52 protein-coding genes (1 of these 52 running past the window's edge) are annotated in these 57671 nt (G+C 64.0%); 37 read left to right on the top strand and 15 right to left on the bottom strand.

Annotation, left to right across the window (positions count from 1 at the left end; genetic code table 11):
- Both ACYPXD_RS30595 and ACYPXD_RS30590 read left to right on the top strand, forming a co-directional pair.
- Positions 1 to 158, top strand: partial view of a 3'-5' exonuclease family protein gene (locus ACYPXD_RS30595; RefSeq protein ID WP_459720717.1) — the 3' portion only. The gene continues 460 nt to the left of window position 1, outside the view; 158 of the gene's 618 nt are visible here — the last part of the coding sequence; its start codon lies off the left edge, out of view; its stop codon occupies positions 156 to 158.
- A 103-nt stretch (positions 159 to 261) separates the two neighbouring features.
- Positions 262 to 720, top strand: a complete 459-nt coding sequence (locus tag ACYPXD_RS30590) for an Lrp/AsnC family transcriptional regulator (RefSeq protein ID WP_075155524.1) — start codon at positions 262 to 264, stop codon at positions 718 to 720.
- A 149-nt stretch (positions 721 to 869) separates the two neighbouring features.
- Here the strand turns inward: ACYPXD_RS30590 and ACYPXD_RS30585 are convergent, their stop codons facing one another.
- From ACYPXD_RS30585 to ACYPXD_RS30575, 3 genes are all read right to left on the bottom strand, one after another.
- Positions 870 to 2081: a cation diffusion facilitator family transporter gene (locus ACYPXD_RS30585; protein WP_459720714.1), complete on the bottom strand. Its 1212-nt coding sequence runs from the start codon at positions 2079 to 2081 to the stop codon at positions 870 to 872.
- Positions 2082 to 2435: 354 nt separating this feature from the next.
- Positions 2436 to 2738, bottom strand: coding sequence for an H-NS histone family protein (locus ACYPXD_RS30580; RefSeq protein ID WP_219798272.1), 303 nt, complete (start codon positions 2736 to 2738; stop codon positions 2436 to 2438).
- Between the two features lie 357 nt (positions 2739 to 3095).
- Positions 3096 to 3761 (bottom strand): HugZ family pyridoxamine 5'-phosphate oxidase, encoded by a 666-nt coding sequence (locus ACYPXD_RS30575; RefSeq protein WP_459720711.1) that lies wholly within the window; start codon positions 3759 to 3761, stop codon positions 3096 to 3098.
- 254 nt (positions 3762 to 4015) lie between these two features.
- On the opposite strand from ACYPXD_RS30575, the gene ACYPXD_RS30570 reads away from it, so the two are divergent.
- Complete coding sequence (locus tag ACYPXD_RS30570) at positions 4016 to 5227, top strand: MFS transporter (RefSeq protein ID WP_459720706.1); 1212 nt, start codon at positions 4016 to 4018, stop codon at positions 5225 to 5227.
- A 188-nt stretch (positions 5228 to 5415) separates the two neighbouring features.
- Here the strand turns inward: ACYPXD_RS30570 and ACYPXD_RS30565 are convergent, their stop codons facing one another.
- Positions 5416 to 6561 carry a branched-chain amino acid ABC transporter substrate-binding protein gene (locus ACYPXD_RS30565; protein ID WP_459720703.1) on the bottom strand — a complete coding sequence of 382 codons (1146 nt, stop codon included), beginning with the start codon at positions 6559 to 6561 and terminating at the stop codon, positions 5416 to 5418.
- A 674-nt stretch (positions 6562 to 7235) separates the two neighbouring features.
- On the opposite strand from ACYPXD_RS30565, the gene ACYPXD_RS30560 reads away from it, so the two are divergent.
- A complete protein-coding gene (locus ACYPXD_RS30560; protein ID WP_459720700.1) occupies positions 7236 to 7934 on the top strand; it encodes a dienelactone hydrolase family protein in 699 nt (232 codons plus the stop codon).
- A gap of 72 nt (positions 7935 to 8006) precedes the next feature.
- Positions 8007 to 9512 carry an amidase gene (locus ACYPXD_RS30555; protein ID WP_459720696.1) on the top strand — a complete coding sequence of 502 codons (1506 nt, stop codon included), beginning with the start codon at positions 8007 to 8009 and terminating at the stop codon, positions 9510 to 9512.
- A 28-nt stretch (positions 9513 to 9540) separates the two neighbouring features.
- Here ACYPXD_RS30555 and ACYPXD_RS30550 read toward each other — a convergent pair whose 3' ends face one another.
- The 4 genes from ACYPXD_RS30550 to ACYPXD_RS30535 form a co-directional block, all read right to left on the bottom strand.
- Positions 9541 to 10833: an MFS transporter gene (locus ACYPXD_RS30550; protein ID WP_459720692.1), complete on the bottom strand. Its 1293-nt coding sequence runs from the start codon at positions 10831 to 10833 to the stop codon at positions 9541 to 9543.
- A 191-nt stretch (positions 10834 to 11024) separates the two neighbouring features.
- Complete coding sequence (locus ACYPXD_RS30545) at positions 11025 to 11336, bottom strand: high-potential iron-sulfur protein (RefSeq protein ID WP_459720689.1); 312 nt, start codon at positions 11334 to 11336, stop codon at positions 11025 to 11027.
- A gap of 271 nt (positions 11337 to 11607) precedes the next feature.
- Positions 11608 to 12714, bottom strand: a complete 1107-nt coding sequence (locus tag ACYPXD_RS30540; RefSeq protein WP_459720686.1) for an NAD(P)/FAD-dependent oxidoreductase — start codon at positions 12712 to 12714, stop codon at positions 11608 to 11610.
- Between the two features lie 486 nt (positions 12715 to 13200).
- Entirely contained in the window at positions 13201 to 14190 is a 990-nt protein-coding gene (locus tag ACYPXD_RS30535; protein WP_459720683.1) for an AAA family ATPase, read from the bottom strand.
- Positions 14191 to 14479: 289 nt separating this feature from the next.
- Between ACYPXD_RS30535 and ACYPXD_RS30530 the strand changes: the two genes are divergently transcribed.
- The 17 genes from ACYPXD_RS30530 (at position 14480) to ACYPXD_RS30450 (ending at position 32477) form a co-directional block, all read left to right on the top strand.
- Positions 14480 to 14986 carry a hypothetical protein gene (locus tag ACYPXD_RS30530; protein WP_459720680.1) on the top strand — a complete coding sequence of 169 codons (507 nt, stop codon included), beginning with the start codon at positions 14480 to 14482 and terminating at the stop codon, positions 14984 to 14986.
- 19 nt (positions 14987 to 15005) lie between these two features.
- Positions 15006 to 15875 (top strand): endonuclease/exonuclease/phosphatase family protein, encoded by an 870-nt coding sequence (locus ACYPXD_RS30525; protein WP_459720677.1) that lies wholly within the window; start codon positions 15006 to 15008, stop codon positions 15873 to 15875.
- Positions 15876 to 16595 (top strand): LysE family translocator, encoded by a 720-nt coding sequence (locus ACYPXD_RS30520; RefSeq protein WP_459720673.1) that lies wholly within the window; start codon positions 15876 to 15878, stop codon positions 16593 to 16595.
- A gap of 432 nt (positions 16596 to 17027) precedes the next feature.
- The gene (locus tag ACYPXD_RS30515; RefSeq protein WP_075155514.1) at positions 17028 to 17798 is read left to right on the top strand and encodes a ferredoxin--NADP reductase; all 771 of its coding nucleotides are present in this window, start codon (positions 17028 to 17030) and stop codon (positions 17796 to 17798) included.
- Positions 17799 to 18357: 559 nt separating this feature from the next.
- A complete protein-coding gene (locus tag ACYPXD_RS30510; protein WP_459720668.1) occupies positions 18358 to 19191 on the top strand; it encodes a sensor histidine kinase in 834 nt (277 codons plus the stop codon).
- 20 nt (positions 19192 to 19211) lie between these two features.
- Entirely contained in the window at positions 19212 to 19868 is a 657-nt protein-coding gene (rqpR, locus tag ACYPXD_RS30505; protein ID WP_459720665.1) for a response regulator transcription factor RqpR, read from the top strand.
- A 117-nt stretch (positions 19869 to 19985) separates the two neighbouring features.
- A complete protein-coding gene (locus tag ACYPXD_RS30500; RefSeq protein ID WP_459720662.1) occupies positions 19986 to 21389 on the top strand; it encodes an amino acid permease in 1404 nt (467 codons plus the stop codon).
- Positions 21390 to 21730: 341 nt separating this feature from the next.
- Positions 21731 to 22264 carry a (2Fe-2S)-binding protein gene (locus ACYPXD_RS30495; RefSeq protein WP_459720659.1) on the top strand — a complete coding sequence of 178 codons (534 nt, stop codon included), beginning with the start codon at positions 21731 to 21733 and terminating at the stop codon, positions 22262 to 22264.
- 23 nt (positions 22265 to 22287) lie between these two features.
- Positions 22288 to 24717, top strand: a complete 2430-nt coding sequence (locus ACYPXD_RS30490; RefSeq protein ID WP_459720654.1) for a xanthine dehydrogenase family protein molybdopterin-binding subunit — start codon at positions 22288 to 22290, stop codon at positions 24715 to 24717.
- Between the two features lie 14 nt (positions 24718 to 24731).
- Positions 24732 to 25529: an FAD binding domain-containing protein gene (locus tag ACYPXD_RS30485; protein ID WP_459720651.1), complete on the top strand. Its 798-nt coding sequence runs from the start codon at positions 24732 to 24734 to the stop codon at positions 25527 to 25529.
- 17 nt (positions 25530 to 25546) lie between these two features.
- Positions 25547 to 26434 (top strand): AAA family ATPase, encoded by an 888-nt coding sequence (locus ACYPXD_RS30480; RefSeq protein WP_459720648.1) that lies wholly within the window; start codon positions 25547 to 25549, stop codon positions 26432 to 26434.
- Positions 26435 to 26440: 6 nt separating this feature from the next.
- Positions 26441 to 27736: a vWA domain-containing protein gene (locus ACYPXD_RS30475; RefSeq protein WP_459720645.1), complete on the top strand. Its 1296-nt coding sequence runs from the start codon at positions 26441 to 26443 to the stop codon at positions 27734 to 27736.
- A complete protein-coding gene (locus tag ACYPXD_RS30470) occupies positions 27727 to 28311 on the top strand; it encodes a CoxG family protein (RefSeq protein ID WP_459720642.1) in 585 nt (194 codons plus the stop codon). Before ACYPXD_RS30475 ends, ACYPXD_RS30470 begins: the two co-directional genes overlap by 10 nt.
- Complete coding sequence (locus tag ACYPXD_RS30465; protein WP_459720639.1) at positions 28284 to 29333, top strand: XdhC family protein; 1050 nt, start codon at positions 28284 to 28286, stop codon at positions 29331 to 29333. Before ACYPXD_RS30470 ends, ACYPXD_RS30465 begins: the two co-directional genes overlap by 28 nt.
- 241 nt (positions 29334 to 29574) lie before the next feature.
- The gene (locus tag ACYPXD_RS30460; RefSeq protein WP_459720636.1) at positions 29575 to 29952 is read left to right on the top strand and encodes a type II toxin-antitoxin system RelE/ParE family toxin; all 378 of its coding nucleotides are present in this window, start codon (positions 29575 to 29577) and stop codon (positions 29950 to 29952) included.
- Positions 29933 to 30253 carry a helix-turn-helix domain-containing protein gene (locus tag ACYPXD_RS30455; protein ID WP_459720633.1) on the top strand — a complete coding sequence of 107 codons (321 nt, stop codon included), beginning with the start codon at positions 29933 to 29935 and terminating at the stop codon, positions 30251 to 30253. The genes ACYPXD_RS30460 and ACYPXD_RS30455 overlap by 20 nt, the downstream gene beginning before the upstream one ends.
- Positions 30254 to 30473: 220 nt before the next feature.
- The gene (locus tag ACYPXD_RS30450; RefSeq protein WP_459720630.1) at positions 30474 to 32477 is read left to right on the top strand and encodes a DUF3857 domain-containing transglutaminase family protein; all 2004 of its coding nucleotides are present in this window, start codon (positions 30474 to 30476) and stop codon (positions 32475 to 32477) included.
- 77 nt (positions 32478 to 32554) lie between these two features.
- Here ACYPXD_RS30450 and ACYPXD_RS30445 read toward each other — a convergent pair whose 3' ends face one another.
- Together ACYPXD_RS30445 and ACYPXD_RS30440 are read right to left on the bottom strand one after the other, a co-directional pair.
- Positions 32555 to 33577, bottom strand: coding sequence for a serine/threonine protein kinase (locus ACYPXD_RS30445; protein ID WP_459720627.1), 1023 nt, complete (start codon positions 33575 to 33577; stop codon positions 32555 to 32557).
- Between the two features lie 92 nt (positions 33578 to 33669).
- Complete coding sequence (locus ACYPXD_RS30440) at positions 33670 to 33882, bottom strand: hypothetical protein (protein ID WP_459720951.1); 213 nt, start codon at positions 33880 to 33882, stop codon at positions 33670 to 33672.
- Between the two features lie 418 nt (positions 33883 to 34300).
- Between ACYPXD_RS30440 and ACYPXD_RS30435 the strand changes: the two genes are divergently transcribed.
- From ACYPXD_RS30435 to ACYPXD_RS30420, 4 genes are all read left to right on the top strand, one after another.
- Positions 34301 to 37483, top strand: coding sequence for an efflux RND transporter permease subunit (locus ACYPXD_RS30435; RefSeq protein ID WP_459720624.1), 3183 nt, complete (start codon positions 34301 to 34303; stop codon positions 37481 to 37483).
- A gap of 46 nt (positions 37484 to 37529) precedes the next feature.
- Positions 37530 to 38807, top strand: a complete 1278-nt coding sequence (locus ACYPXD_RS30430) for an efflux RND transporter periplasmic adaptor subunit (protein WP_459720621.1) — start codon at positions 37530 to 37532, stop codon at positions 38805 to 38807.
- Positions 38808 to 38812: 5 nt separating this feature from the next.
- Positions 38813 to 40330 (top strand): efflux transporter outer membrane subunit, encoded by a 1518-nt coding sequence (locus tag ACYPXD_RS30425; RefSeq protein WP_459720618.1) that lies wholly within the window; start codon positions 38813 to 38815, stop codon positions 40328 to 40330.
- Between the two features lie 326 nt (positions 40331 to 40656).
- The gene (locus ACYPXD_RS30420) at positions 40657 to 40839 is read left to right on the top strand and encodes a hypothetical protein (RefSeq protein WP_459720615.1); all 183 of its coding nucleotides are present in this window, start codon (positions 40657 to 40659) and stop codon (positions 40837 to 40839) included.
- A gap of 132 nt (positions 40840 to 40971) precedes the next feature.
- Here the strand turns inward: ACYPXD_RS30420 and mgrA are convergent, their stop codons facing one another.
- A complete protein-coding gene (mgrA, locus tag ACYPXD_RS30415; RefSeq protein WP_459720612.1) occupies positions 40972 to 42015 on the bottom strand; it encodes an L-glyceraldehyde 3-phosphate reductase in 1044 nt (347 codons plus the stop codon).
- A gap of 292 nt (positions 42016 to 42307) precedes the next feature.
- On the opposite strand from mgrA, the gene ACYPXD_RS30410 reads away from it, so the two are divergent.
- Positions 42308 to 42511: a DUF3185 family protein gene (locus tag ACYPXD_RS30410; RefSeq protein ID WP_459720609.1), complete on the top strand. Its 204-nt coding sequence runs from the start codon at positions 42308 to 42310 to the stop codon at positions 42509 to 42511.
- Positions 42512 to 42581: 70 nt separating this feature from the next.
- Here ACYPXD_RS30410 and ACYPXD_RS30405 read toward each other — a convergent pair whose 3' ends face one another.
- On the bottom strand, positions 42582 to 43343 hold the full coding sequence (locus ACYPXD_RS30405) for a phytanoyl-CoA dioxygenase family protein (RefSeq protein ID WP_459720605.1): 762 nt from the start codon (positions 43341 to 43343) through the stop codon (positions 42582 to 42584).
- Positions 43344 to 43853: 510 nt separating this feature from the next.
- On the opposite strand from ACYPXD_RS30405, the gene ACYPXD_RS30400 reads away from it, so the two are divergent.
- Positions 43854 to 44240 (top strand): hypothetical protein, encoded by a 387-nt coding sequence (locus ACYPXD_RS30400; RefSeq protein ID WP_459720602.1) that lies wholly within the window; start codon positions 43854 to 43856, stop codon positions 44238 to 44240.
- A gap of 97 nt (positions 44241 to 44337) precedes the next feature.
- Here ACYPXD_RS30400 and metK read toward each other — a convergent pair whose 3' ends face one another.
- Complete coding sequence (gene metK, locus ACYPXD_RS30395; protein ID WP_075155495.1) at positions 44338 to 45525, bottom strand: methionine adenosyltransferase; 1188 nt, start codon at positions 45523 to 45525, stop codon at positions 44338 to 44340.
- 341 nt (positions 45526 to 45866) lie between these two features.
- On the opposite strand from metK, the gene ACYPXD_RS30390 reads away from it, so the two are divergent.
- The 9 genes from ACYPXD_RS30390 to hslU all read left to right on the top strand — a co-directional run bounded on the left by ACYPXD_RS30390 (position 45867) and on the right by hslU (position 55494).
- The gene (locus tag ACYPXD_RS30390) at positions 45867 to 46751 is read left to right on the top strand and encodes a lipid A biosynthesis lauroyl acyltransferase (RefSeq protein ID WP_459720597.1); all 885 of its coding nucleotides are present in this window, start codon (positions 45867 to 45869) and stop codon (positions 46749 to 46751) included.
- 57 nt (positions 46752 to 46808) lie between these two features.
- On the top strand, positions 46809 to 47678 hold the full coding sequence (gene dapF / locus ACYPXD_RS30385; RefSeq protein ID WP_459720593.1) for a diaminopimelate epimerase: 870 nt from the start codon (positions 46809 to 46811) through the stop codon (positions 47676 to 47678).
- Positions 47679 to 47730: 52 nt separating this feature from the next.
- Positions 47731 to 48507, top strand: a complete 777-nt coding sequence (locus ACYPXD_RS30380) for a DUF484 family protein (RefSeq protein WP_459720590.1) — start codon at positions 47731 to 47733, stop codon at positions 48505 to 48507.
- 70 nt (positions 48508 to 48577) lie between these two features.
- Complete coding sequence (gene xerC / locus ACYPXD_RS30375; protein ID WP_459720587.1) at positions 48578 to 49501, top strand: tyrosine recombinase XerC; 924 nt, start codon at positions 48578 to 48580, stop codon at positions 49499 to 49501.
- A 153-nt stretch (positions 49502 to 49654) separates the two neighbouring features.
- Positions 49655 to 50857, top strand: coding sequence for a class I SAM-dependent rRNA methyltransferase (locus ACYPXD_RS30370; protein ID WP_459720584.1), 1203 nt, complete (start codon positions 49655 to 49657; stop codon positions 50855 to 50857).
- Between the two features lie 296 nt (positions 50858 to 51153).
- Entirely contained in the window at positions 51154 to 52242 is a 1089-nt protein-coding gene (locus ACYPXD_RS30365; RefSeq protein WP_459720949.1) for a CobW family GTP-binding protein, read from the top strand.
- Positions 52243 to 52803: 561 nt separating this feature from the next.
- Positions 52804 to 53223, top strand: coding sequence for an RNA polymerase-binding protein DksA (gene dksA / locus ACYPXD_RS30360; protein ID WP_175226179.1), 420 nt, complete (start codon positions 52804 to 52806; stop codon positions 53221 to 53223).
- Between the two features lie 384 nt (positions 53224 to 53607).
- Positions 53608 to 54144, top strand: coding sequence for an ATP-dependent protease subunit HslV (gene hslV / locus ACYPXD_RS30355; RefSeq protein ID WP_459720577.1), 537 nt, complete (start codon positions 53608 to 53610; stop codon positions 54142 to 54144).
- 9 nt (positions 54145 to 54153) lie between these two features.
- Positions 54154 to 55494, top strand: a complete 1341-nt coding sequence (gene hslU / locus ACYPXD_RS30350) for an ATP-dependent protease ATPase subunit HslU (RefSeq protein WP_459720574.1) — start codon at positions 54154 to 54156, stop codon at positions 55492 to 55494.
- A 202-nt stretch (positions 55495 to 55696) separates the two neighbouring features.
- On the opposite strand, the gene ACYPXD_RS30345 is transcribed toward hslU, so the two are convergent.
- Positions 55697 to 56239 (bottom strand): response regulator transcription factor, encoded by a 543-nt coding sequence (locus ACYPXD_RS30345; protein WP_075155486.1) that lies wholly within the window; start codon positions 56237 to 56239, stop codon positions 55697 to 55699.
- Entirely contained in the window at positions 56236 to 57561 is a 1326-nt protein-coding gene (locus tag ACYPXD_RS30340; RefSeq protein ID WP_459720569.1) for an ATP-binding protein, read from the bottom strand. The genes ACYPXD_RS30345 and ACYPXD_RS30340 overlap by 4 nt, the downstream gene beginning before the upstream one ends.
- Positions 57562 to 57671: the final 110 nt, after the last annotated feature.

Genomic DNA, 57671 nt, shown 5'->3' with positions numbered 1-57671 from the left:
GGTTCGACGACCTGCCGCACACCCACGTCGCGCTCGACGACGCGATCGAGCAGGGCGCCCTCTTCTGCAATATGCTCGCGGAGCTTCGCGCAGCGCCCACTGTCACTGCCCTGGACGCCGGTGATGGGGACGGCTCAGGACGAAACGCCGCTGACTAACCCGCAAATTAGGCAATACGCCTCATAAACCGGCGTTTCGATTGCGTTTCGTTTTCGTGGCCTCTACCATGACGGAATACGGCGACGCCAACGGAGGCCGCAGTTGACACTCGATACGTTTTCTCAAAAGATCCTGCGCCTCTTGCAACTGGACGCCCGCCGTTCCGTGCAGGAAATCTCCGATCAGGTCGGCTTGTCCAGCACGCCGTGCTGGCGCCGCATCAAGGATATGGAGCAGTCGGGCATCATCCAGCGCTACACGGCTTTACTCGACCGGGAAAAACTCGGGCTGCACGTGTGCGCGCTCGCGCACATTCACCTTACGCGGCACACCGAAGGCGGCGTCGAACAGTTCGAACGGGAAATCGCCACCTGCCCGGAAGTGACCGAGTGCTACAGCACGACCGGCGAGTCAGACTACATCCTCAAGATCGTCGCGCCGGATATCAAGGCTTACGACACGTTTCTTCACGAACGCATCTTCAAGATCCCGGCGGTCGCCCAGGTTCGCACGAGCGTCGTGCTGCGCGAAATCAAGTTCGATACGCAATTGCCGCTTTGATTCGTGACGGCGTGCGGCTGTCGCAGGTCGGGCGCTGCGCGATTGCGGTTGCAGTTGCGTTGGGGTTGCGTTGGGTTGCTTCGGCGTTGGGTTGCTTCGGCGTCGGCATCGTCGGCGCGCGCGATCAGATCGCGTTGTGCTGTCGCCTGCTAATGTCCACTTTCGCGCCGCGCATCTCCAACGGCTGCGGCGTCCGTCACCCGCACATCGATCGCGCGCCGGGCATCGAGCGTGCGTGCGCCGAGCCTGCGCTGCAGAGCGGCGAGATCGATGCGCGCAAGACGCCGCGCCTCGTCGTCGTGTGCTTCGTCGGATGACGTAGCCGGCAACGTCACTTCGATGTCGAGCCCAGTACTCAGATAGTGAAGGTTGACGGCGACCGGTTTCAATCCGTGTTCGGCAAACGCCGTTTCGACTTCCGCGACCACGCGCTCGCGCGGCGGCATCCCCGCGGGCGGTTGCGCGATCGCATCGTTTTCCGGGTCGACGTGAATCAGCGCATCGAGCACGCGGTTGTCGGTCAGCACGCGCGTGCGCGCCGACTCCGCAATGTAGTGCCCCTCGGACACGGAAATAAGCGGGTCGACAAGGATATGCGCATCGACGAGCGCGAGATCGCCCATCTTGCGCGTGCGCAACTGATGCACGTCGCGCACGCCGGGCGTCGACAGCAGCAACGCGCGCACATCGGCGGCGGCCGGCTCGTCAAGCGCGCGGTCGGACAGATCCTGCAGCGCATCCCATCCGAACGACCAGCCCATCCGCGCCACCATGAAGCCGACGATTGCCGCCGCGATCGGATCGAGCAGACGCACACCACACAGGCTACCGACGATGCCCAGCGCTACCACGAGCGACGACGCCGCGTCCGAGCGCGCATGCCATGCGTTCGCGATCAGCATCGCCGAGCGCACGCGTTGCGCTTCGCGCAGCATGTAGCGGAACAGCCCTTCCTTCGAAACCAGCACGACAATCGCGACGACGAGCGCGCTCGCATGTACCGGTGGAATAGCTTGCAGATCGGTGAGCCGGATGCCGGCGCGCCACAGCATGCCAACGCCCACCGCGATCAGCAGGCCACCGAGAAAGAGTGAGGCGACCGTCTCGTAACGGCTATGGCCGTAATTGTGATCGGCGTCCGGCTCCGCGGCACTATGGCGGTTGGCGAACAGTACGACAAAATCGGAAATCAGATCGGCCAGCGAATGGACACCGTCCGCGATCAACGCTTGAGAATGGGCGAACACACCGATCGCAATTTGCGCAGTCATCAAAACGATATTGAGCACGATGCTGACGAACGTGCTTTTGCGTGCGACGCGGTGTTTCTCTGCGGGATGAACGGCAGTGCTCGACGACATACGAATAGGGCAGGATTCAACCCCTTCATTCTACGCGCCGGCTCGTTTGGCGTCAGTTAAGCCAACAAAATTTTCTTTTTGAATCAGGTGGTTATCTGAACGCGAAGCATTCGTATCGCGCTACATGCGGATCGCGGCGCACACCGTCGTGCCGCACGCGTCGCGAATTATCCCGATTTGTTTCGCTTTATAAGTGCGCGCAAACGCGCGTGCACAAACCGTTCAAGCAAAGAAGACAGACAAGCGAAGCAGACAAGCGAAGCAGACGCCCCACAAACAGAAAACCGCGCCCGGTTCCGGCAGCGCGGTTTTGTCGGCAGCGCACCAACGATTCGGTTACGCGCAGATTCGTATTTATTTCTGGATCAGAAATTTTTCACGATCCTGACCGGCGATCCAGCGCGGCGGCTTGCCGCGGCCCGACCATGTATTGCCGCTATCCGGATCGCGATACTTCGGCGCGACGCCCGTGCGAACCCGTCCGACTTTCGCATGCTTCGCGCCGCGGCCGCCACCCAGTTCCGCGAGCGTAATACCGTAGTCGGCCATCTTTTGCTTGATTTCGTTCAGCACTTCGGCATATTCACGTGCCTTCGCCTCTTCGATCTGCTTTTCAAGCTTCTCGCGCTGCGCGAGGAGTTCCTTGTAGGAAGACATAGGTTCCCTTGTCATTTGAAAAATGGACTGCCGGTCTTCAGCCGATTTAGTCCTTTGAAGGTGATCATGCCTCGGAATTTGCAGGCGAGATTAACACAGAAGATAAAGCCCCGAATAGGTGTCGCTCAAATTAATTAATTGCTATTTCCTAAATTTTCACCGAAGTGTCGAAAGAGGGTCGGGCAACACCGCACACTGATTGTTAATTTGTCAGAAAAGTTGCGTCTCCAATGAATGGATTCTGAATCGACTCTCGAATCATGAAACGAATTCGCTCAGGTAGTACGAAATCATTTCATTTTGTGAAAACTTTCCCAGTAACGATGGGATCACTTAAGCATTCCGCCGTAAATTGACTTAACCGGTAAGCACTGCAACGGTACAAATCTCGAATGCCGCATCGAGCGTTGCGGCGTCAGCCGCCGGCGACTCAAAAGCGCGGCGCGTGCGCGCGCCGTTGAGTCGAAAGTCCGCTCCGTAGCGGTCGACACCGAGCAATTCCACTTCGCTCGCGCGCCGGGGCCGCGCGTCGAAGCGCTCGATCAATGCGGCTTCGTCTTCGAATGCGAGCGGTTCGAGCGGATCGAGTTCACTGCCGTCGAGCCAGCCCATCATGCCGAAGCCGCCTATAAAGCGGAGCCGCTCCAGCGACAACGTCCAGAATGCGAAGTCGCCCAGCGCGAGATAGCGTCCGGCGTCCGGTTGATAGCGCAGATAGCGGCGCACGAAGAGCGGCGTCGCGTCGATCGGCTCGAACGTCCCGAGCAAGGTCACGCGCTGTGCATCGAGCACGTTGCCGTCCGGCGCATCGGCGACCAGAAAGCCCGCGCGCGCGTCTCCTTCGAGATTGCGCGTATGTTCGGCAAGACGGCTCACGAGAATGGTCGGCCGATGCCGCGCGTCGGGCGCGAAAGGGAGCATGGTCGGGTACGGAAAGCCTTGCGGCCGACGCGAATGTGTCGCAAGGGTGCCGACCGCGACGCGATGCAGCAGATCGAGCGGAGCGTGAGCGGGAATCTTCAAGGCGGCCTCGGATTTTCCTCAAGCATTCGTACGCAAATACCGCATACAAAGAGACGGCTGATAACCGTCCTCGCACGCATTGGTGACGCAAACGCGACGCAAACGCGACGCCAGCACGTGGCGCGCGCGAAGTGATGTAGACAACCGACCGACATATTAGTGCAGCGACGTGTCAGCGCGGTACCGCTCGCTTCGCTAGAATCGGGACTTTGCTTTCACCGCGCTTTCCTCTTCCCTCTACGACGAGACCGCCTGTGTCCGATCGACCACCCGACGTCGCGATGCTTCCCGCCGCCCATCGCGACCTGCCCGTGGCCGCGCGCAACCGCGCACGCTACGCGACGATGGCCCTGTTCTTTATCGCCGGCATGATGTACGGCACGTGGGGTATTCATGTGCCCACCGTGCGCGATCGCTTCGAGTTGAATCCGGCGCTGCTGTCGCTCGCGCTCTTCGCGGTGGCGGGCGGTTCGATTGCCGCGATGACCGCGAACGGTCCATGGATTGCCCGCGTCGGCACACGCCGCGCGTGCCTCGCCGGCGGTCTGACCATGTCGGTTTGCGCGGCGCTGATGCTGCTCGTGCCCGCGTACTGGATGCTGCTCGTTGTGCTTGCCTTCTTCGGCGCCGGCATGGCAACGCTCGATGTCGCGATGAACGCCGAAGCGAGCGCGGTCGAACAGGCGCTCGGGCGGCCGATCATGTCCGCGCTGCACGGCATGTTCAGCGTCGGCGGCATGGCGGGCGCCGCGGCCGGCGGCGCACTGCTCGCACACGGCATGACGTCGGTCGTCCATATGCTGCTCGCCGCCGCGGTCAGCGCCGCCGTGCTGCTGATCGCCTGCCCGTCCGTGCTGCCGCATGTACCGCATGCGGAGCATCCGGACGCGCACACGCCGCGCGCGAACCGCTGGCGCTCGCCGGCGTTGTGGGCGCTCGGCATCGTCGCGCTGATCGCATTGATCGCGGAAGGCGCGATGTACGACTGGGCGACTATCTATATGCGCGACGTCGTGCTCGCCACGCCGGCTGTCGCCAGTGCGGCCTATGCCGCGTTTTCCGGCGGCATGGCCGCGGCGCGTTTTGCCGGCGACGCGGTGCGCGCGCGATTCGGCGCCCCGCAACTCGTGATGACAAGCGCGTCGATCGCGTGCGTCGGAATGATCGGCGCACTGCTGCTGCCGCACACGATCACCGCAATGGCAGGCTTTACGCTGATGGGGCTGGGTCTTGCGAACATGATGCCGGTGCTGTTCGCGGCGGCGGCTCGCGTCAAGGGCATTCACGCGGCCGAAGGGCTGGCGCACGTCGCGGGGCTGGCCTACTTCGGCTTGCTGCTCGGGCCGGTGATTATCGGCGGTGTGGCGCAGGTAACCAGTCTGCCGATCGGTCTTTCCGTCGTTGCGCTCTGTGCGGCGCTGATCGCGTTCGCGGGACCGAAGGTTCTGCGGCGCCTCGGTATCTGATTACATTGCGCGAAACGTCGCGGCATTGCCGCGTCGCGAAGGCCGCTCAATAAAAAAGGCACGCGAGCCCAAAGCTGCGTGCCTTGCATACGCCGTTCGCGCAAACGAACTGACGATTCGTCGATTCGACGATTCGACGGAATGGCGAAACTGCCGCGGGCAGCCCGCCATCCATCGTCTCTCTGCTCTTACATCTTGACGACGTCGAGCAGCGTCTTCTTGCCGGACTTGTAGTTGTACAGCGAGATCACGCCGTGCTTGAGGTCGCCCTTCGAGTCGAACGTGGTTTCGCCGATCACACCCTTGTAGTCGGTGTTCGGCATCACGGCGAGAATCTTCGCCGGATCGGTCGAGTTCGCGCGCTTCATTGCGTCGACGATGATGTACACAGCGTCATACGTGAACGGTGCGTAGATCTGGATCGGCTGGCCGAAACGCTTCTCGTACTTCGCTTCGAACGCCTTGCCGCCTTCCATCTTCTCGAGCGCCATACCGGCTTCCGAGCACACGATATTGTCGGTCGCGTCGCCGGCGAGGTCGGCCAGCTTGTCGGTACACACGCCGTCGCCGGCCAGCACCTTCGCGCGCAAGCCGAGTTGCTTCGCCTGCTTGGCGAACGGGCCGCCCGTGGCGTCCATGCCGCCGTACATGATCGCGTCCGGGTTCTCACCCTTGATCTTCGTCAGAATCGCGCGGAAGTCGACGGCCTTGTCGTTCGTGGCGTCGTGCGACATCACGTTCAGGCCGAGCGACTTCGCGGTCTTCTCGAATTCGTTTGCGAGGCCCTGACCGTAAGCGGTCGAGTCGTCGACGATCGCGACGCTCTTCACTTTCAGGCCCTTCGCTGCATAGTTCGCGAGTGCCGGGCCTTGCTGCGCATCGGTCGCGACCACGCGGTACGTGGTCTTGAAGCCTTGCTGCGTGTAGGCCGGGTTCGTCGACGACGGCGAGATCTGCACGATGCCCGCATCGCTATAGATTTTCGAAGCGGGGATCGACGTACCGGAGTTCAGGTGGCCCACCACGGCGACGACCTTGTCGTCGACGAGCTTCTGCGCAACCTGCGTTGCCGTACGCGGGTCAGCCGCGTCGTCCTGCGGGTCGAGCACCAGCGTGATCTTCTGACCGCCGATCGTGAGCCCCTTCGCGTTGATTTCCTCAACCGCGAGACGGGCGCCGTTCTCGTTGTCCTTGCCCAGGTGTGCAATGCCGCCCGTCAGCGGAGCGACGTGGCCGATCTTGACGGTCTGGTCCGCCACCGCGCCCGTCGCCAACGTCGCAAACAGCATCGCCGCAGCGCTAATCGGCAACAGCTTTTGAATCTTGATGTTCATGTAAGTCTCCAGTTTCGGTCCCAAATCAACGTAATCGCCCTTGTGCCCCGCGTCCTTCACGTGTCGCTCAAATCCCGTGGACGACTGCGCCGGATGCATCGTTATGCACTTGGCAAGCACGTCAACCAGCCTGTTTGTGGCAGGTGGTCTTCGTACCAGCGCGCAAGTGTAGGCCATCAAATTAATTTGTGGGGTTTTTTTGAGTAAGTGGGATCACTACCAATAGCGTTTATCCCACATCATCGACAATGCACCGCTTTAGACCGCGCCAAAGCGCCCGCCGGTACGCGGTTTCGACGGGCTTTTCTAAAGATGCGCTTCAAAACGCCGTTAATACACAATCGCCTCGACGATGCCGCAACCGATGTCAGATCGCCGCGTCCGGACTGTAGGACGCAATCCGAAACATTGAGCGATTGATGACATAAGCAGCGACGCCTGTCATCCGATAATCGATACCCGGTCTGTTTCAATCCGCTTACGGGAAAACCCGCTTTCGCTGCAGTACGCCGCTGCAGTGCGCCCCTGCAGTGCGCCCCTGCAGTGCGCCCCTGCAGTGCGTCCCTGCAGTGCGTCCCTGCAGTGCGTCCCTGCAGTACGTCCCTTTTGGTGGCAAACTGGGCGCCGCTTTTCGGCCAAGCCTTTGGCCCACCGCTTCATAGAGGAGAATGAACGTGAGCGTGACTTCCCGTTGGATCGATATTCCCGCCGGCACCGACAGTTTCGGCGCCTATCTGGCGTTGCCCAAGAGCGGCAAAGGGCCTGCCGTCATCATCATTCAGGAAATCTTCGGCGTGAACGGCCATATTCGCGCCGTCGCCGAACAGTATGCGCAGGACGGCTACGTCGCCATCGCGCCGGATATCTTCTGGCGCACGCAGCCGCGCGTCGAACTGACCTACGCCGGCGCGGATCGCGACAAGGGCATCGAACTGCTGCAAAAGACCAACGTCGATCTCGCGGTGGCCGATGTCGGCGCGACCGCGGCCGCGCTGCGCGCGATGCCCGAAGTGACAGGCAAGATCGCGGCGATCGGCTACTGCTTCGGCGGCCGGCTCGCGTATCTGGCGGCCGCGCGGGGTACGGTGGACGGCGCGGTGGCGTACTACGGCGGCGGCATCCAGAACCAGCTCGACCTCGCGCCGAAAATCAAGGTGCCGATGCAGTTCCACTACGGCGAGCTCGACTCGGGCATCCCGATGTCGGCAGTCGGCGAAGTCAAGGAACGCTTCGCCGGCCGCGACGATGTCGAATTCCATATCTATCCGAATGCCGATCACGGCTTCAACTGCACCGATCGCGCAAGCTATCACCAGCATTCGGCCGCGCTCGCGCATGGCCGCACGCTTACGTTCCTCGGCGAACATCTGTAAACAGCTTCCTTCCGCTAAGCTTGTCGTCGCGGTGCGCACCACGCGCGCCGCTCATCGGGAGACGCTCAAGCCGTGCAATCCGACTATCTTGCCCACGACGCCATCGGCCTTGCCGAGCTCGTCAACAAGCGCGAAGTCAGCGCGCGCGAGCTGATCGACGCCGCGATTGCACGCGCCGAAGCCGCGAACCCCGCGATCAATGCGATCGTGCTGAAGGACTACGATGCGGCACGCCGCCGCGCATCGCGCGAGCGCGCCGACGGCGGCAGTCCCGATCATCTCGGCGCCGGACCGCTCGCGGGCGTTCCTTATCTGATCAAAGACCTGTTCACACCGGTAGCCGGGCTGCGCATGTCGCTCGGCAGCCGCCATTACCGGCACTTCGTGCCTGCCGAAGACGCGCCGCTCATTGCGCGTACGCGTGCGGCCGGCCTCAATATCTTCGGCAAGACGAATACGCCCGAGATCGGGCTGATGCCTTATACGGAACCCGAACTGTTCGGGCCGTGCCGCAATCCGTGGAGTCTCGATCACACGCCAGGCGGTTCGAGCGGCGGCGCGGCCGCGGCGGTCGCCGCCGGCATCGTGCCGCTTGCGCATGCAAGCGACGGCGGCGGCTCGATCCGCATTCCGGCATCGTGCTGCGGGCTTTTCGGGCTCAAGCCGTCGCGCGGCCGCCAGCCGCTCGCGGGCGAACCGGCGCCCGGCGACATGGGCGTCGAGCACGCCGTCTCGCGCAGCGTGCGCGACAGCGCGTTGCTGCTCGATCTGACCTCTGGCCATGCGGACGTGCCGCCCGGCGCGCCGGGCACGTTCCTCGGCGCGCTTGCCGAACCGCACGGCAAACCGCTGCATATCGCCTACGTGACGGACCCGATGTTCGCGCACACGCTGTCGGCCGACGCGCGCGCCGCGCTCGACGATGCCGCGCAACTCGCGCAATCGCTCGGTCACCGGATCGAACCGGTCTCGCTCGGCATCGACTTCGGCACGGTGCGCAGCGCGTTCCTCGCGATGTATTCGGTCAGCGCCGAGTCCGTCGTGTTCGACGCCGATCGCATCACCGGGCGCAAGCCCGCGCGCGACGAATTCGAAGTCTCGACCTGGACGATGGCGCATATCGGCCGCAAGTTCGGCGAGCGCCTGTTGCCGGGCGCGCTCGAAGAACAGCGCAAGCTGACGGCGAAACTCGCCGATCTGCTGAACCGCTTCGACGTGCTGTTGTGCGCGACGCTCGCGTCGGCGCCGATCAAGATCGGCGAGATGCAGCCGACCGCGTTCGAGAGAATGCAGATGCGCCTCGTCACGACGCTGCGCATCGAAGCGCTGATGAAGCGGCTGCTGGCCGAAGCGTCGGACAAAGCGTTCGCGTGGGCCGGATGCACGGAAGTGTTCAATATGACGGGGCAGCCCGCGATGTCGGTGCCGCTTTACTGGAATGCGCGCGGACTGCCGATCGGCACGCAGTTCGCGACGCGCAACGGCGGCGAAGCGACCTTGTTCCGGCTCGCCGCGCAACTCGAAGCGGCGCGCCCATGGTTCAACAAGCGTCCGCCGCTGATGCCGGCAAGCGAGTAGCTCGTGGCGCAACCACTCGCTTCTGGCGTCATGCCGGCTCGCGCATCGCGTCGAGGTCCGCATGACGTCCGGCCGGCATGCACGCCACCGAGACGATCGACAGCGCGAGACCGGCCATCACGTAATACGTCGGTGCGAGCGGCGAACCCGTTTCCTTGATGAGCCAGGTCACGACGAACTGCCCGAATCCGCCGAACAGCATGACCGCCACGTTGTAGGCAAGCGAGAGGCCGATCGAGCGCACGTTCGCCGGAAACAGCTCGGCCATCATCGCGCCGAACGGCCCGTAGTAACCGGACAGCGTGACGGACAGCATCGCTTGCACCAGAATCAGCTTCGATACGCTCGGTGCGCCTTCGAGCCACACGAAAAGCGGATAGATGAGCACGAGCGTGAGGACCAGCGACCACAACGACAAACCCTTGCGTCCGATTCTGTCGGACCATGCGCCGGCCACCGGCGCAAGCACCATCAGCAGCAGATTGCCGACGATCACCGCGGTGAACGATTCGCCATAAGGCAGCTTCAGTTGCTTGACCGCGAATGTCGGCAGATAGCTGATCAACACATAGATCGTAACCGTCAGCGCGATCACGGAGCCGAGCCCGCAGATCACATCGCGGCTGTGATGCGTGAACAGTTCGCCGAGCGTTGCGCGCCGCGCGTACTGCTTCGCGTGCAAAAACGCTTCTGAATCGGCGAGGTGACGGCGGATATAAAAGCCGATCGGCCCGATCACGAGGCCGAGTATGAACGGCACACGCCAGCCCCACGAAATCAGCGCATCATGCGGCAGCCCGCGCGTCACCGCTGAGCCGACCACGGCGCCGAGCAGCAGCGCGGCCGCCTGACTCGACATCTGCCAGCTGCCGTAGAAGCCGCGCTTCGAAAACGGCGCGGCCTCGATCAGCAACGCTGTCGAGCTGCCGAATTCACCGCCCGCGGAGAAGCCCTGCAGCAAGCGTCCGACCACGATCATTATCGGCGCGCCAATGCCGATCGCCGAATAAGGCGGCGCGATCGCGAGCAGCAGAATGCCGAGCGTCATCAAGGCGATCACGGTGGAGAGCGCGGCTTTCCGGCCCGCGCGGTCCGCATGGAGCCCGAGCACGATGCCACCGACCGGCCGCATGCAGAATGCGACGCCGAAGCTCGCGGTCGTGAGCAGGATCGACGAATAGTCGTTGCTGGTCGGGAAGAAAAGCTCGGCGATGACCACCGTCAGAAGGCCGAACACGGTGAAGTCGTACCACTCGAGCGCGTTGCCGATGACGGCAGCCGTGACCGCCCGGGCATTGAGCTTTGTGGATGCTGGTGCCATCGAGACTCTCCGGCCTGCATGTTTGAAGTTTGGACGCGAGTGTAAAGAGCGCTTCATGCGCTTTCAAGCAAAAAAACGTCCGTCGCGCGGTACGCAACGGACGTTTTTTCGGATATTGGCCGGTAAGCCGGTAACCGTCTCGCAAGCGCCGGCGTCGGCGCTCACCGCATGAGGCGCGCTGCTGCCGACGCTCAAGCCTTCTTGTTGTATGCGCTGCACCAGCCTTTTGCCGCGACCTGCTTGCCCGCGAACATCGGGCACGGCGCGAACGCGTCGGTCGGCTTGCCCTGGTAGAAGCTGCAGTTGCCGCAGTCTTCGCCGGCTGCGTATTTCGCGTATTTGGCCTTGTCGACTTGCGACGCATCCGCCTTGTAGCCAAGCGCCTGGGCGGTCGGGTCGCTTTCAGCGACCTTCGGCGCGTCGGCCAGCGCCTCGCGCGACAACGCGAGCGCCGACACGGCACCGATACTCGTAATCAGAAACGTACGACGGGATGATTTCATGGGGACTCGCTCCGTTATGTCTTGATCCTTGATCCAGGACTGGTCCGCCGTTCTTGTCGACAGCGGTATCCAAGCATAGCAATGAAGCGGGCGCATGGGAGGCTCGAATGTCCGTCATAAGCCTGTCGACAGCGCGGATTCCATGGCGCGGAACACGCAGCGGCACATGCGGGCAAACGCGCAGCCGCAGATGTGTAGCGGCGTGCGAGCGGAAGATAGACACCGGTGTCGCGCGTGCCTGCGACAGATGGACGCAGACACGCGAGCCTTGCTAGGCGCGCCCGGCCAGTTCGCAGACGCGCTGCGCAATCGCGAGCGATGCGGTGAGCCCCGGCGACTCTATGCCGAACAGATTCACGAGCCCGCGCACGCCATGCGCGGCCGCGCCCTGAATGAGGAAATCGGCGGCAGGCTCGCCGGGGCCGGACAGCTTGGGCCGTATGCCCGCATACGCGGGTTGCAAGGCGTGATCGGGCAACGCCGGCCAGTACGCGCGAATCGCCGCGTAAAACGAATCGGCGCGGCGCGGGTCGACATCGTAGTTGACCGAATCGACCCATTCGACGTCCGGGCCGAAACGCGCCTGGCCGCCGAGGTCGATCGTCAGATGCACGCCGAGGCCCGCGTCGTTCGGCATCGGGTAGATGAGCCGGCTGAAGGGCGCACGCCCCGACATGCTGAAGTAGTTGCCGCGCGCGAAATAAAGCGGCGGTACATAACGCGGATTCAGGCCGCGAATCTTCCGCGCCAGCGCATTCGCGTAGAGGCCCGCGCTGTTGATCACGCAGGCCGCGCCGATCGTCGTCGGCGCCGCGCCGCCGACCGTGACGATAAAGCGTCCGCTCGATGCCTCGATTGATTCGACCGGCGCATGAAACGCGATCACGGCGCCATCGCGCTCGGCATCGCCCTGGAACGCGAGCATCAATTGATGGCTATCGACGATGCCCGTCTGCGGCGAGAACACGGCATCGACGCATTCGAGCGCGGGCTCGAGTTCCTGCGCTTCGGCGCCGCTGATACGCATGAGGTCGAGCACGCCGTTTTCCCGGCCGCGCGCGAGGATGCTTTCGAGTTGCGGAATCTGGTTGCGCGCGGTCGCGACGAGCAGCTTGCCGCAGCGCTGATGCGGCACGCCCCGCGCCGCGCAGTATTCATAGAGAAGCTCGCGGCCGCGCACGCACAGCGCGGCTTTTTGCGAGCCGCGCGGATAGTAGATGCCCGCGTGAATGACCTCGCTATTGCGCGAGCTCGTTCCGACGCCAATCGCCTCGGCCGCTTCGAGCACGATCACCTCGCGCCCGCGCGCGGCAAGCGCGCGCGCGACGGCGAGACCGATCGCGCCGGCGCCGATCACCACACATTCGATTTGATCCATATTCGTTGACGCGGCCATTCATGCGCCGCGTTTTGCCTCGTCCACCCGGTGAAGATGAAGATCGCGTACGGTCACGGCAAAATTGTACGACGGCTCCAGAGACGCAAAAGCCCGAAGCCGGATACGGCTGCGGGCATGGCGATCTTCAACGCACTATCACACTACACCAGCGTTGACGGAGTGTACGCCGTCAACGCCCCGCATGTGTGGTTTAGCCGACCAATCCGATGATTTGCGCTTCGCGCTCCTGCAGGTGTCCGACGCACGAACATCAACGGCAATCGTTTGCGCGAACGCGCGCTTGCCCTTTTTCGTCGATGGCGAAGGGGCGGCGTCAGCGCGAATCGCTTTGCTATCGCGGTTCACACGTCAATAAACGGAATTAACCGGGGTCACGCATAACTCACTCGCTGCCCGCCCGGCGCGCGCCGCTTCCCGCCGCACCGGCGTTCGCTTTTACGATCGACGCTTCGCCATGCATTCGCGTCAACCGCGGTCCCGAAAGCCGATCGGCTTGCGCCGTGTCCGATGATCGAGCCGGATGTCGCCCGCTTCGATCTCGTCACGTCCGTCAATGCGCGCGGCGCCGAAGCCGTTCAGAATCGCGCGCCGCATCTCGCGCGGCGACGCGCGCTGCAATTGCTCGAGCGCCGCATCGGCAAGACACGCGGGAAAGCGCTGACCCCAGCCGTGTGCGCCGCGTATCTCGTCGTAGATCGATTGCGCGATACGTCGTGCGCCGGCGCAATCGGGCGCCGGAATTTCGTACACGTTCATCCGGTTCAGAATCGGCTCCGGAATCGCGCGCGCGTCGTTTGCGGTCGCAATCCAGATCACATGCCCCGCGTTGATCGGAACCTCCGCGAACTCGTCGATAAAGCTCTGCGCGGTATCGTGCTCGAGCAGCGCATAGAGCGCGCCGAGCGGATCGTATTGCGAATCGCCGCTCGCCTTGTCGATTTCGTCGACGGCGATCACCGGGTTGGCGTAGCTGCCGTGCACGAGCGCATCGAACACCTTGCCCGGCTTCGCGTTTTTCCATTGCGACGAGGCGCCGGACAGAATCCACCCGGCCGTCAGCGCGCCCATCGCAACATAGTGATAAGACGTGCCGAGCATGCGCGCGAGTTGCTTCGCGAAATGCGTCTTGCCGATGCCCGGATCGCCGAGCAGCAGGATCGGCATCAGTTCGAGCCGGTCGTCGGTTTCGATGCACAGCGCGACCTGCTTGCGTACATCGTCGAGCGGTTCGGCGAAGTTCGGCAAGGTGCCGATCAGATCGTCGATCGACGGCATGCGGTTCGGCTTCACGCAAAAGCGCAGGTTGCCGATCTTCAGCATTTTTTCGTAAGTTGCGCGCAGGGCTTCGTTCGCGCTGTCGTTCAGATCGTTGAGCGCGGTTTCGACCTGCTCGAGGTCGTACACCTTGCTGAAGGACGCTACCGCGATCTCCTGTTTGACCATCGCCGTTGTCATCGCTCACCCCGTTGTGCAAATGTTGCTCGTGGATCTTGCTCGTTGTGCGCACGGCGCCCGCCGGCGCCGTCCCGATTTCAGTGTAACGATGTGCGACGGGCTTGCAAGCCAGCAGCGGCGCGGGGTTGCTGCTAATACCGCTTGAACGCGCGGGACTACGTCACAATTTGCAGGATATTGTTGCTGAACCCTGGCCGCGGATCGGGGGTCAGAGAGGTTCCCGCCATCAGGCGTAAGATGATCGGCTGTCGGACAAAGCGCGGCCGCAACGATTCCGGAGACCCCATTCATGTGGAAAACCCGCATCGCCGCCGTATGGGTCTGCATGCCCCTGATTGCTTTTGCGCAGCAGCCCGCCACAAGCGCGCCGGTCGTGCAATGGCAGTTGCAGGTCATGCAGAACGGGCAGCAAATCGATGCATTCGAAGGCACGACGACAGTCGGCCAGGCGCGCACGGATACGCACCATCATGTCGTGCAGCACAGCGTCGGCTGCAAGGATCAGCCGGCTGGCGATATCGATCTGCAGCGCACGCTAACCGTCTCGCCGATCGCGGCGGACGCGAGTGGCGCGACGCTTGCGATCGACGCGCAGGAAACGCTCGAAGACACGACCACGCAGCGCACCTCGGCATCGGGATGCAAGATCCCGCCGCAGCCGCGTCAGGTGAGTGCGAGTCACCCGGGCCTCAAGGCGACAGGCAGCGACTGGACTGCCTGGACGCTCGTCGACAAAGACCCGCAGCTCGTCTATCGCGTACGCGCGAGCATCGCCGGCAGCCCGGCACAGCAATGAACAAAGTGGACAACGCGGAATGCGAAACCCCGAAGAACTGATACGCGACCCCGCGCGGCAGAACGGTTCCGGCCTCGACAACCTGGAGCGCAATGCGCCCGGACCGGACATCGCGCTGCGCGACGAACCGAACCGCGACTTCATCGCGGTGAGCTGGAACCTGCACAAAGGCCGCTCGCCGCTTGGCTTTCAGGCATGGCAGGCGATGCAGCGCTGGGTGCAGTCGACGCACGCCGACGCCTACTTTCTGCAGGAAGCAATGGCGCGGAGGATGCCGGCGCCGGTGCTCGCGAGCAATTTCGGCGCGCCCCTGGGCGAACCCACCGACGATATCTGGCATTGCCAGGCGACTGAAATCGCGCGCGCGCTCGAATTGCAGATCGCGCTTGGAACCAACGTGTTCAAACCGTCGTGGCGTCACGGCAATGCGATCCTGTCGCCGCATCCGCTCGATCTCGGCGGACGCTGGGACATTTCCGCGCACCGTTTCGAACGGCGCGGCCTGCTCGTCGCGCGCGCAACCTTCGCGGGCCACTCGGTCACCCTGTTGTGCGCGCACCTTGCGCTCACGCGCCAGGCGCGCCTGCGTCAGATGAACTGGATCGCGCACTGGATCGCCAAGGAAGCGGCCGAAGGCCCGCTTGTGCTCGCCGGCGACTTCAACGACTGGCGCAACGATTCGGTGCCGCTCTTCGCCGAACTCGGGATGAGCGAGGTCGCCACCTTGCTCGGCGAATCGGGACGAACGTTTCCCGCGTTTTCGCCGGCGCTCGCGCTCGACAAGATGTTCGTGCGCGGCATGAAGCCGATCGAATGGATCCAGCCGGCGCAGGAAACCGCGTGGCTCTCCGATCATTTGCCTTATATGGCGCGTCTGCGAGTCGAATAGATGCAAGGCCATTCCTGCCTTCCGGTCCTGCTGCAGATCGCGGCCGTCTATCTCGTCGCCCTGGTGAGCCCGGGTCCGAACTTTTTTATGATCACGCAGTTGTCGCTCGCGGGCAGGCGGCGTCTGGGCGCGGCATCGGCGCTGGGCGTCGGCATGGGCTCGACGGTCTGGGCAATGCTCGCGATGCTCGGCCTCGCCGCGGTGCTGCAGCAAATCGATTGGGTTTACAACGGAATTCGCGTCGCCGGCGCGCTGTATCTGATCTATTTCGGGTTCAAGCTGCTGCGCTCGGGCATGAAGCGCACGGTGGGCGCGAAACACGGGAATGGCGCAATCGGCGCGATCGATATGAGCCGCGCGACGGGCGACACCGGCGTAACCGCTTCGGCGCGAGCGGATGGGCCGCCGCCCGCGGACGATGCTGGCGCTCACTTGCGTGCGTGGCGCCGCGGGCTCGTCACGAGCCTGACGAATCCGAAGTCGTGCGCCTTCTGGACCAGCGTATTCGCGACCATGATGCCGACGCACGCGCCGCTGTGGTTCTGCGGCATCGTGCTTGCGACGATCTCGCTGATGTCGGCCAGCTGGTACGGCAGCGTCGCCTTGATGTTCGCGACCGAGCGCACGCAGCGCGGCTACCGCAAGCTGCGCCGGCCGATCGATGCGCTATGCGGTGCGGCGCTGATCGGCCTTGGCGCAAAGATCGCCGCGGAGCGCTAGACGAAAAACGGTCGCGCGCGGCGTGGTAAAAACTGCGCCGCACCGGATCCGGGTTCCAGCTTCGCGAGCAGGGTCAATGCTGCGATGCGTGCCGCGTTTCGGTATCATCGCCGGTCTCTGGTTGGCCATCCCGCGCATCGATTGCTGCGCTTTGCGCGTCATGGCGTCGCCGTCGCCTCAACGCAGAACAGCGCCCACGCGATTGCAGCATCGAAGCTGCAGGCAAATGCTGCGGCCAGATTCGGGCGGCCGCGGCAAGCCCGCGCGCGTCCACCGGTCCGCGAACCGGTATCGCGGTAAAATAGCGGATTCCGCAGCATTTTTTTCCGCGCGGTATGCCTCGTTAGGGTCGTGTCAGGAATGGCGCATCGCCGTGCCGGCCCCCCAGCCGTCATCGAGGCCGCCCTTGTTTTCGCCTCATCCAAAGAAGCCATGAGCAACCTGAATTCACAAACCGTCCTGAGCGTCCACCACTGGACCGATACGCTTTTCAGCTTCACCTGCACGCGCGACGCGTCGTTTCGTTTCGAGAATGGCCAATTCACGATGGTCGGCCTCGAGGTCGACGGCAAGCCGCTGATCCGCGCCTACAGCATGGCGAGCGCGAACTACGAAGAGAACCTCGAATTCCTCAGCATCAAGGTGCAGGACGGCCCGCTCACGTCGCGGCTGCAGCATCTGAAGGTGGGCGACCAGGTGCTGATCGGCAAGAAGCCGACCGGTACGCTCGTGGCCGACAACCTGCTGCCCGGCAAAACGCTGTGGCTGCTGTCGACGGGCACGGGCCTCGCGCCCTTCATGTCCATCATCAAAGACCCGGACGTGTACGACCGCTACGAGCGCGTCGTGCTCACGCATACATGCCGTTTCGTCGACGAACTCGCGTACAAGGAATACATCACGGACCACCTGCCGGCGCACGAGCACATCGGCGAACTGATCCGCGACAAGCTCGTCTACTACCCGACGGTCACGCGCGAAGCGTTCCAGAATCGCGGCCGCATCACCGAACTCATCGAAACGCAGAAGCTGTTCGCGGACCTCGACCTGCCGCATTTCTCGAAAGAGAACGATCGCATCATGCTGTGCGGCAGCCCGCACATGCTGCGCGACACGCGCGAACTGCTCGACAGCATGGGCTTCGAAGAAGGCAGCAACAACTCGCCGGGTCACTACGTGATCGAAAAGGCCTTCGTCGGCTAATGCCAATGCCGATTGGCTGCTGATCGGCCGCGTCGGCCGCGGCATTGCGCCGCGCAATCGGCGTAAAAACAACAAGACCGGGACATATCCCGGTCTTTTTTTGCCTCTACGATCTCACTTTCATTCAACCTTCAACATCCTTTCGGTCCGCAGGGAGCGAATGCGCGCGATGCCCGTGCGCATCGAGAGGCCAGGCCAAACGTTACAAATTGACACACAGAAACGTCTGCGGCGCGTAAGCATTTTTCCTACAAACCAGGACAGAAAAAGGCGCGTCCAATAGGTGAATTTTACGCGCCGAGCCTTGCTCTACCTGCATTATTTTCTTTTTTTAGGATATCATCGCGGCGCAGTACCCCCTACGCGGCCCAAGGTTCAAGGTGTCGCCGGGTTGTTACCGAATGTAAATTTCGTTACGCCTTCGCGTAGCGATTGTCCGTCAAGGCGTCGACTGCGGCGGACACGTCTGGGAGGCCAAGGGTTCGCATGCGTTTTTCCATGATTGCGCTGTCGACGCACAGCCGGTTTGCCGGCCACGCAACTTTCTGACAGGGGCGCAATGGATACGTCGACCGTGGTACCGATCGGCGCACACGCCGAACACGCCGAGATCGCACGCCTGCGCGAACGCGTACGCGAACTCGCAGCCGAGGTCGTGCATGCGCAGGAAGCCGTGCGCCGCCATCTTGCGCAGGAATTGCACGATAGCACCGGCGCCGAGCTGACTGGAGCGCGCTTCGCGCTCGCCAACGTCCAAACGTGGTTGCCGACCGATGCGCCGCCGCAATGCACGGCCGCGCTCGCCGTCGCGGGCCGCTCGCTTGACGCGGTGTCCGACGCGACGCGCCATGCAATCGACGAACTCCATGCGCCGTCGCTCGAAAGCGGTATCGTGCACGCGCTATCGCAATGGACCGGCAGTTTCGCGGCCCGCACCGGCCTGCGCACGAGCTTCGTCTGCGCCGCCGACGCACGTTTGACGCGCCTGCCAGGCGACGCCGCGCTCGCGGTGTTCCGCGTCGCGCAGGAGGCCTTGAACAACGTCGCGAAGCACGCCCGCGCGTCGGGCGCCGATGTACGCATCGAGACCGACGCCGAGCACCTGATTCTCGTCGTCGCCGACGACGGCATCGGCCTCTCGCGGGCCGCCGGCAAGCTCACGTCGAACCTCGCAGCAAACCGGCGCGAGCGTCGCTTCGGCCTGTCCGGGATGCGCGCGCGCTGCGAAGCATTCGACGGCGAATTTGTCATCGCCACCCCCTTGCGGCCGAAGAAACCCAAGAAACACGCGCGCGGTGCGCTGCCCGGCACCGCGCTGCACGCGCGATTTGCGTGGCGCGCGTTGCTGGCTACCAACCAACCCGACGCGCGGCGCCACGCCGCGCGCTCATGACCCGATAGCCGACAAGCACGATGAACCTGCGCATCCTCCTCGCCGAAGATCACGCCGTGGTTCGCCAGGGCGTGCGCCAGTTGCTGCTCGACCGCGGCGTCGCCAACGAAGTGGCGGAAGCCCAGACCGGCGCCGAAGCGCTGATGGCAGCGGGCCGGCACGCGTACGACGTGATCCTGCTCGATATCTCGTTGCCGGACCTGAACGGCGTCGAAGTGCTCAAGCGCCTCAAGCGCAAAGTGCCGCGCGTGCCGGTGCTGATGTTCTCGATGTATCGCGAAGACCAGTACGCGGTGCGCGCGCTCAAGGCGGGCGCGGCCGGCTATCTGTCGAAAACCGTCGACGCCGCGCAGATGATCACCGCAATCCAGCAGGTCGCGGCCGGCCGCAAATACGTGAGCCCGGCGATGGCCGAGGCGCTCGCGAACTACGTATCGTTCGACGGCGAACAGATGCCGCATGAAAAGCTGTCGGACCGCGAGTACCAGACGCTTTGCATGCTCGCGTCGGGCAAGCGGCTCACCGATATCGCGCTCGCGCTGTCGCTGTCGGTGAAGACGGTCAGCGTGTACCGCACGCGGCTCCTCGAAAAGATGAAGCTGCGCAATAACGCGGAACTCACGTTCTACGTGATGACGAACCGGCTCGTCGATCTGAATCCGGCTATGACGGCCTGATTCGCAAGAAGCTGCATCCAGCACCCGCCAAAGTCGCCCCTCGGGGATCGGCTAAAATTGAAGGTTTCCTGCACCCGGCATGCAACGCACGCATGCCGCTTTTGAGACCTTCTGGCAATGTCCGTATTCCGAAAGAAAAACGTCGAACACATGATCGCCGGCGCGCAAGCCGCCGGCCTCAAGAAGGCGCTCGGCGCGCTCGATCTGACGTTTCTCGGCGTCGGCGCCATCATCGGCACCGGCATTTTCGTTCTTACCGGCACCGGCGCGGTTCAGGCCGGCCCGGCGCTCACCATTTCGTTTGTTATCGCCGCCATCGCGTGCGGCTTCGCGGCGCTCGCGTATGCGGAGTTCGCGTCGACCATTCCCGTCGCCGGCTCGATTTACACCTACTCGTACGCGACGCTCGGCGAGCTTGCCGCGTGGATCATCGGCTGGGACCTGATGCTCGAATACGGGCTGGCGACGTCGGCGGTATCGGTCGGCTGGTCCGGTTATCTGCAATCGTTGCTCTCGGGTTTCGGCATTTCGCTGCCCGTTGCGCTGACCGCCGCGCCCGGCGCATTGCCGGGCCACACCACGTTTTTCAACCTGCCCGCCTTCCTCGTGATGATGGCCATCACGACGCTGCTGTCGATCGGCGTGCGCGAATCGACGCGCATCAATAATCTGATGGTTGCGATCAAGGTGATCGTCGTGCTGCTCGTGATTGCGGTCGGCGTATTTCACGTGACGCCGGCGAACTGGCAGCCGTTCATGCCGAACGGCTGGTCGGGCGTGTTCGGCGCGGCCGCCGTGATGTTCTTTGCGTTTATCGGCTTCGATTCGGTCTCGTCGGCAGCCGAGGAAGTCAAGAATCCAAAGCGCGATCTGCCGATCGGCATCATCGCGTCGCTCGTCGTTTGCGCGGTGCTCTATATCGCGGTCGCCGCGATCGTGACCGGCATCGTGCCGTACGCACAGTTCGCGCATACCTCGCATCCGGTTTCGTATGCGTTGCAGGTGGCGGGTCAGACCTGGGTGGCCGGCCTGATCGATCTCGGCGCCGTACTCGGCATGCTGACGGTGATTCTCGTGATGGCATACGGCCAGACACGCGTGATCTTCGCGATGTCGCGCGACGGCCTGCTGCCCGCCGCGTTGTCGCGCGTGCATCCGCGCTTCGCGACGCCGTTCCTCACGACCTGGCTATGCGGTATCTTCTTCGGCCTGATCGGCGCGCTCGTGCCGCTCGACGTGCTCGCCGAGCTGATCAACATCGGCACGCTCGCCGCGTTCTCGATGGTGTCGATCGCGGTGCTGATCCTGCGCCGCACGCATCCCGAACTGGCGCGCGCGTTCCGCTGCCCCGGCGTGCCTGTCGTGCCGGTGCTCGCGGTCGCATCGTGCGTATTCCTGATGGTGAATCTCGCGGGCGTCACGTGGGTCGCGTTCGTTGTCTGGCTCGCGCTCGGCATGGCGATCTATTTCGGTTACTCGCGCCGGCGCTCGAAGCTCGCGCATGGTGTGCATCCGCACTGATCACGCAAGGGCGCGCATGAAAGCAGCGCGCGTGTCCGGCTCTTTCAGTCCAATTCCATCCCATTTCGAACGGCGCGTCCCGCTGCAAGCGGCGCGCTTGAATCCCGCTTGAATCCCGCTTGAATCCCGCTTGAATCCCGCTTGAATCCCGCCTTAATCCCGCTTCCGGCGCTGCCGCGACGATTTCCCCCGATAGCCGCCCCCGCCGATTTGTGCTTTACTGTCCGGCACAAATCACCAACAGCACCAACCGAGCCGGACCCTCACAGCAGGCAGGCGGTAGGTAGTGAAAGTGGGCCCGAGCCGGTCTCTATCCCCGCAAGAGCGAAGGAGACAAGTTCATGGCGATCAGCATCAGTCTGACGGTGAACGGCGCGCCCGTCACCGCGAACGTCGAGCCCAATACCCTGCTTGTTCAATTTTTGCGCGATCAGCTGCGGCTGACCGGCACGCATATCGGCTGCGATACCGCACAGTGCGGCGCATGCACGATTCATCTGAACGGGCGCGCGATCAAGTCGTGCAACATGCTCGCGGTGCAGGCCGATAGCGCGGAAATCACCACGATCGAAGGACTATCCGCGAACGGCGAGCTGCATCCGATGCAAGCCGCGTTCAAGGAGTGCCACGGGCTCCAGTGCGGCTTCTGCACGCCCGGCATGGTGATGAGCGCGGCGGCGCTGGTCGCGACCCATCCGCAGCCCACCGAAGCGGACGTACGCGCGCAACTCGACGGCAACCTGTGCCGCTGCACGGGCTATCACAACATCGTCAAGGCGATCGTGGAGGGCGCGGCTGCGATGCGCTCGGGCGCGGGTTCGGGTTTGGCTTCCACGCCAGCGCAAAGCCAGACCGCCGCGAAGGTCACCGCCTGATCGACGCCCGAGGAGCCCAACCCATGAACGCACCCGAAACCCATCGCATCATTGGCGCTTCCGTCAAACGCAAGGAAGACGCCCGTTTCCTCACCGGCACCGGCCAGTATACGGACGACGTGGTGCTGCCTCGCCAGTCGTACGCGGTGTTTCTACGCTCGCCGCACGCGCACGCGCGCATCAAGAGCATCGACACGACCGCGGCGAAGCAATCGCCGGGCGTGGTCGCGATCTTCACCGGCGCGGACCTCGCGGCGGACAACGTCGGCGGGCTGCCGTGCGGCTGGCTGATCCACAGTATCGATGGCACGCCGATGCATGAGCCGCCGCATCCGGTGATCGCGCATACGAAGGTGCGGCACGTCGGCGACCAGGTTGCGCTCGTGATCGCCGATTCGGTCAACGCGGCGAAGAATGCGCTCGAACTGATCGAAGTCGACTACGACGAGCTGCCTGCGACCGTCGATACCGCGCATGCCGCCGACGCCGGTCAGCCTGCCGTGCACGACGAAGTGCCCGACAACACATGCTTCACGTGGGGCCACGGCGACAAGGCCGCGACCGACGCCGCATTCGCCAACGCCGCGCATGTGACGACACTCGACATCGTCAACAACCGGCTCATACCGAATGCGATCGAGCCGCGCGCCGCAAACGCCGCCTGGTCGCCCCACGACGACAGCTACACGGTCTATGTCTCGAACCAGAATCCGCACGTCGAACGGCTGCTGATGGCCGCGTTCGTGCTCGCGCTCCCCGAATCGAAAGTGCGCGTGATCGCACCGGACGTAGGCGGCGGGTTCGGCTCGAAGATCTTCCTGTACCCCGAAGATGTCGCCGTGACATGGGCGTCAAGGAAGGTGCGGCGCCCCGTCAAATGGACCGCCGAGCGCTCCGAATCCTTCCTCTGCGATGCGCACGGCCGCGACCACGTGACGAAGGCCGAACTCGCGATCGACAAGGACGGCAAGTTCCTCGCGATGCGCGTCCATACGATCGCGAATATGGGCGCATATCTGTCGACGTTCGCGTCGAGCGTGCCGACCGTGCTGTACGCGACGCTGCTCGCCGGCCAATACGCGACGCCCGCGATCTACGCGGAAGTCAAAGCGGTCTTCACGAACACGGTGCCCGTCGATGCGTATCGCGGCGCCGGGCGCCCCGAAGCGACCTACGTGGTCGAGCGTCTCGTCGAGACCGCGGCGCGCGAATTGAACCTTCACCCGGCCGAACTGCGCCGCCGCAACTTCATCCATTCGTTCCCGTACGCCACGCCGGTCGGCCTCACGTACGATACTGGCGACTACGAAACGATTCTCGCGCGCGCCATGGAGATCGCCGACGTCGAAGGATTCGCCGCGCGTAGACAGGCGTCGGAGCAGAAGGGCAAGCGGCGCGGCCTGGGCTACTCGTGCTACATCGAAGCATGCGGACTCGCGCCATCGAATGTCGCGGGCGCGCTCGGCGCGCGCGCCGGCCTCTTCGAAGCCGGCGAAATCCGCGTGCATCCGACCGGCTCGGTCACCGTGTTCACGGGTTCGCACAGCCACGGCCAGGGCCACGAGACGACCTTCGCGCAAGTCGTGGCGGACCGGCTCGGCGTACCGATCGAAAACGTCGAGATCGTGCACGGCGACACCGGACGCATTCCGTTCGGCATGGGCACGTACGGCTCGCGCTCGATCGCGGTCGGCGGCTCGGCGATCGTGAAGGCGCTCGACAAGATCGAAGCGAAAGCGAAGAAGATCGCCGCGCATCTGCTCGAAGCGTCGCCGGACGATATCGAGTTCAAGGACGGCACGTTCCGCGTCGCCGGCACCGACCGGACGAAAACCTTCACCGACGTGTCGCTCGCCGCTTACGTGCCGCACAACTATCCGCTCGACAAGCTCGAACCGGGCCTCGACGAAAGCGCGTTCTACGATCCGACCAACTTCACGTATCCGGCCGGCGCGTATATCTGCGAAGTCGAAGTCGACGTCGACACGGGCGAGACGCGCATCGAACACTTTACCGCCGTCGACGACTTCGGCAATGTGATCAACCCGATGATCGTCGAAGGGCAGGTGCATGGCGGGCTGGGCCAGGGGATCGGCCAGGCGATGCTCGAGCGTTGCGTGTACGACAACGAGAGCGGCCAGTTGCTGTCGGGCTCGTACATGGACTACGCGATGCCGCATGCGTCGGATCTGCCGGCCTTCACGGTCGAAACGGCCAAGGGCACACCGTGCACGCACAATCCGCTCGGCGTGAAAGGCTGCGGCGAGGCCGGTGCGATCGGTTCGCCGCCCGCGGTGATCAATGCGATCGTCGACGCGCTCGCGCCGCTTGGCGTCACCGACCTGCAGATGCCGGCCACACCGCATCGGATCTGGTCGGCGATGCGCGCCGCGGGGGCATCGCAATCCACGTCGCAATCTACGTCGCAATCTACGTCATCCGGACAGGCCTGAGCGGAGGAGCCCACATGTACACGTTCGACTATCAACGTGCGGCCGATCCGAAGGCCGCAGTATCGGCGCTCGCCGCGGACGGCGAAGCGAAATTCCTGGCCGGCGGCCAGAGCCTGCTGCCGACGATGCGTCTGCGCCTCGCGCAGCCTTCGAAGCTCATCGACGTCACGCGCATTCCCGAGCTCAAGCAGATTCGCGCGGACGGCAAGGCGCTGTCGATCGGCGCCGCGGTCTGCCACGCAGACGTCGCGGCAAATGCCGACGTGCGCCGCGTGCTGCCCGCACTCGCCGATCTCGCCGCGCATATCGGCGATCGTCAGGTGCGCGCGCTCGGCACGATCGGCGGCTCGCTGGCGAACGACGATCCGGCCGCGTGCTATCCCGCCGGCGTGCTGGGCCTTGGCGCGACGGTGGTCACCGACCGCCGCCGGATCGCGGCCGACGACTTTTTCGTCGGCATGTACGAGACCGCGCTCGCACCGGACGAGCTGATCGTGTCGGTCGAGTTTCCGCTTGCGGAGCGCGCCGCGTACGAGAAGTTCAGGAATCCCGCGTCGCATTTCGCGCTCGTCGGCGTGTTCGTCGCGAAGCAGGCGGGCGGCGTGCGCGTCGCGGTGACAGGCGCGGCGCCGTCGGTGTTCCGTGTGCCCGAGCTCGAACAGGCGCTATCGGCCGACTTCTCGCCGGCGGCCGCCCGCGCCGTGACGGTTTCGGCCGACGGTCTCAATACGGATCTGCACGCGAGCGCGGAATATCGTGCCCATCTGATTCCGATCCTCGCGGCGCGCGCGGTCGAGCGCGCGAAGGCCTAGCAGCGGATCGACGCGGCATGCAACCCGCCTCCATCGACGACACGCTCGCGCAACTGACCGAACAGGACTACTTCGCCAGCCGCGAGCTTGCGACCGCGCTCTTTCTCGCGCTGCGGATGGAGCGGCCGCTCTTCGTCGAAGGCGAGCCCGGTGTCGGCAAAACCGAGCTCGCGAAGGCCGCGGCCGGCATGCTCGGCACCTCGCTGCTGCGGCTGCAGTGCTACGAAGGACTCGATACGGCAAGCGCGCTGTACGAGTGGGACTATCCGCGGCAAATCATGGCGCTGCGCGTCGCGGAAGCGTCCGGCGAGACGCCCGGCAACGACACGCTCTATCGCAGCGAGTTTCTGCTCAAACGTCCGCTGCTGCAGGCGTTGATGCCCGATGAACAAAATCCGGGCGCGCGCCGCGTGCTGCTGATCGATGAAATCGACCGCGCCGACGAGCCGTTCGAAGCGTTCCTGCTCGAACTGCTGTCCGACTTTCAGGTGTCGATTCCCGAGTACGGCACCGTGCGCGCCCAGCAGCGGCCGCTCGTCGTGATGACGTCGAACCGCACGCGCGAAGTGCACGATGCGTTGAAGCGGCGCTGTTTGTATCAATGGATCGGCTATCCGGAACGCGAGCGCGAGCTCGCGATCGTCGCCGCGCGCGCACCCGAGACGAGCGCGGCGTTGCAGCGGCATGCGGTCGGCTTCGTGCATCAGCTGCGCGGGATGGATCTGTTCAAGGCGCCGGGCATCGCCGAAACGATCGACTGGTGCCGCGCGCTCAACGCGCTCAGCGTGACCGAGCTCGATCCGCAATCGGTGCAGGATACGTTGGGCGTGCTGCTCAAGTATCAGGACGATCTCGCGCGCATGGATGCGCAGCAGATCGCCGCGTGCATCGCCGCGGCGGAGTGACCGAAGATGGATACGCCGCCGGATACAGACGCGACGCCGCACGCTTTCCCGACCCTTGCGCGCAATGTGGTGCACTTCGTGCGGCTGTTGCGCGCGGCCGGCCTGCCGATGTCGCCGGCGCAAGCAGTCGACGCACTCGACGCGTTGCACTGCGTCGGCCTCGCGCGCCGCGATGACGCGCACGCCGCGCTCGCCGCGCTTCTCGTGCGCGCGCCCGACGAACGCGAACTGTTCGACGCGGCCTTCGAGCTCTTCTGGCGCGACCCCGACTGGGCCGGCAAAATGCGCGCGCTGCTGCTGCCGAAAGTGGGCAACACGATCCCGCCGCCCAAACGCAACAACCGCCTCGCCGATGCGCTCGCCGCCCGTCCGCCGGCCACGCGCAACGCGCCCCGCGCGCCGCGAATGGAGCAGCACGAACTGCATGCGCACGTCACCTTCAGCGCCGAAGAACGGCTGCGCCACCGCGACTTCGATACGCTCACCGCCGACGAATGGCGCACGCTGCGCCATGTCATCCGCAGCCACCGCCTGCCGCTCGCGATGGAGCCGACGCGCCGCCTGAAAGCCGCCTCGCGCGGCACGCATGCGGACCTGCGCGCGAGCGCGCGCCATGCGGTGCGCGCGGGCGGCGACTGGACGGTCTGGAAATACCGCGCGGCCGTCGAACGCAAACCGCCGCTCGTCTTGCTGCTCGATATCTCCGGCTCGATGAGCAGCTATTCGCGCGCGGTGCTGTACTTCTGCCATGCGCTGCTGCAATCGCGCGAGCGGCTGCAGGTGTTCCTGTTCGGCACGCGTCTGACGAATGCGACGCGCGCGCTGCGCGAGCGCGATCCGGACGTGGCGATCGCGGCCCTCGCGGAGCAGGTGGTCGACTGGTCCGGCGGCACGCGCATCGGCGCGGCGCTCGCCGAATTCAACCGGCGCTGGGCACGGCGCGTGCTGACCGGCAGGGCAACCGTGCTGCTCGTCACCGATGGCCTCGATCACGAAGCGATCGATCTGCTCGCCGCCGAAATGGTCCGCCTGCGGCGTTTCGCGCACCGTATCGTCTGGCTCAATCCGTTGCTGCGCTACAGCGAATTCGCGCCGAGAGCGCGCGGCGTACAGGCGATCCTGCCGCATGTGGACGCGCACCGGCCGGTCCATAATCTCGACAGCCTCAGTGCATTCGCCCGCGATCTCGCGCAACTCGCGCACACGTCGCAGCCGGCTCGTGCACCACGGCCGGCGCCCCCGGCGGCTGCGCCCAACGCCGCCCGCTCCCCGATGCCAGCAGGAGACACACGATGGAACTGACCGAAAGCTATAAGCTTCCCGTTTCGCAACAGCGCGCGTGGGAAGCGCTGAACGACACCGACGTTCTGCGCGCCTCGATACCGGGCTGCGAAAGCATCGACGCGGACGGCGAGAATGCGTACGCGCTGTCGATGAGCGCATCGGTCGGCCCTGTTAAGGCGCGCTTCAAAGGGCGTATGCTGCTGACCGACATCGACGCGCCGCATACGTATACGATTGTGTTTGAAGGCCAGGGCGGCGCAGCGGGCTTCGGCAAGGGCAACGCGCAGGTGACGCTCGAACCGGACGGGGACGACGCCACCACGCTCTCGTACACGGCGAGCGCGCAGGTCGGCGGCAAGCTTGCGCAGATCGGTTCGCGGCTCGTCGATGGCGCCGCGCGCAAGATCGCGGGCGAGTTTTTCAAGCGCTTCAGCGCGCAGGTGACGGGCGGCAGCGAAGACGCGGCCGGCGACGAAGGCGCCCCGCCCGCGGCTGACAACCAGACAGAACAGACCGGCGCAACGGAATCCACCACCGAAGGCGCCGAACCGAAGAGGAAGAAATCATGGACAGCGTGGATCTCGAAGTCCTGAAATCCAGTGCACGCTGGCTCGACGAAGGTCACCGTGCGTTACTGGTCACCGTCGTGCGGACCTGGGGCTCGTCGCCCAGGCCCGAAGGCGCGATGCTCGCGGTGCGCGACGATGGGCTCGTGGTCGGCTCGGTCTCGGGCGGCTGCATCGAAGACGATCTGATCGACCGCGTACGCAAGCGCGGCATCGAACAAACCCACCCGGAAGCGGTGAAATACGGCATCAGCGCCGAAGAGGCGCACCGTTTCGGCCTGCCGTGCGGCGGCACGATCCAGCTTGTGCTCGAACCGCTCAGCAAGGCAAGCGGCATCGCCGAACTGTGCCGATCTGTGGAAGACGGCAAGCTCGTGGCGCGTACGCTGGATATGGCGAGCGGCGCGGTTCGCTATGGTGCCGCGCAAGCCACCGATGGCGTCGACTTCAACGAACGGCGCCTGCTCACCATCCACGGCCCGCGTTATCGCATGCTCGTGATCGGCGCCGGGCAGCTCTCGCGGTATCTCTGCAATATCGCGGTCGGCCTCGACTATCAGGTCACCGTCTGCGATCCGCGCGAAGAGTACACCGACGAGTGGAATCTGCCCGGCACGAAAATCGTGCGCACGATGCCCGACGACACGGTGCTCGAGATGAAGCTCGACGAGCGCTGCGCGGTCATCGCGCTCACGCATGATCCGAAGCTTGACGACCTCGCGCTGATGGAAGCGCTGAAGACGCCGGCGTTCTACGTCGGCGCGCTGGGGTCGCGCCGCAACAATGCGGCGCGTCGCGAACGCCTGAAGGAATTCGATCTGACCGACACAGAGCTTGCGCGCCTGCACGGGCCCGTTGGTATCTATATCGGCAGCCGCACGCCGCCTGAGATCGCGGTGTCGATTCTCGCGGAAGTGACGGCGGCGAAAAACGGCGTGTCGCTGCCCACACTGCTGCAGGTCGAAGGCGCGAAGGCCGCGCGCGAGATCGCCGCCAATGCGGGCACGGTCTGCGGCATTCCTGACGAAGTCAGCGATCGGCACGCGTAGCGCGTGTGATTGATTGCCCCGCGAGCGGCCGCCGCGCGCCGCTCGCCGTTCCTTCGCGTCCCTTCGCGTCCCTTCGCGTCCCTTCCCATTCCTTCTGCGTTCCTCAGCGTTAGCCATTTGGCTGACTGCCGCTTTTGTCCCGATCTCCCTAGCATGAGCCTCTGTGTCGCGGTGTTGTCGCGCACTGACATTCCGACAATTTATTCCATTGACGGAATATTCTTTGGAGGTTATATTGCTTATGAACTGGGACGTCGAATACACCAGCGCTTTCGGCGGCTGGTGGGAAGTGTTGAACGAAGCAGAACAGGAGTCGGTCGCGGCATCGGTGCGGCTGCTTGAAGAATACGGCCCGTATTTACGTCATCCGCATTCGAGCCATATCAACGGCTCGCGTTGCGGCCACATGCGCGAGTTGCGCATCCAGCACGAAGGGCAGACGTACCGGGTGCTGTATGCGTTCGACCCGTCGCGCACCGCCGTCTTGCTGCTCGGTGGCAACAAGGGCGGGGACGACCGCTGGTATCAGCGGAATGTCCCGCGCGCAGGGACGCTATATGACGAGCATACCGAGCAATTGAAACAGGAGGAAACCGAATATGGTCAAGAAGTTTGCTGAACTGCGGGCGAAAATGTCGCCCGACTCGCGCGCGCGCTCCGAAGACAAAGCGCGCCGTCTGATGACGGAAATGGCGCTGCATGAACTGCGCCGGGCGCGCGGCATGTCTCAGGAAGACCTCGCCCTTGTGCTGCACGTGAAGCAGCCGAGCATTGCGAAGTTCGAGCAGCGTGCGGACACGTATATCTCCACGTTGCGCGACCATATTCGTGGCCTCGGCGGAGAACTGGAGATCATCGCGGTCTTTCCCGAAGGCGACGTGAAGATCACCAACTTCGAGGTGGTGGAAAGCGAGGCGTAGCACATAGCGCGATGCACGCCGCTTGCATGGCACAACGGCATGCATCGCTTAACGCAGGGCATCGAACGCCGCACCTGCTTGGCTCACTGCGTGCGGTCTCCGCTTGACAACACATTTGTGGGCCTTTTAAGTGTGAAGTCCTGCGTAAAAGTCCTGTGCAAAACCCGCCTGTGCAAAACGCACCTTAACGCTCAACCCGACATCGCGCGTGCCCGACCTCATGCGTTCTCTTGTGCCCGTCTTTATCGCGGCTGCGTTCTGGTCCGGCCACGTCAGTGCTGCCGGCGCTGCGGCGAATGACGTCCCGGTCATCGCAAACGACCCCACCCCGAGTGCTACCGTCAGCCCGGCTCATCCTGCCGAACCGTACGTCAACGAGCAGGAAACACAAACTTTCACCGTCAACGCAGATGGCTCGTTCACGAAGCTCGACGAGATGACGTTGCGCGTGAATACCGAGGCCGGCGTCGCGCGCGTGGCGCAGCACTACATCTGGTTCAATCGCAATATGGCGAAGGTCGATGTGCTCGAGGCGTACACAACGGGCGTCGACGGCGTGCGGCACGACGTGCAGCCTGGCGAAATTCGCGACGTGCAGGAAGCGCGTTCATTCGACGCGCCGATGTTCCAGGACATCCTCGAAAAGGTCATTGTTTTTCCCGCGGTGGAACCGGGCGCGCGCATTCATTTGAAGTACCGGAAAACACAGCAGGTTCCGATCGTGCCCGGCTATTTCAGCGATTTCACGCCGCCCGACCTCGCACCGACTCACCACTTCCGCCTCATTTACGATTTGCCCGCCGAGATGCCGCTTTATGCCGACGCGCGCGGCTTCACCGCCGCGCCGCCCGTCTCGCAGAATGGCCGCACGCGCTACGAGTTCCGCTACGACAAGGCGCGCTTCGGGCGCCTCGAATACGGTTCGATCTCGTACGTGAGCTATGGCGACCGGCTGATGGTGTCGACGTATCGCGACTACGCAGCCTTTGCGGCGACGTATAAGACATCGGCAGTCGACCCGAGCGGGTCGGACCCGGCGATCGTCCGTCTCGCGGGCACGTTGACCGAAGCGGACCGCACGCCGCGAGAGAAAGCGAAAACGCTTTACGACTGGGTACGCAAGAACATCCGCTACGTTGCGGTGAATGTCGGGCGCGGCGCCGTCGTGCCGCATCGCGCGGCCGAGATCCTCGCGTTGCGCTACGGCGACTGTAAAGACCATGTCGCGCTTTACGGCGCGCTGCTCGACGCCGTCGGCATCCGCAACGAACCCGCCTTGATCAGCAGCGGCACGGTCTATTCATTGCCGTCGGTGCCGGGTTACGGCGTGTTGAATCACGTCATCACATATCTGCCCGATTTACAGCTGTATGCGGATTCCACCGCGCCGAACGTCGAATTCGGCTATCTGCCGTCAACCGACATGGACCGGCCCACCGTTCTCGTCGACCAAGGCGTGCTCGGCCATACACCGGCCACCGCATCGATGGCGCGCACGAGCGATCTCACGATCACCGTCGCGCCGGACGGCTCGGCTCACTTCGTCTACCGTTTGCAGGCAACGGGCTGGGCCGCCGAGCAGGGCCGCACGATGCTGAGGCTGCAAACGCCCGCGCAGCGCGAAGAAGCGATTCAGGGCGAACTGCGCGCGGCCAGTCTGACCGGCAGCGCGACGCTTTCGACGAACGCGCTCGATGCTTCCGCCGGTCCGCTGATCGTCACGATGAAAGGCACGCTCGACGATTTCGTGCTGCCGGGCGCGGCCGCATCGATTCCTGCCCTCACGAGCTTTGTCGGCGGCTTCCAGTCGGATGTACGTTACTGGCTCGGCGAGCGGCAGCGCACACAGCCGTTTGTCTGCCGCAACGTCGAACTGCACGAGCGCGCGCGTATCGTGCTGCCTGCGAATTTCCGCGTGCTCGATATGCCTGAAGCCGCGCAGGCCGAAGACCGTTTTATCGATTTCCGCTCGACGTATCAGTACGATCCGAACAGCAACGTCGTGACGCTGACGCGCGACGGCAACACGCGTTTCAGCAGCGAAGTGTGCTCCCCCGATGAATTTGCGCAGATGCGCGCGGGCATCGAGACAATCGGGCGCGACGTGCGCGCCCAGGTGATCGTCAAATCGACGCTGCCGGGTATGGCGCGCGCGGGAGAAAGCGGAAGTGCGGCGAGCAGTGCGGCGCGCCGCGTGCAGAGAGTCATCGCTGAAACGCCTTGAGCGGGCCCTCCCGCCAGGCAAAAGCCGACAAAAGCCACGCACAAACCCATCGCTCGAGCCAGCCGCTCAAACCATCATCAAACCGGCCACAGCGGCCCTTCCTGCATCGCGCCGATCTGTTCGCGCAGCTCGAGAATGCGGTCTTCCCAATAGCGCTGGGTATTGAACCACGGAAACGCAACCGGAAACGCGGGGTCGTCCCAACGCCGCGCGAGCCACGCCGAATAGTGAATGAGCCGCAGCGTGCGAAGGGCCTCGATCAGATGCAGTTCGCGCGGCTCGAAGTCGCAGAAGTCTTCGTAACCGGCCAGCAAATCGGTCAACGCGCGCGAAGCATCGCCGCGTTCGCCCGGCAGCAGCAGCCACAAATCCTGCACCGCGGGCCCCATACGGCTGTCGTCGAAATCGACGAAATGCGGACCTCCATCGGTCCATAGCACGTTGCTCGGATGGCAATCGCCGTGCATGCGCAACGCTGCGATATCGCCTGCGCGCTCGAACGCGCGCTCGACGCCTTCAAGCGCAAGATTCACGACCGTGAGCCACGCTTCGCGCAGATCGCCGGGCACAAAGTTTTGCGCTAGAAGAAAATCGCGCGACTCGTAGCCGAACGTGCCGATGTCGAGCGTCGGCCGCTCCGTGTAGCGTTGCGTTTGGCCCACTGCGTGGATGCGCCCGATAAAGCGCCCGAGCCATTCCAGCGTGTCGCGCTGTTCGAGTTCGGGCGCGCGGCCGCCGCGCCGTTCGAAAAGCGCCAAGCGGAATCCGTCGAACGCGTGCAGCGTGCGGCCTGCGAAGGCGCGTGCCGGCACCGCGGGAATCTCGCGTGCGGCGAGTTCTGCCACGAAGGCGTGCTCTTCGAGAATGGCCGCATCCGACCAGCGCGCTGGCCGATAGAACTTCGCGACGATAGGCGCGCTGTCTTCAACGCCGATCTGGTAGACGCGGTTCTCATAGCTGTTGAGCGGCAACATGCGCCCGTCGGTGCGCAAGCCGGCGCTTGCCAGCACGCTGTCAATCGCGTCAAGCACGCGTTCCGGCGTGAGCCGGGCGAAGGGGACGGCGGCGCCGTCTCCCAGGTCCTGAGTGTCTTCGTTCATGCCCGCATTGTGCGCCGTGCCGCCGTCAAAGACGAGCGTTTGCAGCGCAGCATGCGCGCGTGAGAACCGACCGCTGAAAACCGCGCCGCGTTTTAGTGCAGCGGCGCGCCCGCCGGACGCACGAGTTCGCCCGTATCGATCAGGTCTTCAAGGAAAAAGGGTTCCGTGTTGAGCTGCTGCGTGCTGCCGGGCTCACCGGCGTACCACGCCACCATGGCCATGTCGCCCAGAATGCGCATGACGATCCCGCGTGCGCCCGCGGGCACAGCGATATGAACGGATCGGACAATAGAACCGACTTGCATGATATTTCCCCGTTCTGCGTCTGCCGGCTTGGGAGGATTGCGCCGGTCAATGTGACGATTGAAAAACGTCGCGTCGACAGAAAAAAGTTGCGTACGCACCTGATCTGATCAGCGACGCACGCATGACTACCACGCCATTGTTACCACATTGAGTGCCCGCGCAATAGCGAAAAAAGAGGCACATGTACCGCTGTTTCTATCGATTTGACTTACGAAACGCTAACTGTAACGTGCAGTAAACAGCCCATCATAAACCGTTCGGCGACGAACCCAACAAATTGGACATGTAGACTACGATACGCGTTATATTCCTGTCGCGCGCGACGCTTACCTTTCAGGTTTCAGCCGTCACGCATGCGCGCACGCCCGCTGCCTCGGCGGCGCTGTCCCCTTCGGCCCTCATCGGACCGCACTGTACATGTGGATTGTTCGCCTCGCGCTGCGGCGCCCATATACCTTTGTCGTTCTAGCTCTGCTGCTGCTAATCGTTGGGCCGCTGACGATCCTGCGCACTCCGACAGATATCTTCCCGAACATCGATATTCCAGTGCTGTCGGTTATCTGGACCTTCCAGGGTTTGCCCGCCGACGAGATGGAAAAGCGCATTGTGCTCAACTACGAGCGCGGGCTGTCGACAACGGTCAACGATATCGAGCACATCGAATCGACTTCGCTGTACGGCGTGGCGGTGGTCAAGATCTTTTTCCAGCCGCACGCGAACATTCAGGAAGCGCTCGCGCAAGTCACCGCGCTTTCACAATCGCAATTGCGCTCGCTGCCGCCGAGCATCACGCCGCCGAGCATCCTGCGCTATAACGCGTCGACCGTGCCGATTCTGCGGCTGGCCCTGTCTTCGCCGTCGCTCACCGAGCAGGAGCTGTACGACTTCGGTAATAACTTCCTGAAGACGCAGCTCGCCACGGTGCCCGGCGCATCGGTGCCGCTACCGTACGGCGGCAAGCAGCGCCAGATCATGATCGATATCGATACGCGCAAGCTGCAGGAGCGCAATCTGTCGCCGACCGACGTCGTGAACGCGATCACCGCGCAAAACCTGATCGTGCCGACCGGCACTGCGAAAATCGGCTCAACCGAATATGCGGTGGAAATGAATGCGAGCCCCGATTCGCTCGCAGGCCTGAACAACATCCCGGTCAAGACCACCGCGAACGGCACGATCTATATTCGCGACGTCGCGCACGTGCGCGACGGCTTCCAGCCGCAGACCAACATCGTGCGCGTGAACGGCCAGCGCGCGTCGCTGCTCACCATCAATAAAAGCGGCAATACGTCGACGCTCGAGATCGTCAACGACATCAAGAACATGATGCCGACGCTGCGCAATCTCGTCCCCGCGTCGCTGAAAATCGACCCCGTTGCGGACCAGTCGCTGTTCGTGCGCGCCTCCGTGCAGGGCGTGCTGCGCGAAGCGCTGATCGCCGCGTGCCTGACGGGCCTCATGATCCTGCTCTTTCTCGGCAACTGGCGCGCCACGCTGATCATCGCGGTGTCGATTCCGCTCTCGATGATCACGTCGATCATTGCGTTATCGGCGCTCGGCGAGACGATCAACATCATGACGCTTGGCGGCCTCGCGCTCGCGGTCGGCATATTGGTCGACGATGCGACGGTCGCGATCGAAAACATCAGCCATCAGCTCGAACAGGGCAAGAATCTCGAGCAGGCGATTCTCGACGGCGCACACCAGATCGCGGTGCCGACGCTCGTGTCGACGCTGTCGATCTGTATCGTGTTCGTGCCGATGTTCCTGCTTTCCGGCGTCGCGCACTATCTGTTCATTCCGCTTGCCGAAGCGGTCGTGTTCGCGATGCTCGCGTCGTACTTCTTCTCGCGTACGCTCGTGCCGACGCTCGCGAAGTATCTGTTGCGCCATCACCATCGGGCTGGGGATTCGCATCACGCGCCGGCACAAACGCGCAATCCGTTCATGCGTGTGCATTTCGCGTTCGAACGCGGCTTTGCGAGCCTGCGCGAGCGTTACCGCCGGTTCCTCGTTGCACGCGTCGCCAAACCCGGCCTGTTCTCGGCGGGTTTTCTCGTTTGCTGTCTGCTGTCGTTGCTGTTGACGCCGTTTCTCGGGCGCGACTTCTTCCCATCGGTCGACGCGGGCACCATCGCGCTGCATCTGCGCGCAAAGACGGGCACGCGTGTCGAAGAAACAGCCGTGATCACCGATCGCGTCGATTCGAGAATTCGCCAGCTGATTCCGCCGGACGAGCTGCATTCGATCATCGACAACATCGGCCTGCCGGTGTCGGGCATCAACCTCTCGTACAGCAGCACCGGCACGGTTGGCACGTCGGATGCGGACGTGCTGATCACGCTCAATGAAGACCATCATCCGACCGCCGACTACGTGCGCAAACTGCGCCGCACGCTAAGCGATGAATTCCCCGGTGTCCAGTTTTCGTTCCTGCCCGCCGATATCGTGAGCCAGACGCTGAACTTCGGCATGCCGTCGCCGATCGACATCCAGATTGTCGGGCGCAACGTGCAGGCGAACCGGATCTATGCGGCGCAGCTCCTGAGCAAGCTGCGCAGCGTGCCGGGCCTGGCCGACGCGCGCATCCAGCAGCCGGCGGACCTGCCGCGCATCTTTATCGACGTCGACCGCACGCGCGCGCAGCAGGCGGGCTTCACGCAAAGCGACGTCGCGCGCAACCTGCTGATTACGCTGTCCGGCAGCCAGCAGACCACACCGACGTTCTGGCTCAATCCGCGCAACGGCGTAAGCTACAACGTGATTACCGAAGCGCCGCAGTACACGATGGACTCGCTGCAATCGCTCGCCAATATTCCGCTCAACGCGAACGGCCACACGAACATTCTCGGCGCGCTGTCGACGATGCGCCGCGAAGCCGGCAACGCGGTGCTCACGCACTACAACGCGCAAACTACGATCGACATCTACGGCACCGCCGACGGCCGCGATCTCGGCGCCGTATCGGACGACATCAACAAGATCATCGAGGAATCGAAGGCCGACCTGCCGCAGGCATCGACCGTCAAGGTACGCGGCCAGGTGCAGACGATGAACGACTCGTTCAGCGGCCTGTTCGCGGGCCTGATCTTTGCGATCGTGCTGGTGTATCTGCTGATTGTCGTGAACTTCCAGTCGTGGCTCGATCCGTTCATCATCATCGCCGCGCTGCCCGGCGCGCTCGCGGGCATCGTCTGGATACTGTTCCTCACGCACACGACGCTGTCGATCCCGGCGCTGACGGGCGCGATCATGTGTATCGGCATTGCGACCGCGAACTCGATTCTGGTGGTGAGCTTCGCACGCGAGCAGTTGCTCGAGCACGGCGACCCGGTGCGCGCGGCGATCGACGCGGGCTTCACGCGTTTCCGCCCGGTGCTGATGACGGCGCTGGCGATGGTGATCGGCATGGTGCCCATGGCGATCGGCCTTGGCGAAGGCGGCGAACAGAACGCGCCGCTCGGCCGCGCGGTGATCGGCGGCCTCATGATCGGCACGCTCGCCACGCTGGTGTTCGTGCCGGTGCTGTTCTCGATGATTTACCGGCGGCTTGCCGACCGGCGGCATCGCGCCGCCGAACATGTCGTGCTCAAGCCGTAGTGACAGGAAGCGCGTTGCGCGCAAGGTCGTTCGATATGGAGCGTTGATGGAAGGGAAGCCTCTTGATGAATCCGCGGTCAGCCGCGGCGCCCCGCCCGCGGCAGCTACGAAACGCGGGCGCTGGATTGCCGTGCTCGCGGTCATCGTCGTGCTGGCGCTGGCGGCGCAAGGCATCTGGTCGCGCCGCGACGCGCATGCGACGCTCGAACGCGAGGCCGAGCACACGGCGCAGTTCAGCGTCGAGGTCGTGCATCCGCAAAAGTCGAATGCCGCGCTCGACCTCGTGCTGCCGGGCAATGTGCAGGCTTACCTCGACACCCCGATCTACGCGCGCACGAACGGCTACCTGAAGAAGTGGTACGCCGATATCGGCAGCCATGTGAAGGCCGGCCAGCTGCTCGCCGAAATCGATACGCCGGAAGTCGACGACCAGTTGCGCGCGGCACGCGCGGACGTCACCAACGCGCAGGCGAACTACGCGCTCGCGAAAACCACCGCGGACCGTTGGACCGACATGCTGAAAAACAAGTCGGTGTCGAAGCAGGAAACCGACGAGAAGGTCGGCGACATGCTCGCGAAGAAGGGCACGCTCGACGCGGCGCGTTTCAACGTCGCGCGGCTCGAAAAGATGCAGTCGTTCCAGAGGGTCTATGCGCCGTTCGACGGCATCGTGACCGCGCGCAATGTCGACGTCGGCGCGCTGATCGATGCGGGCAGCGCAGGCGGGCCCGCAAAGGAACTGTTCCATGTCGCGCAGGCGGACCGGCTGCGCGTGTACGTGAATGTGCCGCAGGCCTATTCGCAGCAGATCCACGCGAACGAGGCCGCGTATCTGACGCTCACCGAAACGCCGGGCAAGCATTATCCGGGCACCGTCGCGCGCACCTCGGGCGCGGTCGACCCGACGCAGCGCACGATGCTCGTCGAAGTCGCGGTCGACAACCGCGACGGCGCACTGCTGCCGGGCGCGTATGCGCAGGTGCATTTCGCGCTGAGCGCGCAAAGCACACCGTACACGCTGCCCGGTAACGCGCTGCTGTTCCGTCCGAACGGCGTGAACGTCGCAACCGTCGACGACCAGCAACGCGTGAAGCTTGTGAAGGTGCAGCTCGGCACCGACTATGGCACGCGTGTCGCAATCGCGTCGGGCCTGAGCGGCAACGAGCAGGTCATTCTGAATCCGCAGGATTCGATCGTCGATGGCGCGCCGGTGCGCATCGTGGAATCGAAGGCAGGCGCCGCGAAGCCCGCGAGCGGCGCGAGCGACCCGGCCGGCGCGAGCGCGGCAAGCGGCACCGCAAACGCGCAAGCGGCGGCGGGGTAGTGCGGATGCGTCATCACGCCCGTCTGCGCCGGCGCGCGCTTGCCACGCTTGCCGCAGCGACCGCGGCGGCGCTCCTCACCGCATGCACGGTCGGACCTGACTACGTGCGGCCGTCCGCGCCGACGCCCGCCACCTACAAGGAACTCGAAGGCACGGGCTGGAAAACCGCCCAGCCCGCCGACGAAAAATTGCGCGGCGCGTGGTGGGAGGTTTATCAGGATCCCGCACTGAATGCGCTCGAAGAGCAGGTCGCGACCGCGAACCAGAACGTGAAGGCCGCCGAAGCGCGCTTCCGTTCGGCGCGCGCGGCCGTTGCGCAGTTCCGCTCGCAATTCTTCCCGCTTATCGCGTACTCGGGCGCCTACTCGCGCGCGCGCTCGTCACGCAATATCGAATTCCGCTCGACCGCGGGCAAGACGCTGAACGACTATTCGATCGGCGCGGACGCGACATGGGAGCCCGACCTGTGGGGCCGCATATCGCGGAGCGTCGAGGGCGCGAAGGCGAACGCCCAGGCGAGCGCCGCCGACGAGCAGAGCGTGCTGCTGTCGATGCAGGCCGAACTCGCCACCGACTACTTCGAACTGCGCGGCATCGATCGCGAACAGCAACTGCTCGACGACACGATCCGTGCGTACAAGGACGCCGTCGAGCTGACGCAGAACCGGCTCAACGGCGGCATCGCGACCGATGCCGATGTGGCGCAAGCGCAAACGCAATTGCGCACGACCGAGGCGCAGCAGATCGATCTGGGCGTACAGCGTGCGCAGCTCGAACACGCCATCGCGATCCTGACGGGCCAGCCGCCCGCGGGCTTCTCGCTGCCCGTCATTCCGCTCAACGCGGTGGCGGTCGTCGCGCCGGCCGGCGTGCCTTCCGCCTTGCTCGAACGGCGCCCCGATATCGCGTCGGCCGAACGGCAAATGGTCAATACGAACGCGCAGATCGGCGTCGCAACCGCGGCGTTTTTTCCGGATCTGATCCTGTCCGTGACGGGCGGCCTCGAAGCGACCAACTATAGCCAGTGGCTGCTTGCGCCGAGCCGCTTCTGGTCGCTCGGGCCGTCGCTCGCGGGCACGCTGCTCGACTTCGGCGGCCGCAGCGCGCAAAAGGAGGAGGCGCAGGCGAACTACGACGAGAGCGTCGCACAGTACCGGCAAACGGTGCTCGACGCGTTCGGCCAGGTCGAAGACAACCTCGCGGCGCTGCGCGTGCTCGAACATGAAGCGAAGGCGCAGGACGAAGCGGTGTCCGCCGCCGAGCGCTCGCTCGCAATCCTGAACGACCGGTACAAGAACGGTGCGATCACCTATCTCGATGTCGTCGTGGCGCAAACCACGGCGTTGAACAACGAGGTGCAGGCGGTATCGATCGCGCGCCGCCGGATGGCCGCGAGCGTCGCGCTGATCAAGGCGCTTGGCGGCGGCTGGGATGTGTCGCAACTGCCGACCGGCGAGCAGATCGTCCATCCTCCCGAAGGCGACGACAAACCGGCGAGCGCGGTGCAAGCGCCGCGCGGGTAGCGGCGCTGATCTGCCTGCGGCCGCGAGTTTGCCGGCGCGGCGTAACGCAAGTTCCCCCCAGTGTGCAATGAGGCCTTGGGCGCGCCCATTCGGAAAGGTTGGCGTAAGTATTCGACACGCTTTTAAAAAGCTGCCGGAAACCCGCCGAAAGCGCGGGAAGCCCCGACTGACGGGGATTGGGCCGTGACAGCGTGATGCTTTCGATGCGAAGTCACCCCTCTCGGTATCTGCATCGTCACCTATACTCAAATCGAGCGTCGCAGCCGCATCATAAGAATCAGAACGACCGCGCGGCCGCTCGACAAGTAATAGAGAAGGAGACAAACATGGGCTACTTCACCATCAGCGACTTCATCCTGGTCATTCCGATGGCGCTGGCCGGCGCGCTTTTTCTTAGCGCCCTACCATGCAATACGGCTCTAAAGCGAAACTCGCTACGCGTCATGGGCGCGCTGCTAGGTGTGGTATGCGCGGTGGCGCTCGTCGAGGGACTGCCCGCGCTCGTGTAGCGACGCAAACCTTCGTGGTCCCCAGCAGTCGATAAAAAAGCCGCAATGCATCGCGATGCATTGCGGCGGCTCCGACGATCCATTCGATCTTGCGGATCCTGCAGGTCTTGCGCGTCTTGCGGCAGGTATCGCTCAGACTCGCTGATCGGTCGACGGCTTCTCCCACAGATTGACCCCGCCTTCGGTCGCATGGCGATCGATCTCCGCCAGTTCATCCTTCGTGAACGACAGATTACGCAACGCACCGACGTTCTCGCGCACCTGCTCGGGCTTGCTTGCGCCGATCAGCACCGACGTCACGCGCGGATCGCGCAGCGCCCACGCAAGCGCCATCTGTGCGAGGCTTTGACCGCGGCGCTGTGCGATGTCGTTGAGCTTGCGCACGTGCTCGATGTTTTGCGCGCTCAAATGCTCTTCCTTAAACGAATCGCCGCCCGCCTTGTTCATACGCGCATCCGCCGGCACGCCGGTCAGATACTTGCCGGTTAGCAGCCCTTGCGCGAGCGGCGTAAACGCGATCGTACCGGCGCCCGCTTCCTCGAGCGCATCGAGCAGTTCATGCTCGATCCAGCGGTTCAGCATGTTGTACGCGGGCTGATGGATCAGGAGCGGCACCTTGTATTCGCGCAGCAGCTTGACCATCTCTCGCGTCTTGCCGGCCGAATACGACGAGATGCCGATATAGAGCGCCTTGCCCTGCTGCACTGCCGTCGCGAGTGCGCCGGCCGTTTCTTCGAGCGGCGTATCCGGGTCGAAGCGGTGCGAGTAGAAGATATCGACGTAGTCGAGACCCATGCGCTTCAAACTCTGATCGAGACTTGCGAGCACGTATTTGCGGGAGCCGCCGCCCTGGCCGTATGGCCCCGGCCACATATCGTAGCCAGCCTTCGACGAGATCAGCAGTTCGTCGCGATAAGGCTTGAAGTCTTCCTTGAACAGACGGCCGAAGTTGGTTTCGGCGCTGCCATACGGCGGCCCGTAGTTGTTCGCGAGGTCGAAATGCGTGATGCCCAGGTCGAACGCCGTGCGCAGGATGTCACGTTGCGTGGAGAGCGGCGTCGTGTCGCCGAAGTTGTGCCACAGACCGAGCGACAGCGCCGGCAGCTTGAGGCCGGTCTTGCCGCAAACGCGGTACTGCATGTCGGAATAGCGTGCTGAAGCTGCTTCGTAAGCCATGGCTCGAATCCTTGATTCTCGATGGAAACCGCGGGGGACTGCTGGGAAGAGAACGCGGCATCGCATGTGCGATGCGCTACAGGTATTCGTACGAAAGTTCGTACGACGAATACGTTATGTTAGCCAATCGGCGTGTACGCTGCACAGGCATCCCGCGGCAGCCCACACTGCGGGATCGGGCAGAATGGCACGTCTGCCGGGATCTCGGGCGCCGCTTTTTTAGCGCAGCGCCCATTCATGCCATCGCGGCCGTCAAGAACGGCCATCACCGGACATCAGGGAGGATTGTGTAATGACCAGGGCGGTATCCATTGCATTGCTCGTCGGCGGCATCGTGCTGCTGTATTTCGGCGGACAGTCGTTTCACTCGTTCAGCAACGACGTATCGCGCGTGTTCACCGGCGCGCCGACCAACAAGACGATCTATCTGCTTGCCGGCGGCGCGATTGCGACGATTGCGGGGTTGATCGGACTGACGCTGGGAGGCAGACGCTAGGTCGCGCCGGCCGCGCACACGCCGCCGCGTCGGCATGTCGCGGCGAAGCGCAACGTTGGAACGCGCGGCTTCAGAACGCCACTTCGGGCTTCGATGCCGAACGCGAGCCCGGCAGCGGGACATTGCTCGCGCCGTGATACGTGAACACGAGCGAGAATTTGACGTCGTCCGTCAGATTCTTGCCGGCCGAATGCAGCGTGTTGCAGTGGAAAAAGACGACGTCGCCCACATCCAGTTCCGGCGACACCGCGGCTTGAATCAACGCCTGATTCTCCGGCAGATCGGAGCGGAAGAATTTCGCGTCGTCGAAACGCCCGGACGTGAGCGCTGCCGTATGCGAGCCGGGCACCAGCCACAGCGCGCCGTTATCGACAGTCTCGCGGCCCAGCGCGAACCACACGGAAACCAGATCGTCGCGCTCGAAGGACCAGTAGCGCACGTCACGATGCCAGCCCGTCAGGCTGCCGTACGCGGGGTGCTTGGTCATCATGCAATTGTGATGCGCGCGCGAAAGTCGCGGCTCTTCACCGAAATACAGTTCCATCCAGCTGCGAATGTCGGATGACGTGGCCGCCTCGCGAAACAGCGCGTGACGCGCGTACGCATCGAGCAGGCGCCGCACCGTATGTCCGCCCGGCGCGTGCTTCGAATCCGGCGCGCCCGGATAGCGCAAGTCGGCTTCGAACTCGAGCGGCGCCGCCGCTTCCCGCAGCTGCTGTTGCGCGACCTGCTTCAGCTCGCCGCAGCGAGCGGGCGACATCAAACCCGGCACGACGACGAATCCCTGCTCGCGCAGCACCTCTACCTGCTCTTTCTTCGAATGGACGGACATGGACATTTCCGATGGCGTTCGACTGCTAAATCACGATTGTAAAACGCTGCCGATCACATGGGGCAGTATCGGATGAGGGCACGCCGCACGCTGCCGATGCAACAATGCACATCGTTGACTCGACTGGAACCTGACAGACGTAAGGGTGCAATCGATATGCAGCATGCCGTATCAACAGCCGCTTTCGCATCGGTTGAACAATGACCGCAAGGGTAAAAACCCGACTTCCTCGCGTCATCGATCGCGTGTAGCCTGCATGCATGTCGATTTCGACCATCCGTTGTTTCTTGCGCGCGCGGCCCTCCGCGGCTCTCCGCGCGGTCTTTCGTCATTCGTCAGGCTTTTGCGATCAAGGCACCGGTGCCGTCTGCATGCACCATGCCCGCGATTTTTACGCGTGCACTGACACGCCTGTTCGCAAGCGCATGCTCCAGCACGTCTTCGAATCAAAGCTGGCACGGTTGCTGCACCTCCCGTGCGCGCATCACGTCGCCTGAAAAAACACACGCCATGCATACCTTCCTGAGTACTGGTCTTACGCGCGTCGCATTCAATGCCGCGCGTCCCGCGCGCCGCCGTGTCGTGCGCGCCCTGCGTCACCATTCCGCGCGCACGCGCGCGCTCGCCGAACAGTGGCGCGACGCGAGCCCCGTCGATAGCGTTCGCATGTGGTTTCGCACGTTCTTCTCGACGCTGAAAATACAGCGCACATCGCGTCATTTTTCGCTGCGCACGCTGCTGCTGCGCCGGCCGCCGCCGTTGCGCGTCGCGGGCATCGCGGGCGGGCTCAATGTCGTGCGCGGATTCAACGCGGCAGCACGCGCGAAGATCGGCACGAGCCGCACGCCGCGCCGCACGTCGACCACAAGCACGGGCTGGTTCGTGTTCGCTCGCTAGCCGTTCGCCCGCCAGCGCCTTCCGTGCGTAAACGAAAGCACCCTGCACGCGCGAGGCGCGTGCAGGGTGCGGGAAACTACCTTCTACCGGACTCTATTTACGCGATCGCAACGACCGGCTCCGTGCCGGCCGCTTCAGCCAGCGCGAGCGCCTTGTCCGTCGCTTCCCATGTGAATTCCGGCTCTTCGCGGCCGAAGTGGCCATACGCCGCCGTCTTCTCGTAGATCGGACGCAGCAGGTCGAGCATCTGGACGATGCCCTTCGGACGCAGGTCGAAGTGCTCGAGCACGAGACGCTGGATCGTCGCATCCGACACACGGCCCGTGCCGTACGTATTGACCATCACGGAAGTGGGTTGCGCCACGCCGATCGCGTAGGAAACCTGAATCAGCGCACGCGATGCGAGGCCCGCCGCGACGATGTTCTTCGCGACATAACGGCCCGCGTACGCAGCCGAGCGGTCGACCTTCGACGGATCCTTGCCCGAGAATGCGCCGCCGCCGTGCGGAGCCGCGCCGCCATACGTATCGACGATGATCTTGCGGCCCGTCAAACCGCAATCGCCCTGCGGACCACCGATCACGAAACGGCCGGTCGGGTTCACGAGGAACTTGATGTCGCCTTTGATCAGATCGGCCGGCAGCGTCGGCTTGATGATTTCTTCGATCACCGCTTCGCGCAGCGTCGACAGTTCGATTTCCGGCGCATGTTGCGTGGACAGCACGACGGTGTCGATCGAATGCGGCTTGCCGTCGACGTAACGGATCGTGACCTGCGACTTCGCATCGGGACGCAGCCAGGGCAGACGGCCGTCACGGCGCAGATTCGCCTGACGCTCGACGAGGCGGTGCGACAGGTGGATCGGCAGCGGCATCAGTTCCGGCGTTTCGTCGCAGGCATAGCCGAACATCAGGCCCTGGTCGCCGGCACCCTGATCGAGGTTGTTGTCGTGTGCGCGATCGACGCCTTGCGCGATATCCGGCGACTGCTTGTCGTACGCGACGAGCACGGCGCAGCCGCGATAGTCGATACCGTAATCGGTGTTGTCGTAGCCGATGCGCTTGATGGTTTCGCGCGCGACCTGGATGTAGTCGACGTTGGCCGTGGTCGTGATTTCACCTGCCAGCACGACGAGACCGGTGTTGCACAGCGTTTCAGCGGCTACGCGCGAGTATTTGTCCTGCGTGAAGATCGCATCGAGAATCGCGTCGGAGATTTGGTCCGCGACTTTGTCCGGATGGCCTTCGGAAACGGATTCGGAGGTAAAGAGAAAGTCGTTTGCCACGTTGCAGACTCCTTGTTATGTGGTTACGGGTTTGAGTTTCACGTAGCCAACTTCTAGAGCCTGAAGCGGCGACGCTTTAGCGGATTTCTTTACCGGCCGCGCTCTTCGAAAACCCTTTCCGGCCTTTTCAGCCAGATGGTTGACGAAAACAGAACGCTTTCGGCTTCGCCCCGCAAGTTGTCTATTAACTCGGCGAAGCCCTTATTATAGCGACTTCTTCTAATCGTCACAGAGTAACCACGCGTGCCGCATTCCTATCCGCTCCTGGTTCACCCGCGCCCCTGCCATTACGCCGCGCCGCGCCGCGCGGGCTTTTCCGCCCATCCGAGTCGAGTATCTGCATGCTGAGCCGCTTCGGGCCGAAGCTGGCCATTGGGCTCCTCAAGTTCTTCGCGATCTTGCCTTACGGGTTCGTGGCACGGCTCGGCGACGGCCTCGGCTGGCTGCTCTACCAGATTCCGAGCCGGCGCCGCCGCATCGTCCATATCAACCTGAAGCTGTGCTTTCCCGAATGGAGCGACGAGGTTCGCGAAGACGTCGCGCAGAAGCACTTCCGGCATGCGATCCGCAGCTATCTGGAGCGCAGCGTCCAGTGGTTCGGCTCGGCGAAAAAGCTCGAAAAGCTCGTGCAACTCGAGAGCGAGATCGATCTGACCGACCCGAACCTGCCGCCCACGCTCTTTCTCGGCTTTCATTTTGTCGGCATCGAGGCCGGCTCGATCTTCCTCAATTACTCGCTGCGGCGGCCGTGCGGGTCGCTTTATCAGCCGATGTCGAATCCGGAGCTCGAAGCGGTGGCAAAAGCCGCGCGCGGCCGCTTCGACGCCGAAATGGCAAGCCGTGCGGACAGCGCGCGCATCGTGCTGCGCTGGCTGCGCGACCGCAAGCCCGTCATGCTCGGCGCCGATATGGACTACGGCATGCGCAACTCGACTTTCGTGCCGTTCTTCGGCGTGCCGACCTGCACACTGACCGCGGTCGGGCGTCTCGCGAAGGTCGGGCATGCGCAGGTCGTGCCGTTTATCGGCGAAGTGCTGCCGGACTACAAGGGTTATAAGCTGCGGGTCTTCAAGCCGTGGGACAACTATCCGACCGGCGACGACGAAGCCGACGCGCGCCGCATGAACGCGTTTCTCGAGGAACAGATTCCGCGCATTCCCGAGCAGTATTACTGGGTGCACAAGCGGTTCAAGACGCGCCCGCCGGGTCAGCCGGGATTTTATTGATGCGGGCCACGCGCACGCGCCGCACGGCGGCGGTTCCGCGTCACTTACAATAGCGGCATGAAACTCAAATTCACCAAGATGCACGGCGCGGGCAACGACTTCGTCGTGCTCGACGGCTTCACGCGGCCCATCGAGCTGACGGCCGCGCACGTGCGCGCGCTCGCGAACCGGCATTTCGGCATCGGCGCGGATCAGTTGCTGCTCGTCGAGAAGCCGACCATCGACGGGGTCGATTTCCGCTATCGCATCTTCAACTGCGACGGCGGCGAGGTCGAGCATTGCGGCAACGGCGCGCGCTGCTTCGTCAAGTTCGTGCGCGACACGGGTCTCACCGATGCGCGCAGCGTACGCGTGCAGGTGCCGAATGGCGTCATCACGCTGACGATGCAGGACGACGGCGAGGTCACCGTCGATATGGGCGCGCCGGTTTTCGAGCCGGCACGCGTGCCGTTCGATGCGAGCGGACTCGACGGTGAACATAAGGGACGCCGCGAGGGCGCCGATACGCTGTGGCCGCTCGACGTGAACGGCACGACGCGCTGGGTGTCGGTGGTGTCGATGGGCAATCCGCACGCGGTGCAGGTCGTCGACGATGTCGAGGCGTTTCCGGTTACCGCCGACGGCCCGGTCATCGAATCGCATCCGCGTTTTCCGCAACGCGTGAACGCGGGCTTCATGCAGATCGTCTCGCGCAACGAGATCAGGCTGCGCGTCTACGAGCGCGGCGCCGGCGAGACGCTCGCGTGCGGCACGGGCGCATGCGCGGCGGTGGCCGCGGGCGTGCGGCGTGGCTTGCTGGACTCGCCCGTCACTGTGCACACTCACGGCGGCGTGCTGACCATCTCGTGGACAGGCGGCGATGCGCCGCTGCTGATGGCGGGCCCGGCAGCAACGGTGTTCGAGGGCGAGATCGAGCTCGCCGACTGATTACCTTGACCGCCGCGCGGCGTGTTGCCTGCGCGGCTTTATGGCTGAAAACATGAACGATCGCGAAGTCGCCGACTACCTGCTCGCCAACCCCGAATTCTTCGCGGACCACGCCGAACTGCTCGCGACCATCCGTCTTGCGAACCCGCACGGCAAAGCGGCGGTGTCGTTGCAGGAACGGCAGATGGAAATGCTGCGCGACAAGAACAAGCTGCTCGAGCGGCGCCTCGCCGAACTGCTGCGCTACGGCCACGAAAACGACAGCATCTCGGCGAAGTTCAATCGCTGGACCGCGCGCGTGATGGCCGAGCGCGATCCGTACGCGCTGCCGCGCACGATCTCGCACGGCTTGCGCGAGGTGTTCGATGTGCCGCAAACCGCGCTGCGCGTGTGGGACGTCGCCGAGCCGTATCTGCAGGCGGACTTTACGCGCCAGGTCGGCGAGGAAGTGCGCATTTTCGCAGGCAGCCTCGCTACACCGTACTGCGGCGCGAACACCGGGTTCGAGGCCGCGCAATGGCTCGCGCCGGCTGTGTCGGCCGCGCCGCCGGGTGAAGGGCCGGGCGCGCCCGACGCGGCGAACGGGGCGAATGGGGCGAATGGGGCGAACGGAGCCCATGGCGCGAACGGCGCCGGCAGCGACGCAATCGAATCGATCTCGCTGATCGCGCTGCGCGACCCGGAGCGCGACGAAACCGCCAACGTGTTCGGCCTGCTCGTGATGGGCTCGGCCGACCCGCGGCGCTTTCACGACGGCATGGCGACCGACTTCCTCACGCAGATCGGCACGCTCGCCAGCGCCGCATTGAGCCGGCTGCTGCCGCGCTGATCATGCGGCGCCGCTCCGTTCACCGGGCACGAACAAGCCGCCGCTCGCGCGCTGACGGAGCATTCCCATCGTGACGCCCGCCGATCCGATCGCCGACTATCTGTCGAGTCTCGAGCACGAGCGGCGGCTGTCCGCGCATACGTTGCGCGGCTATACGCACGAACTCGACGAGCTGAAGAAGCTGGCGAACGGCCGCCCTCTGGAAAGCCTGACCGCGACCGACATTCGCGGCGCGGTGGCGCGCGCGCATGCGGGCGGCCTGACGGCACGCTCGATTGCGCACCGGCTGTCGGCATGGCGCGCGTTCTATCGCTGGCTCGCGGGGCGCGTCGAACTGCTGGCCAACCCGGTCGCGACGGTGCGCGCGCCGAAGCAGGCGAAAACGCTGCCGAAGGCGCTATCGGTCGACGATACGCACAAGCTCATGGAAGCGCCGGTCGCCGACAGCACCGAAAGCCTGCGCGATCACGCGATGCTCGAGCTGTTCTATTCGTCGGGCTTGCGGCTCGCCGAACTGGTCGGCCTCGACATCCACTTCGCCCATGCCGATGGCTATCGCTCCGCCGGCTGGCTCAAGCTCGATGCGGCGGAAGTCGAAGTGCTCGGCAAGGGTAACCGCCGGCGCGTCGTGCCGGTCGGCAGCAAGGCGCTCGTTGCGTTGCGCGCGTGGCTCGCCGTGCGCGGCGAGTTCGTCAAGCTCGATCCGCATCCGCTCTTTCTCAGCGCGCGCGGCAAGCGGATGTCGCCCAATGTCGTGCGCGAGCGCGTCAAGCGCGCGGCGCTCATGGCCGGCATTCCGGCCAATGTGCACCCGCACGTGCTGCGCCATTCGTTCGCGACGCACGTGCTGCAGTCGAGCGGCGATCTGCGCGCGGTGCAGGAACTGCTCGGCCACGCGAGCATTACGGCGACGCAGGTCTACACCGCGCTCGATTTTCAACACCTCGCGCGGGTCTACGATCAGGCGCATCCGCGCGCGAAAAAACGCGGATAGCGCGGCTGTGCGAATGCCGCCACGCCGGGAAGGCGCGGCCGCCCGCTCGTCACGGCCCGACTGGCCTCGATCGGGCGGCCGGCACGCAGGACGCGCAGCGCTCATCGTCAACCGTCCCAACGCACATTGTTCTGCTGAATACACCCAACATTCATGAATACCGTCACGCTAAAACCGTCGAAGGAAAAATCGCTGCTGCGCCGCCATCCATGGGTCTACGCGAACGCGATCGACCGGGTCGACGGCAAGCCGGGCGCCGGTGCGACCGTGCTGGTGCGCGCGCACGACGGCCGCTTTCTCGCGCGTGCCGCGTGGAGCCCGCATTCGCAGATCCGCGCACGCGTCTGGAGCTTCGATGAAGCCGAACCGATCGACCACGCGTTCTTCAAGCGCCGCGTGCAGCGCGCGCTGGCGCACCGGCAGGCGATGGTGCGCGACACCGGCGCCGTGCGGCTGATTTTCGGCGAAGCGGATGGCTTGCCGGGCCTGATCGTCGACTACTACCTCGCCGATGATGAAACCGCGCGCGGCCAGCTCGTCTGCCAGTTCATGGCGGCGGGCGTCGAGGCGTGGAAAGAGGCGATCGTGGCCGCGCTGACGGGCGCGACCGGCTGCCCGAACGTATATGAGCGCTCCGACGTGTCGATTCGCGACAAGGAAGGACTCGAGCCCATCACCGGCGTAATGGCCGGCGACGCCCCGCCCGGGACGCTGATTGCGAGCGAAAACGGCGTGCGCTACCACGTCGACGTCCGCAACGGCCACAAGACGGGCTTTTATGTCGACCAGCGCGACAACCGCGCGCTGGTCCAGCAGTTCGCGCGCGATCGCGAGGTGCTGAACTGCTTCTGCTATACGGGCGGCTTTTCGCTGGCGGCGCTCAAAGGCGGCGCGAAGCGCGTCGTGTCGATCGATTCGTCGGGCGAAGCACTCGCGCTTGCGCAGCAAAACGTCATAGCAAATGGTTTCGACGCCGCGCGCGCGACATGGCTCGACGCCGATGCGTTCAAGACGCTGCGGCGCCTTGCCGACGAAGGCGAGCGCTTCGACCTCATCGTGCTGGACCCGCCGAAGTTCGCGCCGTCGCGCGAGCATGTCGACCGAGCCGCGCGCGCGTACAAGGACATCAACCTGAGCGGCTTCAGGCTGCTGCGTCCGGGCGGCCTGTTGTTCACCTATTCGTGCTCGGGCGCGATCGATGCTGATCTGTTCCAGAAGATCGTCGCGGGTGCGGCGGCCGATGCGCGTGTCGATGCGCGAATTCTCAAGCGCCTCGGGGCCGGTGTCGACCATCCGCTGCTCACGGCCTTCCCGGAAGGGGAGTACCTGAAGGGCCTATTGTTGCAAATTGCGTGATCGCCCATAGTTCTGGCTGTTTCCCGGGGGGCGAACGGCACCGGTGTAACGGGTGCTGACCCGGCGTCCGGAGCCGGCATCCGGCAGCGCGCTCGCAGATATGTTTCAATATCCGGCTCGAACCGCCGGCTTAAGGCATAAAAAACCCTGATGCCGGCGCTTCCCGCCCCCGATTCACGCGTGGGTCTTATTTAGTCCGCTCATTGAGACTACTCATTGAATGTGCTCATTGAGACCGCTCATCGAGACTGATCAGATTCACCATACACAGCAGGCGACACGATATGGCGACCAACATGATTCCCGTGACCATCCTCACCGGCTTTCTGGGCAGCGGCAAGACCACGCTGCTCAAGCGCATCCTGAACGAGCAGCACGGCATGAAGATCGCCGTGATCGAAAACGAGTTCGGCGAAGAGAACATCGACAACGAGATCCTCGTGCAGGAGTCGGACGAGCAGATCATCCAGATGAGCAACGGCTGCATCTGCTGCACGATCCGCGGCGACCTCGCGCGCGTGCTGGCCGATCTCGCGGCGCAAAAGCAGGCGGGCAAGCTCGATTTCGACCGCGTCGTGATCGAGACCACGGGTCTTGCGAACCCGGGCCCGGTCGCGCAGACGTTCTTCATGGACGACAGCATCGCCGACGAATTCCTGCTCGACGCGATCATCACGCTCGTCGATGCGAAGCACGCAAACCATCAGCTCGACGAACACGAAGTCGTGCAGCGCCAGGTCGGCTTCGCGGACCGGCTGTTCGTCACGAAGTCGGATCTCGTCGACGAAGCGACGCTCGGCGATTTGCGGCATCGGCTGCTGCATATGAACCCGAAGGCGGCGATCAAGGTCGTGAACTTCGGCGACGCCGATATCAAGGAGATCTTCGATCTGCGCGGCTTCAACCTCAACGCGAAGCTCGAAATCGACCCGGACTTCCTCGCCGAAGACGAACACGACCACGCGCACGATCATGACCATGATCACGCTCATGATCACGATCACGCCAACTGTGATCACGAGCACGGCCATTGCGATCACGAAGGCCACGACCACGCGCATCACAACCATCATCACGCGCACCACGACGACAAGATCAAATCGTTCGTGTATCGCAGCGACAGACCGTTCGATCCGAACAGGCTCGAAGACTTCCTCGGCGGTATTCTGCAGATCTACGGCGAACGGCTGTTGCGCTACAAGGGCGTGCTGTACATGAAGGGCGTCGATCGCAAGGTGGTGTTCCAGGGCGTCCATCAGATGATGGGCAGCGATCTCGCGGCGAAGTGGCAGCCGGCTGAGAAGAAGACCAACAAGATGGTCTTTATCGGCATCGAGCTGCCGCAGGATCTGATCACCGACGGCCTCGACGCGTGTCTTGCCTGAGGCTGCATGCGCCCCGCTTGCGCGGATCGCGCCGCAGCCGCGAGCAACTGCCGTTGCAATCGCGCGAAACACGGGGAAATCCTGCGGTCTAACGTACGTAGGACCATCGCTTTTTAAGAGTTGGCGCGTTATATTTTGTCGATATCCGGGGTCGTGACAGGGATTGCCCCCGATTGCGGGGCTGTAGCGTGATTCAGTTACAATACAGCCCCGCTGGAGAATGAGAACCAATCGCCCGGTCAGCGCGCAACGGTGCCGGGCAAGCAACGGCGCCGGAAAACCTTATCCGGGCAATACGCCGATATGCCGGCCCCCAGTTTTGTCAGCCGGCTCATTACGCGCGCTGCCAGGGAAGCATTGCCTCGGGAGTAGCTGTATCTGTAGATCGGTTTCCAGAGGAGTTCGGCCCCGCATCGGCGCTTCGGCGTCACGACAGCCCACCGTCCGTGTTCGCCGGCGCGAGATTTGAGCGTCTTCAACGCGTCTTTGAAGCGCCTTTGCGGGCAACACGAAAGTGCGGGCAAATCTCACCGTTTGCCTCACATTGAAGAAGCAAGCCAGATGACGACGAAACGACTCTTGACTGAAGCCGAAATCCTGAAGATGAGCGACAAGGATTACATGAACGAGGATCAGCTCGCTTTCTTCAAGAACCGGCTTGAGCAGTTGCAGGCGGAGATTCTCCGCAATGCCGGCCAAACCACCGAAAATCTGCGCGAAACCGTGATCGTGCCGGACCCGGCCGATCGCGCCACGATCGAGGAAGAGCATGCGCTCGAACTGCGCACGCGCGATCGCGAGCGCAAGCTGCTGAAGAAAGTGCAGCAGTCGCTCGCGCGGATCGAATCGGGTGAGTACGGCTGGTGCGAAGAAACCGGCGAGCCGATCGGCATTCCGCGCCTTATCGCGCGGCCGACCGCCACGCTGTCGCTCGAAGCGCAGGAGCGCCGCGAGCTGCGCCAGAAGCTGTTCGGCGACTGAACGTCTGTCAGGCGCGGCGCGGGGTCCGCGTCCTTATCGCTGCTTCCTTGTGAGGCGCACGGGTTCGTGCGCCTCTTTTGTTTTGTGGCTTCGCGATCGCAACCGCATCGACAGGTAAGCTTCACCCGCATCGGTGATCGAAATCGCGCACGATTTACCGGCCATTTCAGATTCTTCTGTCGAAATTCCTAGCAATTGCACGCGGCATTTTCTCGGCGTGCCCATCGCCGCGACCCTTGATATGGGCTCGCAAGCCCTAAAATAAACCGAATGCGTCGAACGCGCGCGCTGAACCGGCGTCGCGCGGTCCGCTGCCATGGATTTCCGCGGTGACGCAAACGCCGGCACCGCGCACCACCTGTTTTGCACAATGAAGGAACGCATATGGAGCAATTTCACGGCACGACGATCGTCTCCGTGCGCCGCGGCGACAAGGTCGCGCTTGGCGGAGACGGCCAGGTCACACTCGGCAACATCGTCATGAAGGGCGGCGCGAAGAAAGTCCGGCGCATCTATAACGGCAACGTGCTGGTCGGATTCGCCGGCGGCACGGCCGACGCCTTTTCGCTGCTCGATCGCTTCGAAGCGAAGCTGGAAAAACACCAGGGCAACCTCACCCGCGCCGCCGTCGAGCTCGCGAAAGACTGGCGCACCGACCGCATGCTGCGCCGGCTCGAAGCGATGCTGATCGCCGCCGACGCACAGGCGACGCTCGTCATCACGGGCAACGGCGATGTGCTCGACCCCGAAGGCGGCATCTGCGCGATCGGCTCCGGCGGCGCGTACGCGCAGGCCGCGGCAAAGGCGCTGGCGGACAACACCGACCTGTCGCCGCGCGAGATCGTCGAAAAGTCGCTCGAGATTGCCGGCGACATGTGCATCTACACGAACCACAATCGCGTCATCGAAACGATCGAGTAAGGACCCACGATGAGCACCATGACTCCCGCCGAGATCGTCTCGGAACTCGACAAGCACATCATCGGCCAGGACCGCGCGAAAAAGGCCGTCGCCGTCGCGCTGCGCAATCGCTGGCGCCGTCAGCAGGTCGCCGACCCGCTCAGGCAGGAAATCACGCCGAAGAACATTCTGATGATCGGACCGACCGGCGTCGGCAAGACCGAAATCGCGCGGCGTCTCGCGAAGCTCGCGGACGCGCCGTTCATCAAGATCGAAGCCACCAAGTTCACCGAAGTCGGTTACGTGGGGCGCGACGTCGACAGCATCGTGCGCGACCTGATGGAGATCTCGGTCAAGCAGACGCGCGAGACCGAAATGCGCAAGGTGCGCTCGAAGGCGCAGGACCAGGCCGAAGACCGCATCCTCGATATCCTGCTGCCGGGCGCGCGGCCGGTCGGCTTCGGTTCGGGCGGCTCCGAGCATCACGACGAACCGAGCTCGACGCGCCAGACGTTCCGCAAGCGCCTGCGCGAAGGCCAGCTCGACGATAAGGAAATCGAACTGGATATTGAAGCGCCCGCGACCGGCATGGACATCATGGGCCCGCCCGGAATGGAGGACATGACCGAGCAGATCCGTTCGATGTTCGCGAATCTGGGCGGCGGCAAGAAGACGCGCCGCAAGCTCAAGGTGAAGGAAGCGCTGAAGCTGCTGACCGACGAGGAAGCCGCGAAGATGCTCAACGACGAGGAAATCAAGACGCGCTCGGTGCAGAACGTCGAGCAGAACGGCATCGTATTCCTCGACGAAATCGACAAGATTGCGTCGCGCAACGAAGCGGGCGGTGGCGAGGTGTCGCGCCAGGGCGTGCAGCGCGATTTGCTGCCGCTCGTCGAAGGCACGACGATCAACACGAAGTACGGGATGGTAAAGACCGATCACATCCTGTTTATCGCGAGCGGCGCGTTCCATCTGGCCAAGCCGAGCGATCTGATTCCGGAACTGCAAGGCCGCTTTCCGATTCGCGTGGAACTCGATTCGCTGTCGGTGAAGGACTTCGAAGCGATTCTCGTCGCAACCGACGCGAGCCTCGTCAAGCAATACCAGGCGTTGCTCGAAACCGAAGACGTGCACCTCGAGTTCGCCGATGACGGGATCCGGCGTCTCGCGGAAATTGCATTCTCGGTGAACGAGAAGACCGAGAATATCGGTGCGCGCCGGCTTTATACCGTGATCGAAAAGCTGCTCGAGGAAGTATCGTTCTCGGCGGGCAACCATGCGGGTACGAACGTCGTGATCGACGGCGCGTATGTCGACCGCGCGCTCAACGAAGTGGCCGACGACGAAGATCTCTCGCGCTACGTGCTGTAGTTTTCAGCGCGTTATCGGCGCGTTATCGGCGCGTCGGCGGCGGAACGTCGGCGCGACGGCGCGCAGTTCAGCGAAGTTAAACGGGCGGCTTCTCACGAAGCCGCCCGTTTTTCTTTGGCACGCGCGTCCATGGAGGCCCACCGCCCGCGCCGGCTCCGTTCGCAACTGCTTGCGACTGCTTGCGACTGCTTGCGACTGCGCGCTACTGCTTGACCGGCCGCTTCGCGAGCTTGCGCTGCAAGGTGCGCCGATGCATGTTCAACGCGCGCGCGGTCGCCGAGATATTGCCGTTGTTTTCCGCAAGCACGCGCTGGATATGCTCCCACTCGAGCCGCGCGACCGACAGCGGCGTCGGGTGCTCGATCGCTTCTTCCGCCTGCACCGCACTCGCTTCGCTCTGCAGTGCCGCGAGTATCGTCTCCACATTGGCGGGCTTCGCCAGATAGTTGTCCGCACCGTCCTTCACCGCCTGCACGGCGGTCGCGATGCTCGCGTAGCCGGTCAGGACGAGCATCCGCGCATTCGGCTGCAGTTCGCGCAGCGGCGCGACGAGATTGAGCCCCGAGTCCTTGCCCAGATGCAGATCGACCGTGATCTGCCCGAACTTCTGCTGGTTCGCGAGGCGAATCGCGTCGTCGGCGTTATGCGCCTCGGCCACCGTGTAGCCGCGCCGCGTCAGACCGCGGGCGAGAATGCCGGAGAACACCTCGTCATCGTCGATCACGAGGAAATTCATGTCGCTCATGCTTGTTTCTCCTTGTTGGACGACGCCAGGCCTTTATCGGCCGCGCCGGATAAATCGTAAGCCGCGACCGGCAGCCGCAGCACCGCGCGCGTGCCGCGCGGCGCGACTTCGCGCGGCCTCGTGTCGCGCGCGTCGGTCAGCTCGATCGAGCCGCCGAGGCGCGCCGCCGCGGAAAACGCGAGATACAGGCCAACCCCGTGGCCGCCCTGCGTGCTATCGACGGGCGCCGTACCGAGCGACGCACGCAGCGAGGCGGGAATGCCGGGCCCGGCGTCGCACACCTCGAATTCGATCGCGCTGCCGTGCTCGACGAGCGACGCCTTCAGCGTGACGTGATCGCGGCTCGCGCGCGCCGCGTTGTCGAGCAGGATGGTCAGGATCTGGCTGACGGCGACCGTGTCGTCGACCACCGCACCGGCCGGCGCCGCAGCGAGCGTATCGAGTTCGACATGCGGGTGACGCAATCGCCATTGCTGCACGAACGAATCGAGCCACTCGCCGACCGACTGGCGGCTGCCCGGCGCCGACGCGCGGCTGCGCAACCGCGCGAGCGCCGAGGTGCACATCGACATCTGCTGCTCGAGCAGATCGAGGTCGGCTGCATACGGTTTGAGCCCGGCATCGGCGCGCGCCGCATCGCGCAATTCTTCGGTGAGCATCGCAATGGTGGACAGCGGCGTGCCGATCTCGTGCGCGACGGTCGCCGCCTGGACACCCAGCGCGACCGCGCGCTCGTCGCGCAACAGCCGCTGCTGCGCGTCGCCGAGCGCCGCATCGCGCTGGCGCAGCGCCTGCGACATCCGCGCGACGAACCACGCGATCAACCCGACGCTGACCGTGAAGTTCACCCACATGCCGGCGCGGTAGTAGTCGAACAGGTTCGCTGGGTTATCCAGATTGAGCGGCACCGATTCGAAACCGAGCACTGCGTAGCATGCGACCGCGAAGGCGGCGAGCCAGATCATCAGGTGCCACGGCAGCACGGCTGCCGCGATCGCGAGCGATGGCAGGTACAGCGAAACGAATGGGTTGGTCGTGCCGCCCGACAGAAACAGCAGCGCCGACAGTGCACCGAGATCGACCCACAGTTGCCCGAACAGTTCGAGGTTCGACTCGGGCCGTTGCAGGGAGACGCGCAGCCACGTAAAGCCGTTGAAGATCACTTCGAGGCCGATCACGAGCAGCATCGCGGGCAGCGGCAGCGTGACGCCGACGAAGGTCTGGACGAACGCGATGGTCAGCAACTGGCCGATGATGGCGAGGCTGCGCAGCCAGAAAAGATGCTCGAGATTGACCCGACCGGTGTTCATGATGCGGTGCATCGTGTCAGTTTAACCGCTGAAAGGGCCGGTTCGGGTCACCGGCAGCGCGCCGCGTCATTGTGTCACTGGCGCAACAGATGAGGCCCGGAGAAGTCTGGGCGGCAGCGCTC

Source organism: Paraburkholderia sp. 2C, from assembly GCF_054589215.1.
This window is presented reverse-complemented; position numbering and strand designations above follow the sequence as displayed.

Bases quoted from the DNA above. Each gene is read 5' to 3' on its own strand.
- ACYPXD_RS30585 (WP_459720714.1), bottom strand. From the start codon at position 2,081: ATGTCGTCGAGCACTGCCGTTCATCCCGCAGAGAAACACCGCGTCGCA.
- ACYPXD_RS30580 (WP_219798272.1), bottom strand. From the start codon at position 2,738: ATGTCTTCCTACAAGGAACTCCTCGCGCAGCGCGAGAAGCTTGAAAAG.
- ACYPXD_RS30565 (WP_459720703.1), bottom strand. From the start codon at position 6,561: ATGAACATCAAGATTCAAAAGCTGTTGCCGATTAGCGCTGCGGCGATG.
- ACYPXD_RS30550 (WP_459720692.1), bottom strand. From the start codon at position 10,833: ATGGCACCAGCATCCACAAAGCTCAATGCCCGGGCGGTCACGGCTGCC.
- ACYPXD_RS30545 (WP_459720689.1), bottom strand. From the start codon at position 11,336: ATGAAATCATCCCGTCGTACGTTTCTGATTACGAGTATCGGTGCCGTG.
- ACYPXD_RS30540 (WP_459720686.1), bottom strand. From the start codon at position 12,714: ATGGATCAAATCGAATGTGTGGTGATCGGCGCCGGCGCGATCGGTCTC.
- ACYPXD_RS30535 (WP_459720683.1), bottom strand. From the start codon at position 14,190: ATGACAACGGCGATGGTCAAACAGGAGATCGCGGTAGCGTCCTTCAGC.
- ACYPXD_RS30530 (WP_459720680.1), top strand. From the start codon at position 14,480: ATGTGGAAAACCCGCATCGCCGCCGTATGGGTCTGCATGCCCCTGATT.
- ACYPXD_RS30525 (WP_459720677.1), top strand. From the start codon at position 15,006: ATGCGAAACCCCGAAGAACTGATACGCGACCCCGCGCGGCAGAACGGT.
- ACYPXD_RS30520 (WP_459720673.1), top strand. From the start codon at position 15,876: ATGCAAGGCCATTCCTGCCTTCCGGTCCTGCTGCAGATCGCGGCCGTC.
- ACYPXD_RS30515 (WP_075155514.1), top strand. From the start codon at position 17,028: ATGAGCAACCTGAATTCACAAACCGTCCTGAGCGTCCACCACTGGACC.
- ACYPXD_RS30510 (WP_459720668.1), top strand. From the start codon at position 18,358: ATGGATACGTCGACCGTGGTACCGATCGGCGCACACGCCGAACACGCC.
- rqpR (WP_459720665.1), top strand. From the start codon at position 19,212: ATGAACCTGCGCATCCTCCTCGCCGAAGATCACGCCGTGGTTCGCCAG.
- ACYPXD_RS30500 (WP_459720662.1), top strand. From the start codon at position 19,986: ATGTCCGTATTCCGAAAGAAAAACGTCGAACACATGATCGCCGGCGCG.
- ACYPXD_RS30495 (WP_459720659.1), top strand. From the start codon at position 21,731: ATGGCGATCAGCATCAGTCTGACGGTGAACGGCGCGCCCGTCACCGCG.
- ACYPXD_RS30490 (WP_459720654.1), top strand. From the start codon at position 22,288: ATGAACGCACCCGAAACCCATCGCATCATTGGCGCTTCCGTCAAACGC.
- ACYPXD_RS30485 (WP_459720651.1), top strand. From the start codon at position 24,732: ATGTACACGTTCGACTATCAACGTGCGGCCGATCCGAAGGCCGCAGTA.
- ACYPXD_RS30480 (WP_459720648.1), top strand. From the start codon at position 25,547: ATGCAACCCGCCTCCATCGACGACACGCTCGCGCAACTGACCGAACAG.
- ACYPXD_RS30475 (WP_459720645.1), top strand. From the start codon at position 26,441: ATGGATACGCCGCCGGATACAGACGCGACGCCGCACGCTTTCCCGACC.
- ACYPXD_RS30470 (WP_459720642.1), top strand. From the start codon at position 27,727: ATGGAACTGACCGAAAGCTATAAGCTTCCCGTTTCGCAACAGCGCGCG.
- ACYPXD_RS30465 (WP_459720639.1), top strand. From the start codon at position 28,284: ATGGACAGCGTGGATCTCGAAGTCCTGAAATCCAGTGCACGCTGGCTC.
- ACYPXD_RS30460 (WP_459720636.1), top strand. From the start codon at position 29,575: ATGAACTGGGACGTCGAATACACCAGCGCTTTCGGCGGCTGGTGGGAA.
- ACYPXD_RS30455 (WP_459720633.1), top strand. From the start codon at position 29,933: ATGGTCAAGAAGTTTGCTGAACTGCGGGCGAAAATGTCGCCCGACTCG.
- ACYPXD_RS30450 (WP_459720630.1), top strand. From the start codon at position 30,474: ATGCGTTCTCTTGTGCCCGTCTTTATCGCGGCTGCGTTCTGGTCCGGC.
- ACYPXD_RS30445 (WP_459720627.1), bottom strand. From the start codon at position 33,577: ATGAACGAAGACACTCAGGACCTGGGAGACGGCGCCGCCGTCCCCTTC.
- ACYPXD_RS30440 (WP_459720951.1), bottom strand. From the start codon at position 33,882: ATGCAAGTCGGTTCTATTGTCCGATCCGTTCATATCGCTGTGCCCGCG.
- ACYPXD_RS30435 (WP_459720624.1), top strand. From the start codon at position 34,301: ATGTGGATTGTTCGCCTCGCGCTGCGGCGCCCATATACCTTTGTCGTT.
- ACYPXD_RS30430 (WP_459720621.1), top strand. From the start codon at position 37,530: ATGGAAGGGAAGCCTCTTGATGAATCCGCGGTCAGCCGCGGCGCCCCG.
- ACYPXD_RS30425 (WP_459720618.1), top strand. From the start codon at position 38,813: ATGCGTCATCACGCCCGTCTGCGCCGGCGCGCGCTTGCCACGCTTGCC.
- ACYPXD_RS30420 (WP_459720615.1), top strand. From the start codon at position 40,657: ATGGGCTACTTCACCATCAGCGACTTCATCCTGGTCATTCCGATGGCG.
- mgrA (WP_459720612.1), bottom strand. From the start codon at position 42,015: ATGGCTTACGAAGCAGCTTCAGCACGCTATTCCGACATGCAGTACCGC.
- ACYPXD_RS30410 (WP_459720609.1), top strand. From the start codon at position 42,308: ATGACCAGGGCGGTATCCATTGCATTGCTCGTCGGCGGCATCGTGCTG.
- ACYPXD_RS30405 (WP_459720605.1), bottom strand. From the start codon at position 43,343: ATGTCCGTCCATTCGAAGAAAGAGCAGGTAGAGGTGCTGCGCGAGCAG.
- ACYPXD_RS30400 (WP_459720602.1), top strand. From the start codon at position 43,854: ATGCATACCTTCCTGAGTACTGGTCTTACGCGCGTCGCATTCAATGCC.
- ACYPXD_RS30390 (WP_459720597.1), top strand. From the start codon at position 45,867: ATGCTGAGCCGCTTCGGGCCGAAGCTGGCCATTGGGCTCCTCAAGTTC.
- dapF (WP_459720593.1), top strand. From the start codon at position 46,809: ATGAAACTCAAATTCACCAAGATGCACGGCGCGGGCAACGACTTCGTC.
- ACYPXD_RS30380 (WP_459720590.1), top strand. From the start codon at position 47,731: ATGAACGATCGCGAAGTCGCCGACTACCTGCTCGCCAACCCCGAATTC.
- ACYPXD_RS30370 (WP_459720584.1), top strand. From the start codon at position 49,655: ATGAATACCGTCACGCTAAAACCGTCGAAGGAAAAATCGCTGCTGCGC.
- ACYPXD_RS30365 (WP_459720949.1), top strand. From the start codon at position 51,154: ATGATTCCCGTGACCATCCTCACCGGCTTTCTGGGCAGCGGCAAGACC.
- dksA (WP_175226179.1), top strand. From the start codon at position 52,804: ATGACGACGAAACGACTCTTGACTGAAGCCGAAATCCTGAAGATGAGC.
- hslV (WP_459720577.1), top strand. From the start codon at position 53,608: ATGGAGCAATTTCACGGCACGACGATCGTCTCCGTGCGCCGCGGCGAC.
- hslU (WP_459720574.1), top strand. From the start codon at position 54,154: ATGAGCACCATGACTCCCGCCGAGATCGTCTCGGAACTCGACAAGCAC.
- ACYPXD_RS30345 (WP_075155486.1), bottom strand. From the start codon at position 56,239: ATGAGCGACATGAATTTCCTCGTGATCGACGATGACGAGGTGTTCTCC.
- ACYPXD_RS30340 (WP_459720569.1), bottom strand. From the start codon at position 57,561: ATGCACCGCATCATGAACACCGGTCGGGTCAATCTCGAGCATCTTTTC.